60 protein-coding genes (1 of these 60 only partly in view) are annotated in these 55,932 nt (G+C 62.4%); 25 read left to right on the top strand and 35 right to left on the bottom strand.

All coding sequences use genetic code 11. From position 1 onward, the window contains the following. Positions 1-130: 130 nt before the first annotated feature. Positions 131-1,000, bottom strand: coding sequence for an SMP-30/gluconolactonase/LRE family protein (locus H2510_RS17220; protein ID WP_186629707.1), 870 nt, complete (start codon positions 998-1,000; stop codon positions 131-133). Between the two features lie 38 nt (positions 1,001-1,038). Between H2510_RS17220 and H2510_RS17225 the strand changes: the two genes are divergently transcribed. Further along, entirely contained in the window at positions 1,039-1,773 is a 735-nt protein-coding gene (locus H2510_RS17225; RefSeq protein WP_186629539.1) for an amidohydrolase family protein, read from the top strand. A gap of 8 nt (positions 1,774-1,781) precedes the next feature. Here the strand turns inward: H2510_RS17225 and H2510_RS17230 are convergent, their stop codons facing one another. Both H2510_RS17230 and purT read right to left on the bottom strand, forming a co-directional pair. Further along, complete coding sequence (locus H2510_RS17230) at positions 1,782-2,264, bottom strand: DUF456 domain-containing protein (RefSeq protein ID WP_186629540.1); 483 nt, start codon at positions 2,262-2,264, stop codon at positions 1,782-1,784. After that, positions 2,261-3,475, bottom strand: a complete 1,215-nt coding sequence (gene purT, locus H2510_RS17235; protein WP_397517379.1) for a formate-dependent phosphoribosylglycinamide formyltransferase — start codon at positions 3,473-3,475, stop codon at positions 2,261-2,263. The genes H2510_RS17230 and purT overlap by 4 nt, the downstream gene beginning before the upstream one ends. A gap of 90 nt (positions 3,476-3,565) precedes the next feature. Between purT and H2510_RS17240 the strand changes: the two genes are divergently transcribed. Beyond that, positions 3,566-4,642: a CaiB/BaiF CoA-transferase family protein gene (locus H2510_RS17240; protein ID WP_186629541.1), complete on the top strand. Its 1,077-nt coding sequence runs from the start codon at positions 3,566-3,568 to the stop codon at positions 4,640-4,642. 11 nt (positions 4,643-4,653) lie between these two features. Here the strand turns inward: H2510_RS17240 and H2510_RS17245 are convergent, their stop codons facing one another. Beyond that, the gene (locus tag H2510_RS17245; RefSeq protein ID WP_186629542.1) at positions 4,654-6,132 is read right to left on the bottom strand and encodes a PLP-dependent aminotransferase family protein; all 1,479 of its coding nucleotides are present in this window, start codon (positions 6,130-6,132) and stop codon (positions 4,654-4,656) included. 75 nt (positions 6,133-6,207) lie between these two features. Here H2510_RS17245 and H2510_RS17250 point away from each other — a divergent pair, with 75 nt between their 5' ends. Beyond that, complete coding sequence (locus tag H2510_RS17250; RefSeq protein ID WP_315901408.1) at positions 6,208-6,726, top strand: methylated-DNA--[protein]-cysteine S-methyltransferase; 519 nt, start codon at positions 6,208-6,210, stop codon at positions 6,724-6,726. A 146-nt stretch (positions 6,727-6,872) separates the two neighbouring features. Here H2510_RS17250 and H2510_RS17255 read toward each other — a convergent pair whose 3' ends face one another. From H2510_RS17255 to H2510_RS17300, 10 genes are all read right to left on the bottom strand, one after another. Next, the gene (locus H2510_RS17255; RefSeq protein WP_186629544.1) at positions 6,873-7,313 is read right to left on the bottom strand and encodes an LGFP repeat-containing protein; all 441 of its coding nucleotides are present in this window, start codon (positions 7,311-7,313) and stop codon (positions 6,873-6,875) included. 137 nt (positions 7,314-7,450) lie between these two features. Beyond that, positions 7,451-9,166, bottom strand: coding sequence for a signal peptidase I (locus tag H2510_RS17260; protein WP_186629545.1), 1,716 nt, complete (start codon positions 9,164-9,166; stop codon positions 7,451-7,453). A 7-nt stretch (positions 9,167-9,173) separates the two neighbouring features. Continuing rightward, complete coding sequence (locus tag H2510_RS17265; protein WP_186629546.1) at positions 9,174-9,791, bottom strand: SipW-dependent-type signal peptide-containing protein; 618 nt, start codon at positions 9,789-9,791, stop codon at positions 9,174-9,176. Beyond that, positions 9,775-10,344 (bottom strand): signal peptidase I, encoded by a 570-nt coding sequence (locus H2510_RS17270; RefSeq protein WP_222438862.1) that lies wholly within the window; start codon positions 10,342-10,344, stop codon positions 9,775-9,777. Before H2510_RS17270 ends, H2510_RS17265 begins: the two co-directional genes overlap by 17 nt. An 11-nt stretch (positions 10,345-10,355) precedes the next feature. Further along, positions 10,356-10,982 carry a TasA family protein gene (locus H2510_RS17275; protein ID WP_315901409.1) on the bottom strand — a complete coding sequence of 209 codons (627 nt, stop codon included), beginning with the start codon at positions 10,980-10,982 and terminating at the stop codon, positions 10,356-10,358. Beyond that, on the bottom strand, positions 10,979-11,497 hold the full coding sequence (locus H2510_RS17280; protein WP_186629547.1) for a hypothetical protein: 519 nt from the start codon (positions 11,495-11,497) through the stop codon (positions 10,979-10,981). Before H2510_RS17280 ends, H2510_RS17275 begins: the two co-directional genes overlap by 4 nt. Then, on the bottom strand, positions 11,494-12,096 hold the full coding sequence (locus tag H2510_RS17285; protein WP_186629548.1) for a signal peptidase I: 603 nt from the start codon (positions 12,094-12,096) through the stop codon (positions 11,494-11,496). Before H2510_RS17285 ends, H2510_RS17280 begins: the two co-directional genes overlap by 4 nt. Further along, positions 12,093-12,656: a hypothetical protein gene (locus H2510_RS17290; protein ID WP_261393006.1), complete on the bottom strand. Its 564-nt coding sequence runs from the start codon at positions 12,654-12,656 to the stop codon at positions 12,093-12,095. Before H2510_RS17290 ends, H2510_RS17285 begins: the two co-directional genes overlap by 4 nt. Before the next feature lie 12 nt (positions 12,657-12,668). Beyond that, entirely contained in the window at positions 12,669-13,229 is a 561-nt protein-coding gene (locus H2510_RS17295) for an alternate-type signal peptide domain-containing protein (protein ID WP_186629549.1), read from the bottom strand. A gap of 408 nt (positions 13,230-13,637) precedes the next feature. Then, on the bottom strand, positions 13,638-14,927 hold the full coding sequence (locus H2510_RS17300) for an adenylosuccinate synthase (RefSeq protein WP_186629550.1): 1,290 nt from the start codon (positions 14,925-14,927) through the stop codon (positions 13,638-13,640). A 211-nt stretch (positions 14,928-15,138) separates the two neighbouring features. Here H2510_RS17300 and H2510_RS17305 point away from each other — a divergent pair, with 211 nt between their 5' ends. The 4 genes from H2510_RS17305 to H2510_RS17320 are packed head-to-tail and all read left to right on the top strand — an operon-like array spanning position 15,139 to position 18,115. Then, entirely contained in the window at positions 15,139-15,816 is a 678-nt protein-coding gene (locus tag H2510_RS17305) for a hypothetical protein (RefSeq protein WP_186629551.1), read from the top strand. Then, the gene (locus tag H2510_RS17310; RefSeq protein ID WP_315901410.1) at positions 15,813-16,556 is read left to right on the top strand and encodes a site-2 protease family protein; all 744 of its coding nucleotides are present in this window, start codon (positions 15,813-15,815) and stop codon (positions 16,554-16,556) included. Before H2510_RS17305 ends, H2510_RS17310 begins: the two co-directional genes overlap by 4 nt. 47 nt (positions 16,557-16,603) lie before the next feature. Next, positions 16,604-17,605 (top strand): zinc-binding dehydrogenase, encoded by a 1,002-nt coding sequence (locus tag H2510_RS17315; RefSeq protein ID WP_186629553.1) that lies wholly within the window; start codon positions 16,604-16,606, stop codon positions 17,603-17,605. Positions 17,606-17,647: 42 nt separating this feature from the next. Beyond that, a complete protein-coding gene (locus H2510_RS17320; protein WP_186629554.1) occupies positions 17,648-18,115 on the top strand; it encodes a pyridoxamine 5'-phosphate oxidase family protein in 468 nt (155 codons plus the stop codon). Here the strand turns inward: H2510_RS17320 and H2510_RS17325 are convergent. The 3 genes from H2510_RS17325 to H2510_RS17335 form a co-directional block, all read right to left on the bottom strand. Then, positions 18,105-19,031: a cation diffusion facilitator family transporter gene (locus tag H2510_RS17325; RefSeq protein ID WP_186629555.1), complete on the bottom strand. Its 927-nt coding sequence runs from the start codon at positions 19,029-19,031 to the stop codon at positions 18,105-18,107. The genes H2510_RS17320 and H2510_RS17325 overlap by 11 nt on opposite strands. Before the next feature lie 71 nt (positions 19,032-19,102). Further along, positions 19,103-20,185 carry an aromatic acid exporter family protein gene (locus H2510_RS17330; protein WP_186629556.1) on the bottom strand — a complete coding sequence of 361 codons (1,083 nt, stop codon included), beginning with the start codon at positions 20,183-20,185 and terminating at the stop codon, positions 19,103-19,105. 52 nt (positions 20,186-20,237) lie between these two features. Then, the gene (locus H2510_RS17335; RefSeq protein ID WP_186629557.1) at positions 20,238-20,654 is read right to left on the bottom strand and encodes a DUF3151 domain-containing protein; all 417 of its coding nucleotides are present in this window, start codon (positions 20,652-20,654) and stop codon (positions 20,238-20,240) included. 101 nt (positions 20,655-20,755) lie between these two features. Between H2510_RS17335 and H2510_RS17340 the strand changes: the two genes are divergently transcribed. Next, positions 20,756-21,547: a hypothetical protein gene (locus H2510_RS17340; protein ID WP_186629558.1), complete on the top strand. Its 792-nt coding sequence runs from the start codon at positions 20,756-20,758 to the stop codon at positions 21,545-21,547. 121 nt (positions 21,548-21,668) lie between these two features. Here H2510_RS17340 and fbaA read toward each other — a convergent pair whose 3' ends face one another. After that, positions 21,669-22,709: a class II fructose-bisphosphate aldolase gene (gene fbaA, locus H2510_RS17345; RefSeq protein ID WP_084345862.1), complete on the bottom strand. Its 1,041-nt coding sequence runs from the start codon at positions 22,707-22,709 to the stop codon at positions 21,669-21,671. Positions 22,710-22,894: 185 nt separating this feature from the next. Between fbaA and H2510_RS17350 the strand changes: the two genes are divergently transcribed. Together H2510_RS17350 and H2510_RS17355 are read left to right on the top strand one after the other, a co-directional pair. After that, positions 22,895-23,623, top strand: a complete 729-nt coding sequence (locus H2510_RS17350; protein WP_186629559.1) for a VTT domain-containing protein — start codon at positions 22,895-22,897, stop codon at positions 23,621-23,623. 15 nt (positions 23,624-23,638) lie between these two features. Then, positions 23,639-24,334, top strand: coding sequence for a DedA family protein (locus H2510_RS17355; RefSeq protein WP_186629560.1), 696 nt, complete (start codon positions 23,639-23,641; stop codon positions 24,332-24,334). Between the two features lie 7 nt (positions 24,335-24,341). On the opposite strand, the gene H2510_RS17360 is transcribed toward H2510_RS17355, so the two are convergent. The 4 genes from H2510_RS17360 to H2510_RS17375 form a co-directional block, all read right to left on the bottom strand. After that, positions 24,342-25,454, bottom strand: coding sequence for a glycoside hydrolase family 76 protein (locus H2510_RS17360; RefSeq protein ID WP_186629561.1), 1,113 nt, complete (start codon positions 25,452-25,454; stop codon positions 24,342-24,344). Positions 25,455-25,497: 43 nt separating this feature from the next. Then, positions 25,498-26,172: an RNA methyltransferase gene (locus H2510_RS17365; RefSeq protein WP_186629712.1), complete on the bottom strand. Its 675-nt coding sequence runs from the start codon at positions 26,170-26,172 to the stop codon at positions 25,498-25,500. A gap of 5 nt (positions 26,173-26,177) precedes the next feature. After that, positions 26,178-26,780, bottom strand: a complete 603-nt coding sequence (locus H2510_RS17370; protein ID WP_186629562.1) for a DUF6636 domain-containing protein — start codon at positions 26,778-26,780, stop codon at positions 26,178-26,180. A gap of 83 nt (positions 26,781-26,863) precedes the next feature. Then, a complete protein-coding gene (locus H2510_RS17375) occupies positions 26,864-27,691 on the bottom strand; it encodes an SDR family oxidoreductase (protein ID WP_186629563.1) in 828 nt (275 codons plus the stop codon). Between the two features lie 48 nt (positions 27,692-27,739). On the opposite strand from H2510_RS17375, the gene H2510_RS17380 reads away from it, so the two are divergent. Continuing rightward, positions 27,740-28,192, top strand: coding sequence for a hypothetical protein (locus H2510_RS17380; protein WP_186629564.1), 453 nt, complete (start codon positions 27,740-27,742; stop codon positions 28,190-28,192). Here the strand turns inward: H2510_RS17380 and H2510_RS17385 are convergent. After that, positions 28,157-28,828: a lysoplasmalogenase family protein gene (locus H2510_RS17385; RefSeq protein ID WP_186629565.1), complete on the bottom strand. Its 672-nt coding sequence runs from the start codon at positions 28,826-28,828 to the stop codon at positions 28,157-28,159. The two genes, H2510_RS17380 and H2510_RS17385, sit on opposite strands and share 36 nt — an antisense overlap. A 127-nt stretch (positions 28,829-28,955) precedes the next feature. Here H2510_RS17385 and H2510_RS17390 point away from each other — a divergent pair, with 127 nt between their 5' ends. The 3 genes from H2510_RS17390 (at position 28,956) to H2510_RS17400 (ending at position 32,213) form a co-directional block, all read left to right on the top strand. Then, positions 28,956-29,555 (top strand): hypothetical protein, encoded by a 600-nt coding sequence (locus H2510_RS17390; RefSeq protein WP_186629566.1) that lies wholly within the window; start codon positions 28,956-28,958, stop codon positions 29,553-29,555. Between the two features lie 275 nt (positions 29,556-29,830). After that, positions 29,831-31,624 carry a hypothetical protein gene (locus H2510_RS17395; protein ID WP_186629567.1) on the top strand — a complete coding sequence of 598 codons (1,794 nt, stop codon included), beginning with the start codon at positions 29,831-29,833 and terminating at the stop codon, positions 31,622-31,624. A 67-nt stretch (positions 31,625-31,691) separates the two neighbouring features. After that, positions 31,692-32,213, top strand: coding sequence for a class F sortase (locus H2510_RS17400; RefSeq protein WP_315901411.1), 522 nt, complete (start codon positions 31,692-31,694; stop codon positions 32,211-32,213). A gap of 28 nt (positions 32,214-32,241) precedes the next feature. On the opposite strand, the gene pyrE is transcribed toward H2510_RS17400, so the two are convergent. From pyrE to H2510_RS17440, 8 genes are all read right to left on the bottom strand, one after another. Then, positions 32,242-32,790 carry an orotate phosphoribosyltransferase gene (pyrE, locus tag H2510_RS17405; protein ID WP_186629569.1) on the bottom strand — a complete coding sequence of 183 codons (549 nt, stop codon included), beginning with the start codon at positions 32,788-32,790 and terminating at the stop codon, positions 32,242-32,244. Between the two features lie 64 nt (positions 32,791-32,854). After that, on the bottom strand, positions 32,855-33,430 hold the full coding sequence (locus tag H2510_RS17410) for a LemA family protein (RefSeq protein ID WP_186629570.1): 576 nt from the start codon (positions 33,428-33,430) through the stop codon (positions 32,855-32,857). A gap of 61 nt (positions 33,431-33,491) precedes the next feature. Beyond that, positions 33,492-34,304: an SDR family oxidoreductase gene (locus H2510_RS17415; protein ID WP_222438865.1), complete on the bottom strand. Its 813-nt coding sequence runs from the start codon at positions 34,302-34,304 to the stop codon at positions 33,492-33,494. A 79-nt stretch (positions 34,305-34,383) separates the two neighbouring features. Beyond that, on the bottom strand, positions 34,384-35,211 hold the full coding sequence (locus H2510_RS17420; RefSeq protein ID WP_186629714.1) for a hypothetical protein: 828 nt from the start codon (positions 35,209-35,211) through the stop codon (positions 34,384-34,386). A gap of 67 nt (positions 35,212-35,278) precedes the next feature. Further along, complete coding sequence (locus tag H2510_RS17425; RefSeq protein WP_222438866.1) at positions 35,279-36,259, bottom strand: DUF5666 domain-containing protein; 981 nt, start codon at positions 36,257-36,259, stop codon at positions 35,279-35,281. A 76-nt stretch (positions 36,260-36,335) separates the two neighbouring features. Further along, positions 36,336-38,882 (bottom strand): ATP-dependent chaperone ClpB, encoded by a 2,547-nt coding sequence (clpB, locus tag H2510_RS17430; RefSeq protein WP_186629571.1) that lies wholly within the window; start codon positions 38,880-38,882, stop codon positions 36,336-36,338. Between the two features lie 97 nt (positions 38,883-38,979). Beyond that, on the bottom strand, positions 38,980-39,603 hold the full coding sequence (locus H2510_RS17435; protein ID WP_186629572.1) for a response regulator transcription factor: 624 nt from the start codon (positions 39,601-39,603) through the stop codon (positions 38,980-38,982). Then, a complete protein-coding gene (locus tag H2510_RS17440; protein WP_186629573.1) occupies positions 39,600-40,784 on the bottom strand; it encodes a sensor histidine kinase in 1,185 nt (394 codons plus the stop codon). Before H2510_RS17440 ends, H2510_RS17435 begins: the two co-directional genes overlap by 4 nt. A gap of 182 nt (positions 40,785-40,966) precedes the next feature. Between H2510_RS17440 and H2510_RS17445 the strand changes: the two genes are divergently transcribed. The 3 genes from H2510_RS17445 (at position 40,967) to H2510_RS17455 (ending at position 43,973) form a co-directional block, all read left to right on the top strand. Further along, entirely contained in the window at positions 40,967-42,052 is a 1,086-nt protein-coding gene (locus H2510_RS17445) for an FtsX-like permease family protein (RefSeq protein WP_186629574.1), read from the top strand. Continuing rightward, positions 42,049-42,735 carry an ABC transporter ATP-binding protein gene (locus H2510_RS17450; RefSeq protein WP_186629575.1) on the top strand — a complete coding sequence of 229 codons (687 nt, stop codon included), beginning with the start codon at positions 42,049-42,051 and terminating at the stop codon, positions 42,733-42,735. The genes H2510_RS17445 and H2510_RS17450 overlap by 4 nt, the downstream gene beginning before the upstream one ends. Before the next feature lie 74 nt (positions 42,736-42,809). Further along, positions 42,810-43,973, top strand: a complete 1,164-nt coding sequence (locus H2510_RS17455) for an FAD-binding oxidoreductase (RefSeq protein WP_186629576.1) — start codon at positions 42,810-42,812, stop codon at positions 43,971-43,973. A 277-nt stretch (positions 43,974-44,250) separates the two neighbouring features. Here the strand turns inward: H2510_RS17455 and H2510_RS17460 are convergent, their stop codons facing one another. Beyond that, on the bottom strand, positions 44,251-45,279 hold the full coding sequence (locus H2510_RS17460) for an LLM class F420-dependent oxidoreductase (protein WP_186629577.1): 1,029 nt from the start codon (positions 45,277-45,279) through the stop codon (positions 44,251-44,253). Positions 45,280-45,346: 67 nt separating this feature from the next. On the opposite strand from H2510_RS17460, the gene H2510_RS17465 reads away from it, so the two are divergent. Genes H2510_RS17465 through H2510_RS17480 form a run of 4 tightly spaced genes read left to right on the top strand, consistent with a single transcriptional unit; the run spans position 45,347 to position 49,397 of the window. Then, positions 45,347-46,309 (top strand): Zn-ribbon domain-containing OB-fold protein, encoded by a 963-nt coding sequence (locus H2510_RS17465; RefSeq protein WP_186629578.1) that lies wholly within the window; start codon positions 45,347-45,349, stop codon positions 46,307-46,309. Between the two features lie 11 nt (positions 46,310-46,320). After that, entirely contained in the window at positions 46,321-47,370 is a 1,050-nt protein-coding gene (locus H2510_RS17470; protein WP_186629579.1) for a thiolase domain-containing protein, read from the top strand. Further along, entirely contained in the window at positions 47,371-48,540 is a 1,170-nt protein-coding gene (locus H2510_RS17475; RefSeq protein ID WP_088944178.1) for a thiolase domain-containing protein, read from the top strand. Then, entirely contained in the window at positions 48,537-49,397 is an 861-nt protein-coding gene (locus H2510_RS17480; RefSeq protein WP_186629580.1) for a TIGR03619 family F420-dependent LLM class oxidoreductase, read from the top strand. The genes H2510_RS17475 and H2510_RS17480 overlap by 4 nt, the downstream gene beginning before the upstream one ends. A gap of 71 nt (positions 49,398-49,468) precedes the next feature. Here H2510_RS17480 and H2510_RS17485 read toward each other — a convergent pair whose 3' ends face one another. Next, positions 49,469-50,737, bottom strand: a complete 1,269-nt coding sequence (locus H2510_RS17485; protein ID WP_186629581.1) for a cytochrome P450 — start codon at positions 50,735-50,737, stop codon at positions 49,469-49,471. A gap of 253 nt (positions 50,738-50,990) precedes the next feature. Here H2510_RS17485 and H2510_RS17490 point away from each other — a divergent pair, with 253 nt between their 5' ends. Continuing rightward, positions 50,991-52,121: a steroid 3-ketoacyl-CoA thiolase gene (locus H2510_RS17490; RefSeq protein ID WP_186629582.1), complete on the top strand. Its 1,131-nt coding sequence runs from the start codon at positions 50,991-50,993 to the stop codon at positions 52,119-52,121. Positions 52,122-52,143: 22 nt separating this feature from the next. On the opposite strand, the gene H2510_RS17495 is transcribed toward H2510_RS17490, so the two are convergent. After that, on the bottom strand, positions 52,144-52,878 hold the full coding sequence (locus H2510_RS17495) for a hypothetical protein (protein ID WP_186629583.1): 735 nt from the start codon (positions 52,876-52,878) through the stop codon (positions 52,144-52,146). A gap of 116 nt (positions 52,879-52,994) precedes the next feature. After that, on the bottom strand, positions 52,995-53,414 hold the full coding sequence (locus H2510_RS17500) for a helix-turn-helix domain-containing protein (protein ID WP_186629584.1): 420 nt from the start codon (positions 53,412-53,414) through the stop codon (positions 52,995-52,997). A gap of 260 nt (positions 53,415-53,674) precedes the next feature. Here H2510_RS17500 and H2510_RS17505 point away from each other — a divergent pair, with 260 nt between their 5' ends. The 3 genes in view from H2510_RS17505 to H2510_RS17515 are tightly spaced (at most 5 nt apart) and all read left to right on the top strand, a layout consistent with a single transcriptional unit that may run on beyond the window. Beyond that, positions 53,675-54,442, top strand: a complete 768-nt coding sequence (locus H2510_RS17505) for an enoyl-CoA hydratase family protein (protein ID WP_084345451.1) — start codon at positions 53,675-53,677, stop codon at positions 54,440-54,442. 5 nt (positions 54,443-54,447) lie between these two features. Then, positions 54,448-55,272, top strand: a complete 825-nt coding sequence (locus tag H2510_RS17510) for a CoA transferase subunit A (RefSeq protein ID WP_397517383.1) — start codon at positions 54,448-54,450, stop codon at positions 55,270-55,272. Next, positions 55,269-55,932: the 5' portion of a CoA-transferase subunit beta gene (locus H2510_RS17515; protein WP_186629586.1), read on the top strand. 83 nt of this gene lie beyond the right edge of the window; the window shows 664 of its 747 coding nt (coding positions 1-664); its start codon is at positions 55,269-55,271; its stop codon lies beyond the right edge, outside the window. The genes H2510_RS17510 and H2510_RS17515 overlap by 4 nt, the downstream gene beginning before the upstream one ends.

The following is a 55,932-nucleotide window of genomic DNA, read 5'->3' on the forward strand; positions in this document are numbered from 1 at the left end:
GGACATGCTGAAGGCCTCCGAGCCGGACAAGGCCTAGCGGCATGTGAGTGGAAATACGCCTGAAGGACGTATTTCCACTCACGCCTGCCTAGTCTTTTACTCACGCCTGCCTAGTCGTGCGCCGCAGCCTCTATACCCGAACTGCGAGCAGTTTTCCTGCCGTCTCCACCTTGCGCTGATGTTCGTTGAAGTCGGGCGCTGCGCAGACGAACAATGTGCGGCCGTCGTCCCCACCGAGTCCGCATGCGAAGACACCGGTATCGAATTCGAGCTGGTCGATGATGCCCTTGCCGTGCGCGAGGTGAACCACACGTTGCCCGAGCGCGTCGGCTACCCACAGCGTCCCGTCGGTGTCGATACAGCAGCCGTCGGCGGCTACGACCAGCTGCCCCAGTGCGGCAGTCACATCGCCCATGTCCGGGAGTTCGGCGAACTTCACCCAGTCACGCCGCTCCCCGAGCGATCCATCGGGACGAACCGCGAACGCACTCACGCGGTTGCCTATCGTCTCGTCGACGAGCAGTTCCCCGTCTTCGGTCATGGCCATCCCGTTGGGAAAGTACAGATCTTTCGCTGCGACGTGGACGGATCCGTCGGGATCGACCCGCAGTAGATCCGCCGTCGCGGGTGTCGCGAGGTTCATCAAATCGAAGCCGAAGTTACCGACATACGCACGGCCGCGGGCGTCGACCAGCATGTCGTTGAGATTGGCGTCGACGTACGAAGACAAATCGGCATGGACGACGAGGCTTCCGTCGTCCTCACGCCGCAGAATTTTCTGATCGCGCATCGAAACCACGAGCAACCTGCCGTCGGGAAGCCACCCGAGCCCGGACGGCTGCTGCGGAACCTCTGCCTCGACGCGGACATCGGAGCCGTCCGCCTCGGCAGAGATCACCTGCTGGCTGTAGAAGTCCGATACCCAGATACGGCCGGAGTGCCAGCGCGGACATTCCAAGTACGTGTAGTTCTCGAGGACAACTGTCACTTCAGGTTTCATGAACGCCATCGAAACACACACCTGTCATGCTGTGAGGCGTGTTCGACGCTCACTTTCACATCATCGACCCCGCCTACCCCCTTGTCGAAAACAACGGATTCGTCCCGGAGCCGTTCACCATCGCCGACTATTCGGCCCGAATCGACGGCCTCGGCATCACCGGTGGTGCCGTGGTCAGCGCATCGTTTCAGGGCAGCGATCAGACCTTCCTGGTGGCCGCGCTGGCGGCGTTGGGCCGAGGATGGGTCGGGGTGATTCAACTCGCGCCCGACGCCACCGACGAGGACATCCTCGCGCTCGACGACGCAGGTGTACGTGCTCTTCGCTTGAATCTCCGACGCGGCGCTACCGACATACAAACCCTGACCACGCAGGCGCGGCGCGCATTCGACCTCGTCGGGTGGCCCGCCGAACTGTATGTCGATGCGTCCATGCTTCTCTCGCTCGAACCGATTCTGGCGAAGCTGCCCGCTGTCAGTATCGACCACCTCGGTATGTCGTCCAAAGGTCTGTCGTACCTGCTCAACCTGGTAGACCGAGGAGTGCGCGTAAAAGCAACAGGCTTCGGCAGAGTGGATCTCGACATCATCGAGACCATGCGTCGGATTCACGCGGTCGACCCGTCGGCACTGATGTTCGGAACCGATCTGCCCGGCACGCGCGCACCGCGTCCGTTCCTCGAATCCGATCTGAACCTCATCGCCGAAGCGGTCGGTGGCGACCTACCCGCGGTTCTCGACGGCAACGCGCGCGCCTGGTACCGCGTCACCTGACCAACTCTTCAGAATGCGAGGACGGCGGAAAGCCAGACCGCGCTTGCCAACAGAGCTCCCAACAGCTCGACGAGTATCGACAGCCCCGCGGCCTTCGTTGCATGAACCGTGGATTGCCATGCGGCGGAATGACTTCGATGCCGGGGAAGTTCGGCGGCATAGACGCCGAGCACGAATCCGACGAACAGCCCGATCACCGGGATGACGAAAAAGCCGACGATGCCGAGCAATCCACCGAGGACCAACGATCGCGTGGGAACACCGGCGTCGCGCATCCGCCTCCCGGGCCAGGTGTACTTGACGACGCCGCTGACCACGAGCAATACCGTCGCGATGCCGAAGGCCGTCCACGCTGCGCTACCGCCGGTCAGCAACGCCCACACCCCGATCGCCGCGAAAATCAGGATCGTGCCAGGCAAAATCGGGACGACGACACCGATCAAGCCCACTGCAATGACCAGGCCCACGAGTACTTCCGCGTAGCCGCTCACGTGACCGGGTGAACCTTTCCTGCGGCTTCGACGGCCCTGGACCGGGCGGTGGCTATGTCCGCGGCTGTCGACACCGCAACACCCATCCGCCTGCGCACGAAACTCTCCGGCTTACCGAACAACCGAAGATCGGTTTCCGGCACGGCCAGCGCGTCCGCGACGCCTTCGAAGCTGATTCCGCTCGCGTCGACACCGCCGTAGATCACCGCCGAAGCTCCGGGCGAGAGGAGCGTCGTATCCACGGGCAGTCCGAGGATTGCGCGGGCGTGCAGTTCGAATTCCGAGAGGCGTTGGGTGCGTAGGGTGACCAGGCCGGTGTCGTGTGGGCGAGGACTGACCTCGGAGAAGTAGACGTCGTCCCCCTTGACGAACAGTTCGACACCGAATACTCCGCGCCCACCGAGTGCAGTGGTGATCCGGTCGGCGACGTCTTTCGCACGCGCCAGGGCAGCGTCGGACATCGGCTGGGGTTGCCAGGATTCGACATAGTCCCCCGCTTCCTGCAGATGGCCGATCGGCTCGCAGAAATCTGTTCCGGCAACCGAACGGATGGTCAGAAGCGTTATCTCGTAGTCGAAATCGACGAACCCTTCGACGATGACGCGACCGAGATCGACGCGGCCACCCTTCAGCGCGTACTCCCAAGCCTGTTCGACGTCCTCTGGGCCGTGTACCACCGACTGGCCCTTACCCGAGGAGGACATCACCGGCTTGATCACCGAGGGAAAACCGATGGTGGACAGTGCCTTACGCACCTCGTCGAGTGAATCCGCGAAAGCGAAAGGTGAGGTGGGTAGTCCCAGATCTTCGGCCGCGAGCCGGCGAATACCTTCACGGTTCATCGTCAACTGTGTTGCGCGAGCTGTCGGGATGACGACCGTGCGGCCACGCTGCTCCACCTCGGCGAGGGCGTCGGTGGCGATGGCTTCGATCTCGGGGACCACGAAGTCCGGTTGCTGGGCGTCGATCAGAGCCAGCAACTCTTCCGGGTCGCTCATGTCGATGGTGAAACTGTGGTGGGCGACCTGGTGGCCGGGGGCGTTGTCGTAACGATCGACGGCAATCACCTCGACGCCGAGACGCTGGAACGCGATGATGACTTCTTTACCCAGCTCACCTGCTCCGAGCAGCATCACCCGCGTGGCACCCGAGGTAAGAGGTGTGCCGATCCGTCCATATTCCATTGCCGCGCTCACCTGCCCATTATCCATACCCCGGCTACTTTGACGTCCAAGCACGGGCTAACCTCCAAACACCCAGTCGGCCTGCCGAACGAGCCGACCTGATCGGAACGAGGAAATGTGTCGAGTAGCGGTGGACCACTCACGGGGCTTCGCGTCGTAGAACTTGCTGGAATCGGACCGGGGCCGCACGCGGCGCTGCTGTTGGCAGATCTCGGTGCCGACGTCGTCCGAGTACAACGCGCCGGGCAGATCGCCGAACACGATCAGCAACTCCGTAGCCGAACCATCGTCGAAGCAAACCTCAAGGACCCGGCCGACATCGAGAAAGTCCTCGGACTGCTCGAGCGTGCCGACGTCCTGATCGAAGGCTTCCGTCCCGGCGTCACCGAGCGTCTCGGCCTGGGCCCGGAGGATGCCCTCGCCCGTAACCCACGTCTCGTGTACGGCCGAATGACAGGGTGGGGACAGGAAGGTCCATGGTCCGCGGCCGCCGGCCACGACATCAACTACATCTCCGTCACCGGTGTCCTGAATGCGATCGGGCGCAAGGGCGAGCGCCCCGTGCCACCACTGAACATGGTCGGTGATTTCGGCGGCGGATCGATGTTCCTGATCTTCGGCATTCTGGCTGCACTGTTCGAACGCCAGACCTCGGGCAAGGGCCAGGTCGTCGACGCGGCGATGGTCGACGGCACCGCCGCACTCTCACACATGATCTGGGGCCTACGCGGCATCGGCGCCTGGTCCGACGAGCGCGGAGTCAACATGCTCGACACCGGATTTCCCTTTTACGACACCTATGAGACTTCCGACGGAAAGTACATGGCCGTTGGCGCGCTGGAACCGCAGTTCTTCGCCGAGATGCTCAGGCTGCTCGAGCTCGATCCGGCCACGACCCCAGGCCAGGGTGACCGGGACCGCTGGCCTGAGATGCGTGAACTTTTCACTGCAACCTTCAAATCCAAGAAGCGCGACGAGTGGGCTGCGATTTTCGACGGCACCGACGCGTGCGTCTCACCGGTCCTGACATTCGCCGAAGCTCCCGAGCAGCGGCACCTGAAGGATCGCGGCACGCTCATCGAGGTCGACGGCGTCACTCAGCACCGCCCGGCACCGCGTTTCTCACGCACCCCGAACGGCACCCCGACCGCTCCCCCGTCGACCGCATCGGACGTCGAGACACTCTGGCGCTGAGCCTTTTTCGCTCAGAAGACGAGCGCCGGTTGTTGACCCTCGACAGAGGGGGCCAACGCCCGGTACGCCGCCGCAGTGGCTGTGACCGCTGCGGCGAGCTCGGCGGGTTCGCGTGTGTACGGCATCCGAAGGAAGCGCTCGAACGCACCCTCGACACCGAAGCGCGGGCCTGCTGCCAGTACCGCCCCGAACGCAGGCGCAGTCGCAGCCAACGCACTCGATACAGGCGCGGGAATCTGCAACCACAGCGACATCCCACCCGTCGAACGCCGGTAACGCCAGCCCGGAAGATGTTCGGCGATAGCATCTTCCAAGACCCGACGACGCTCTCGCAGTTGCATCCTTCTGGTCTCGAGAATCGCATCCGCATCCTCGAGTAGAAAACCTGCGGCCAGCTGATCCATGATCGAGGTACCCAGATCGTGCGCGGCGCGCGAGCCCGCAAGCTGACTGATCAGCGACGGATTGGCTCGAATCCATCCGATGCGCAGACCACCCCAGTACGACTTGGACGCCGAACCGATCGTGACGATGTCGGTCCCGGACACCCGACCGAACGACGCGACCGGTGGTGGCGGTGGGCTGTCGAGCCACAGGTCCACCATCGTCTCGTCGACGATCAGTGTCATCGATGTATCGCGGGCGATGCGCGCGAGTTCGGCACGGCCATCGGCGTCCAAGCACCTTCCCGTCGGATTGTGGTAGTCCAGGATCATGTACGCGACTTTCGCCGCGGTCTGTCTGGCCGCACTGCGGACACCTTCCAGATCCCACGCGTCGTCGTCAGGACGGATCGGCACCGGGACCGGGCGCGCGCCGATACGCCGGATCGCCTCCAGTGCATTGGGGTACGTCGGATGATCGATGAGCACGCGATCACCCGGCGAGGTCAACGTGCCCAACAACAACCCCAGGGCCTGTTGCGCTCCCGAGGTGACCATGATCTGGTCGGGGGTGGTCGCGAGACCCCGCTCTGTGAACCGTCGAGCGATTGCCTCGCGCAGCACTGCGAGGCCGATCGGCTCCATGCCGTGCGTGGACAAATACGCCGGAAGTGCTTGCAGCGCAGAGCCGTACGCAGCCAGCATCGCCTCTGTCGGGGCCGCCATCGCAGCGTGACTCATGTCCACCACAGGCCCGCTCGACGACTTCGTCTGGAGGAGGATGCCGTTGGGGCGCGCCGCGTCGGGAAGGGCGACCGTGCTGCGCGCGCCCTGTTTGCTGATGAGGTAGCCCTCCTCGCGAAGGACTGCATACGAGGAGGTGATCGTGGTGCGACTCAGTTCGAGCGCAGCGGAGAGGTCCCGCTCACTCGGCAGACCCACCCCTAGCGGGATCCGCCCGTCGTGGATGAGGAGTCGGACGCCGTCGGCGAGCGCCCTGTACGTCGGCCGGGACGTCCGACGCCTACTGGACCCGTCATCGGCATCGGTGCGCCAGCGTCCTAGATCGCGCGCCAGCGATGTCGCATGGAGAACCCTCGTAGCCATCGCTCGAGTATTCGCTCACTGGCATCTGGAATCAAATCCAATGATCCCTCCAGTGGACTGGTTCATACTGGAGGGGTGGCCTACGCACTCTTCGACACCGCTCTCGGGAGGTGTGGTCTGGCCTGGTCCGACGCCGGCATCACCGCCGTCGGATTACCAGAATCGGATGACGCACTCTCTGCATACCTGCGTGGCTTCGGCGGCGAACCGGAAGTTCCGCAGGGTGCGGCCCACGAGGCCGTCGAACTGATCACCGCACTCCTCGACGGCAAGCAGGTCGACCTTTCTGCAATTCCAGTAGTACTCGACGTCTCGGACTTCGACAGTGCGGTCTACGGCGTCACGCGGGCCATACCGCATCATTCGACAATGACGTACGGGGCGCTCGCTACTCGGCTCGGACATCCGGGCGCGGCCCAGGCAGTGGGCGGAGCGTTGGGCCGTAACCCGGTGCCGATCATCATTCCGTGCCACCGCGTCCTCGGCGCTGGGCGCGAGGTCGGCGGATTCTCCGCGCCGGGCGGGGCGAGCACCAAGGAGAAGATTCTGTCGATCGAGGGTGTTGCGGGGTTCGGGGAGCCCACACTCTTCTGACCGCGCTCGAGTGAGAAAAGTTGCGTGCGAGTGCAAATTCAACCAATAGTCAGGTAATCGATTTCGCAAGTTCATTATTCATTCGAATTCGATGAATCAATCCGTTAGGCTCGAATTTCGACCGGAAAAGAATCCAGCGGTATCTTTCAGGCCGGAATGGAGATCGAATCTGCGGGTAAATCGACGGAAGACGCATTACCTGCCTCGGAACCCGGTGGCGTCGCATCGTCTTCGCTTCGGCCACCGATGATGAAGGCGCCGGTCTCGGGCATCCAACCGATCGATCCGCGCTCGAACAGGTTGTAGCGCCCGTAACCCGTGGGCGTGGGCTTTTCGTTACTGATCGGGTAACCCAGTGAGCCGTATGGGCCGGCGTGCTTCAGGTAGTAGGCAAGTATCTCGCCGTGCACTTCGTAGGCACCACCCTCGGGGTGTGCGAACACCGTCGCATTTCGGTATTCGAGCATTCCTCCGCCACCTGGACCGAGCATGAAATCACCGACCTGCTCACCGATCCACGGATGCTCGTAAGCAAAGCGATCGAATTGATAGCCGAACACTTCGAGACCGCAATATGTAGTGGGCATCGACCGACCTTCCGTCGCATTAATTGCCCACCATTGTCCACCCTTTTCAACGTTCCGGGAAGTCGAATCGAAGATATTCGTTTTTCTACCTAGCGAGTGCCCACTGTTGGATGCCCTGCGGCCCCACCGGGTGATCTTTATGCAGGCCCAGAGTCGGTGGCGGGCGCCTGTTCCTCCGGTACTTGTTCCACCGTCGGTGTCTGACCCGGCGCCGGCACGGGCGGCGCCGCCGGGGGCGGCACGACTGCGCTCTTCACCCATACGCCGGAGGACTTCGAGACCGTCCACGTGCCGCTCTCCGTCACAATCTGCAGCACGTTGGTGCCAGGCACCCATCCCACTACGTCCTCGGCCGAAACAGCGGTGCGGTATACCTCGTCTTCCGCGTTCCTGATCACGGCGCTGGGTCCGGTCTCCGATTGGACGACCTGTGCCGTGTAATTGCCGGACGAAGACATGGTCGGTGAAGTGAGCGGCTCCTCCGTCGGCGCAGGCGCGATCGGCGGGACGGTCGGTACTGTCGGGTCCGGCGAGGTAGTGCTCGTCTCACCAGGTGCCGCCGTCGCGGACGGCGCGGTCGTTGTCGGCTGAGCAGTCGTCGGCTGATCAGTTGTCGACACTGCATCGGGCGGAGTCGTCGGTGCGACTTCGCGGGTCGACTCGGGATCGATAGACCGACGCTGCGCCCCTGCCATTGCTGGACTGTTCGCCGGCACTGGATCGTCTCCGGATACATCCACCACAAATCCGGTGCGGCTCGCTCTGCCGCACAGGGCCCGTGTGCCTGATGCCGGACGATGGATCACCGTTCCCTCCCATGCGGATGACACTGCACCGGAGGAGGGAAGCACGGTATGAACCTCGAAGTTGAAGTCGTAAGCACGAATATTCGTATTGGGAAACGGCCCGTATACGGCAGTAACTGTGGTCCCTACGATCGCCCCTACGGGTGGAGTTACGTTGAATGTCGTATAGATCTCAATCGGGTCACTCACCGTTCTCAGCGCTATCTTGTACGTGTACGGAGCACCGATGTGTCTCCAACTCACACGAAGGTCGTAGAAACCTGGTTCCTCGCAGTTGACGATCCTGCCACCGCTGAGAGGGCTACTGATCTTCGGCACGAAGACCGCTTTGGTACCCAAAACGCCGCTCTTTGCTGACGCAGAAACAGTGAGCGCGGCGCTGGTGCCGGATATGTGGACCGTGCCGATGGCCGTCAAGAGAACCAACGCAAGAACAAGGGGAGAACGGTGCAGAGTCTTGGTCGAGCCCTGCCTGGGTATGGCAGGCTCGGAATCCGATGCCTCATCACGAGACCGACTGTGCAAGTTGATTTCCCGTCGACGCCCATTGTGTCGAACGACAGTCGACAGCACCAGAGCTGCACCCAGCACGCCGGCCGCAGCGACGAACGGGTTCGAGAGCCAGACGAGAACGTAACCCAATCCGTTCACATGGAGGAAGATTCGGTCCGCTGAGGTGATCGCATACGGTTCGAGGTCTGCTTGCTGGTTGGCATCCCCCTTGAGCCGAAGTTCAGCGAATTCGCCCGTGCTGGAGTCGATACCGACCACACGGTGAGTGATTCGGCTTCCATCCGCATCGTCGACACTGATGACATCACCGACATGAATATCGGCGGCGGCAACGTTGTGGGCAAAGGCGAGTGCGCCGGTCTCGATGGTCGGCGACATCGACCCGGATTGGAAGACGAGCGCCTTGACCCCGAAGATCAGTGACACCAGGACCGCAAATCCGACAACCACACCGCCGGCCGCCGCGAGCAACAGGACAGTCCTGCGGAGACCCTGCGCCGGACTCCGACGTGTTCCACTCGCTTGCATACTCATCTCGACCTCACACCGTCGTCGCGGAAAAGTTGAAGGTGACCGCGCTCAGCGTCTGGTTCTGCACCGCAGTCGGTGCCGTAGCGGACAGTTTGGCAATGAAGCACAGGTTCTCCACGCCCGTAGTCGCGGCAAGATCACGAACAGTGGTGATGACATTGACCGAGGCACCGGCTGCAAGTGTCGCCTGCCCCAACTGCGTGCCCGTGCACGTCCCGGTCCGCATGCCGTTGGTGGTGGTATTGGTGGGCAAGGCGCCCGGGAAGACGGTGACCTGTAGAAACCCGGTGAGCGCTGGACTACCCGCGGGCGTCGTCGCACTCATGCTGTATTTCAACGGAATCGAGCCTTTGTTCTGAACCTGTAGGGTTGCTGCTCTGCTTTCACCGGGCAACATGCTCGCCAGTGTCAAGTTGGTGAAGTTGTATGGATTGGCGTTGTTGATCAGCAAGCTGACGGTTCCGGTGCTGAACGTTCCGGAGGTCGCCGTCGAGTTGTCGGTCCACGCGGCCATCGTGCCGACCGTGCCGAGCCCGAGGACGATGCCAAGAGTGAGCAGGATACGGACGCGGGTGCTCGTCAGTGATTCCAGCGCACGGCGCAAGGGTGATCTATTCAGCGGGTTCATCGTTCACCTCTGAATCGACTCTCGGTTGCCGCTGCGGGCCACCCGGACGCCATGCAACCATCAGCAGAACACCCACGAGTACACCTCCGGCGAAGACCGCGACCGGCCCGGACAACCAGGTGGCGACGTATCCAAGCCTGTTCACACTGAACAGAATTCGATCCGCCTCGCTGAGGACGTAAGGCTCGGAGTCGACGTCTGCGTTGGCGTCGCCCCTGAGGACGAGGGTAGCGCTGTTACCCGTCATGACTTCGATGGTTTCGATGCGGTGAGTCACCCTATCCCCGCTCGCATTCGTCACCGAGACGACGTCACCGACTTCGAGTTCCGTTGCAGGCGTACTTTTCGCAAAAGCAAGCGCGCCGGTGTCGATTGCCGGCGACATCGACCCGGAGCGAAACACGAGGGGCGTGATACCGAAAATCGCCGCAGCCAGCGCAATCCCGATGCACACCAGCCCGCTGATAGCACCGACCGTAAGCAAGATTTCGCGCAGAACACGTCGGGGGGTGCCGGACACCTTCGAGGAAGGTCCGTCGATCTCATGTGTCATGGCAGGCCCGCTCATGTGGACGTCGCAGTGAAAGTGAGCGAGATCGTTCCAGTCCGCACCGTTCCGGGCAAGATCGCGCTCGAGGGCATCGTGACCGAAATACACAGTGGGTCTGCACCTGGTGTCGCTCCAACTTTGGCCGCCACGTTCGGACGTGTCAGTGGGGTCGTACCAGTGACGACGAACGGCTGTGTGGAGGTAGTGAGACCGGTTCGAGTCCCGAGCACGGTGCCCGTGCACGTTGTACCGGCGTATGCCTCGAGTACCAGCAATTGACCGAAGGGCGCGTCCGTCATCGAGGCTCCAATTGTGTAGCTGAACACGACCGAGCCCTGGTTCTGCACGACGAACGATGCGGAAACCGCGTCACCGGGCAGCATTGCGGCCTTCTTCAGTCCCGTCGAGATAGATGCCGGGTTGTTGTCCACGCCGTCGAGCATGATGTCGATCGTGCCCGTCTTGAATTGCCCGGACGTCGCCACCGAGGTATCCGACCATGCAGCCAGGGTTCCTACTGCTCCGAGACCTAGGACGATTCCGATCGACATGATCGCACGTGCCCGAGCACTGACGAGGGCCTGGCTAATTCGCCGCATTGCGGCCGACGGGTCGAACTCGTCACTCTTACGCGCGATCACGGCTGAGCCTCTTCCTGTCCAGCGACCGGGTTTCGTAGTGCCCACCCGACACATACGTCATCGTCTTCTTTGTCCCATTGGACCAGGAGGCCGATACCCGCTGCTGCATCTTGTGTTTCGTTTCCAGCATTGTTGGCCATGCCTAGAGTTGTTCTGACCGAGCGTTTTTCATGGGCCGGCACCAAAATGTGCGTACACCGTGTTTCCTGATCCCCACCCTCGACGGACAGTGTCAACGCCTCCCGGAATGCGAGGTTGGGGCTTTCCACGAACAGGACCAGGCGACCATCGTCTTCGGTGTCGTTGAAGACGTGGAACTCCGAACTGCGTCGATCCCCGGGAACCCATCGAATATCCCGGTCGAACAACGGATCGGAAAGAGACTTCGACCACTGCTCGCCGTCGCTGCTGTAGCCGACACTTTGAGCTGGTCGGCTCGGACCGGCTCCGATAAGCAGGACGATCGCCAAGGTTGAGAGCCCAGCGACCCAGCAGACCGACACGTTGCCTGTCATGGCGCTCCAGATGCCTTCCGCTTGTTACGGTGCTCCATTCCTGCGCTACCGAACATGTAGAGCGCGTACCCCGCAAGCCCGATCACGATGATCGTCACCGTGATCTTCCGCTGTTCACCGTTGAGCCAATTGTTGACGTAGCCCATGTAGGGGATCGCGTACCAGAGTTTGCCGCGAATCTGGCCGACCTGCACTGGATTCTCGTCGTCGGAGCCGTTGTTGTCCCCGCGGGTGATGAAGGTGAGTTCACCTGCACCGCTCTGTCGGATTGCCACAATTCGGTGCGTCACCAATTCCGGTAAGCCCGAGGCAAATTGATAGGTGATGGGGGTGCCGACTCCGAGTTCGTGGGGATCGACCGGCTTCACGACCACCAGGGTGCCCGGCGGATACGCAGGCCGCATCGACGAGGTGAGAATCGTGTACGGGGTCGCCCCCGCGACTCGCGGGAGTACCACTGTCACAGCCAGAATCATCAGCATCACCGCCAACAATGCGTAAGAAACGATACGGCTGAACCACCACCGAACGCCGCTCTTCTCGTCAGCCTCCATCACCGGAACAGTCGGGATCACGTCGGTGTCGTCGACTGCACTCATGTCTGATCCGCCCTGAACGAAAACGTGACCTGCGAAGTCGCGCTCTGCGGTGGCTCAGAAACGGTCGCCAACCGAAAGCACCACACCTCGTTCGCAGTGGGTGCGAGCAATCTGGCGGCGGGAGCAACCGGAACTTGCGCACTGGATGCTGGACCGTCGAACAGAACCGTCGTGCTACCGGTAGGCGCACCGCCGTTCACTACGCAGTTGGTTGCTGCAACAACTTTGGTGATGGTCAAATTGAACGGGATGGGGATCACCCCACTGACGGATGTACCTTGCAGCCGGTAGTTGAACGGCTGGTTACCCGCATTGCGAATCGACAGTGGTGCCTGCGAGAACCCGTTGGGCCTCAAATTCGACGACCCCAACGCCGCGAGGGTGTAGTTGTTCACCTCGGTGCCCGATGGACCCACCTTGATGTCCAAAGTGCCCGAAGTGACCGTTCCACCGGCAATCGCTTCCTGATCACGCCACAACGCGCCCGTCGTCTGTGCTGATCCGAAGACCAGCACGACGACGGACGCGGCTGCGAGCGCCCAGTAGCGCCTGTGCTTCAAACCGAGACTCGACTACAGGGTCCGAGACTGCTCGAGCACAAGAGTGAAGGCTTCGAGGTCTATCTGCTGGTTCTGCGCAACCTGGTCTGTGGTCGTCTCATCGAAGTCGAATGTAATGGTGAGGTTCACCGTTTGATCGCCCGACGTGAGTCGAACTTTGCCACCGTCGGTTGGTAGTTGCGTCGGGCCAGACGTGGCAGCGATACTGACGTCGACAGCCTCAACCAGCTCCGCATTGCTTGCACCCGGGGCGATGTCAGCGATATCGACCGACAGGTCAGCCAACAGGTTGTCACCGTCAGCCAAGATGCCGTAGCTGGCCGAGTAGGTGATGATGTCGCCCGGAACAATTCGGTAAGCCGAAATGTCGGCGATGTCGCCTGCCGGCTTCACATCACTTGTCGTCTGACGCCACACCGGTGCCGTCGCTTCGGTCAACGACAATTCACCCGATGTGATCGTTCCACCGGCGATATCTTCGCTGTCGTTCCACAGAGCGAAAGATCCCAAACCGCCGAGCAGCAATACTGCTGCCGCGCCTGCGGCTACTGCGCCTTTGGTTGATTTTTTCATATCGTTCTGCTTTCTCTGGTGTGGCCCAGTGAGTAGGCCAGATAGGGGCGATCCGAATGGATCGAGTTGGCCTCGGGTTGGCCCACGCAACTGGTGCGGCAACCTGTGTGTCGTCAAGACTAACCGGTTTGTTACCTAAGCAAACTTAAAAGTCCAAAAGATTTGTTTAACCATTCTTTACCAGAAAATCGTCACGTTCCCGTGTGATCGGATTACGACCGAAACCCGCGTTTACGAGTGCCCCATTCAGACCGGGAGCGTGTAAGACATTTATCGAATAAACAAATTTACCGATGGTAATGATCTCTGAATTGGGTAAATAGCAGTTTTCAAATAGCTCGCGCAGCTATAAAAAAATCGGCCCCAAGAGCCTGAGCTCTCGGGGCCGATAATCTAGAACTGAAGAGATTAGCCGAGAATATCCCGACGCACGATGGTTTCATCCCGACCGGGACCGACACCGATGCAGGAGATGTATGCCTTGGACAGTTCTTCGAGGCGAAGCACGTAGTTCTGCGCGTTGATCGGCAGTTCCTCGAACGTCCGCGCACCGGTGATGTCTTCGGACCATCCGGGCATCTCTTCGTAGATCGGCTTGGCGTGGTGAAAATCGGTCTGTGTCATCGGCATTTCGTCGTGACGCACGCCGTCGACGTCGTAGGCAACGCAGATCGGGACGGTCTCCAGACTCGAGAGCACATCGAGTTTGGTCAGGAAGTAGTCGGTGATGCCGTTCACGCGCGTTGCGTAGCGCGCGATGACGGCGTCGAACCATCCGGTACGACGCGCACGCCCGGTCGTGACACCGACTTCGCCACCCTGCTTCGCGAGGTACTCGCCGAAGTTGTCGAACAGCTCGGTCGGGAAGGGGCCCGATCCGACACGTGTCGTGTACGCCTTCAAGATGCCGAGCACCGTAGTGATCTTGTTGGGGCCGATGCCGGACCCGACCGCTGCGCCGCCTGCCGTCGGATTCGACGACGTCACGTACGGGTAGGTGCCATGGTCGACGTCGAGCAGCGTTCCCTGCGAGCCTTCGAGCAGGATCGTCTCACCGCGTTCGAGTGCAAGGTTCAACTCGAGTCGCGTATCGGAGATTCGGTGCTTGAAGCCCTCTGCCTGCTCGAGAACCTCGTCGACCACCTGTTGCGGGTCGAGTGCGCGCCGGTTGTAGATTTTCGACAGCACCTGATTCTTGAACTCGAGTGCGGCCTCGACCTTCTGCGTGAGTATCTTCTCGTCGAGCACGTCGGCCGCGCGGACGCCGACTCGGGCGAACTTGTCCTGGTAGCAAGGCCCGATACCGCGTCCCGTCGTGCCGATCTTCCTGGCACCGAGGAAGCGTTCGGTTACCTTGTCGATGGCAACGTGGTACGGCATGATCAGGTGCGCATCGGCACTGAGCAGCAGGCCAGAGGTGTCGACGCCGCGCTCTTCCAAGCCTGCCAGTTCGGACAGCAGCACACCAGGGTCGACTACGACGCCGTTGCCGATCACGTTCTTCACGCCCGGCGTCAAGATGCCCGACGGAATCAAATGCAGAGCGAACTTGTCGCCGCTGGGGAGCACCACCGTGTGGCCCGCGTTGTTGCCGCCTTGGTAGCGAACGACCCACTGAAGTCGCTCGCCGAACAAATCGGTCGCTTTGCCTTTGCCCTCGTCGCCCCATTGGGCGCCGATCAGGACTATCGCCGGCATGTGCTCTCCTGGTGGTTTCTGGTGCAGTGACTTCTTGTGCAGTGGTGGCTGTTGCAGCGTGCTGCCAAGCTCACGGCAGTGCCGGGGCGTCAGTCTAGCCGAGGCAACGGCTTGCCCGTTGTGCCGCTACGGTGGTTGGCGAAAGTATGCGGAAGACTCCAGACAGTATGCGAAAGACTCGAGACAAGGCGCGGGCCGTCGACCGGCCCGCATGGGGAGCACTGTGACACCGTTCGTCCTGCAATGCGGAACTCCGCTCCTGCCGATCACGCTGACCGACGTTCCGTTGACGTCGGCTTCGAAGATCCCCACAAACGACGAATGCGATGCGTTGTTTGCGGAAGTGGGAGCAGTGTTGGATCCCCGAGTGATCGTCCTCGGTGACGACGCATCACTGGCGGCGGTACTGACCAGACTCATGCGGACCGAACGCCTGCACATCGAGCTGGCATACGTCCCCGAGACGACGACCGCGGCGGGCAGCAACTACCGGCTCGGAAGTGGCTCAGGCGCCGCGAAAGTGGCGATGACCGGCACTGCCACACTGACGCCCCTCATTCGTGACGATGCGGGCAAGGCAATCGTAGGAAAAGCGTTGGTCGAAGGAGGTGCCGGCGGCGATCTGGAGGGCGAGGCGTATGTGGACGACACAAAGCTCTTCTCGGGAACTGTCTCCGGTGTAGAAGTGATGCCGACGCCAGAGATGCCCGGTTTGAAGGCCCGCGTCATCGGCCGTCGTCGATTGTTCGAACGACGGTGGACTTTCGGCCGCGCGATGCAGCTCGGGACAAACGCTGCGCAACTGACGCGCGACGGTGTCCCGGGTGACCGTGAGGTCAAACGCTCGACGTTCTACCGCCACGACCAGGAGTGGTTGCTGGTGCGGTGAAGCCAAGTCCAATATTTCTCGGGGTTGTCGCCGTCGCCGCAGCCGGTGGTGCGCTGGCATGGACGGCCGAGCCGACCTCGACGTGGGCGCGCGCGGGTGTCTTCGTGCTGGTTCTGGCCGGTTGGATCGTCTCGGTCTGCCTGCACGAGTTCGGGCATGCTTTCACTGCGTTCCGTGCCGGTGACCGCGAGGTGGAACTGCGTGGGTATCTGACTCTGAACCCGCTGAAATATTCACACCCGCTCCTGTCGGTCGTGCTCCCGATCATCTTCATCGCCATCGGCGGAATCGGATTGCCCGGCGGCGCTGTCTATGTGCGTTCGGGAATGTTTGCGCCCGGAGTTCAGCGTCGAATCGCGCTGGCCGGTCCCACCGCAAATGCACTGATTGCTGTTCTACTCCTAACGATAATCCGGATTTGGGGGATGAACGGCGATCACCTCGTCTTCTGGTGGGGACTCAGCTTTCTGGCATTTCTCCAAGTTATGGCCACGATTCTAAATCTGCTCCCGGTTCCGGGTCTCGACGGCTACGCCGCACTCGAGCCATATCTGGCGTACGACACCCGTCGTGCGCTCGCGAATTTCAAGGGCTACGGAATTCTCGTTCTTGTCGCATTCCTGTTCGTCCCGGCTATCAATTCGGCATTCTTCGGCGCGATCTATTGGATATTCGGCCTGTCCGGAATTCCGGAGATCTACGCCCAGTACGGCAATTACCTCATGCGATTCTGGGCCTGAACACGACTTACGGTACCATCGTGGATCTTTCACGATATCGTTTGTCCATGCGAGCAATAGTCATCACCCGAAACGGCGGATCGGACGTCCTTCAGGTTCAGCAAAGGCCCTCCCCCACACTGTCACCCGGCGCACTACGCATCGAGGTACGGGCAGCGGGAGTGAACTTTGCCGACGTGATGGCTCGGCTCGGGTTGTATGCCGACGCCCCACCGCTGCCCAGCGTCGTCGGCTACGAGGTGTCCGGTCTCGTCACCGAGATCGGCTCGGATGTAACCGATTTCGCGGTCGGAGATCGCGTTTTTGCCGGGACCAGGTTCGGCGGGTATGCCGAGGAGGTCTGTGTGCGGCAGCAGGACGCGGTGCATCTACCTGCCACACTGAGTTTCGAGCAGGGAGCTGCGATCCCGGTGAATTATGGGACTGCTTGGGCCGGCTTGATCGGCTATGGGAGTCTCCGCGCGGGTGAACACGTACTGATCCAAGCAGCAGCGGGCGGCGTGGGAATAGCTGCCACTCAGATCGCCAAACGGTACGGAGCCACGGTCTATGGCACCGCCTCACCTGGAAAGCACGACGCCATCAGAAGATTCGGCGTCGACGTCGCCTTGGACTACAACAAGCGCGGGTGGGACCGGGGCCTGCCTCCGTTCGATCTGGTCATGGATGCGCTCGGCGGTACCGCGATGAAGCGCAGCTACGCAAAGTTGCGCCCCGGTGGACGCCTCGTCGCATATGGGGCGAGCTCAGTGGTGTCCGGGGACACGCGCAGCTTGCTCAAGGCAGTACCGCAGGTGTTGAGCATGCTCCGTGGGTTCAATGCCATGGATCAGATGTCGGCTTCGAAAACGGTGATCGGCCTGAACATGCTGCGGTTGTGGGACGACCGCGGCACCCTCGAGCCATGGATAACCCCGCTGCGGGCACCGATGGACGACGGCACCGTCGCGCCGGTGGTCTCGGACGTCGTTCCGTTCGAACGTGCGGCGGAGGCGCACCAAATCCTCACCGAGCGCCGAAACATCGGGAAGGTGGTGTTGGTGCCGTAAGCGCCCTTTCTCGTGAGACCAACACAGTTGCATACTGTGTCCATGGCTACGTGGGGAGAATTCGAGAGCGCGGCACCAGAACTGGCGAAGGCCGTTTCCGCCAGGTTCGGCGCACACAACCATCATGTACTGGCAACGATCCGTGCAGACGGATCGCCCCGAGTAAGCGGCACCGAGGTGGAATTCCTCGACAATGGAACCTTGCGACTGGGTTCGATGCTCAATGCCCTCAAAGCGCGTGACCTACAGCGCGATCCACGATATGCGATCCACACCAACCCCGGAGATCAGTCGATGGAGGGTGGCGACGCGAAAATCTCGGGGCGTGCCGTCGAACTCGTGGATCCCGAAGCGCTGCAGAGGATATTCGACGCAGCCCCTCCCGAACTGTCCCCCTACAACGTCTTCGATCTCGATATCACCGAGGTCGTCCTGACGGAGCTGGTCGAGGACGAGTTGAAGGTTCGGCTGTGGAAACCGGGCGCCCCAGTGCAGACTTTCACCAGGTGAGTTCGTCCTTGCACATCGCGCCCTGAGCGCTCGGTTCCACTTGGACGGTTGCGTGATCGAGACCGTAGGTCGTCAGTACTGCTTTTGCGCGCTGAAGCAGTACCGAACCGGAGCCATCACACTCGAGGTGAACCGTCGCGACGTCCATACCTGTGGTGAGCGTCCAGATATGGAGATCGTGCACTCCGACGACACCGGGAAGAGCAGCGAGATCGGCTTCGACGGCCTCGACATCGACATGTCCGGGGCTCGCTTGCGTCAGGATGCGCAACGCGGACCCAGCCAGCTTGAGTGCACGCGGAACGACCCACAGCGAGATGAGCACACCGATGACGACGTCCGCCCACGTCCAATCGAACACCAGCAGAAGCACACCGGCGATGAGGACGCCGACGCTGCCGACTGCATCGGCCAACACCTCCATGTAGGCGCCTCGTACCGCGATACTGTCCTTGGCGTCGCCGCGAATGAGAAGCATGACAACGAGATTGGCCACGAGACCGGCCGCGGCCGTCAGGATCATCGCCAACCCGGGGATGTCGGGCGCATCGCCGATTCGGTCTATGGCCTCGTACATGATGAAGGCCGCGACACCGAGGAGTAGGACTGCATTGGCAATCGCGGTGAGGACTTCGGCGCGGTGCCATCCGAAAGTCCGAGCGGCGACGGCGCTCCCCTTGCGTGCGAGGAGAAGGGCGATCAGTCCCATCGACATTCCGAGCACGTCGGTAAGCATGTGGCCGGCATCGGCCAGCAGACCCAGTGAGTTGATCGCCAACGCCACCGTGGCCTCGACGATGAGAAATGCCACGAGGATCGCCAGCGCGATGAACATCTTGCGGATCCGACTGCTCGACGGGTCTACAGCCTGCGCGGATCCCGACATGCCATGACTGTGTCCGTGCCCCGCGCCCATGATTCCCCTCCGGTCGTTCGATTCGACCTCACCATATGCGTACATACGCATATGTGCAACGGGCTGTCCCGTTACAGCACGTCCGGGGTCACTCCCGGCTTCTCGACGGTCGGCGGCAACGTCGCCAGAGCCGATATCCGCTTCAGTCCGGCGACCTGCAGCAGATCGACGATGATCGACCGCAACTGAGCCAACACCACCGTCGCGGACAGACCAGCATTGTCGATCAGTTCAGGTTTCGCGCCGGATGCGACCGTCCGCAGCACCCGCGCTGCGTCGGCTGCGTCGGGACGCTGCCCGGGATCGGCGAGAATCATCCGCCGCAGCACATCCACAGCTTGAGAAAGCTTCTCGACCTCGTCGACCAGTCGCGGATCGAGGATCTCGTCGTCACGCACCAGAGACAGCGAACGCCTCGCCAGCACCCGAATATTGCGCACTGCATTGTCGAGCGGATCAGCTGTCTTGGCCAAACCCGCGAGACGGTGGCGTTGCCTCCAATACATCGGCGAGATCCGCGCGATCTCTCGGCCACCTTTGAGTTCAGTGCGCAGAGTATCTATATCGGACTGCGTCGCACGCGCCTTCTTCAGCGCTTCCTCGATGGGCTTCGGGTCGTTGGCAACCAGACCGTCGGCCACCTTCTGCAACACATCCGACGCCGTTTTCAGAATCTTCGCCGCGTCCTTGCGTGCCCGCCACACCGGATGCGTCGGAATCAGCGCGATGATCGCGATGCCGACGAGTCCGCCGATCAACGCATCGACCATCCGGTCGACGCCACCGGAATTTCCAGGCGGAATCAGCGTCGCAACGAGAACCGCAGAAGATCCCGCCTGCATCGCAAAAATCGGACCGCCGTCGAGGAACACTGCCGTCGACATCGCCAGCGCGATGACCAGCGAGATCTGCCACGGTCCACTGCCGATCGCCGAAATGATCAGGTCGCCGACGCCGATTCCCAGAACGACGCCGACGACCAGTTCCGCAGAACGCCGCAACCGAGACCCCAGGGACAGGCCGAGTGAGACGACGGCTGCGATCGGGGCAAAAAACGGACGCGGGTGCCCGACCAGGTCGGTAGCCACGAACCACGCGACACCGGCCGCCAGGGCACATTGGATGATCGGCAACATCGAAACCTGAAGCCGCATGCGACCGGACTTCAGCCGCGACTTGCCGCGCCGTGCAGTCGGGCGGAACCGATCAGCCGAGGCCGAGCGCTTCCGCCGCTTTGGGGTCACAGTCTTCGAGTAGGTCGAGGCAGCGGGCGTACTCGTCGTTCTCGCCGATATCGCGCGCAGCCTTTGCAAGAACGGCGACGCATCGGAGGAATCCTCGGTTCGGCTCATGGTTGTACGGGACCGGCCCGAACCCCTTCCATCCGTTGCGACGCAGCTGATCGAGTCCGCGGTGGTAACCGGTACGCGCATAAGCGTAAGCGGTGATCGTCTGTCCAGCGGTCAACGCGGCTTCCGCCAAATATGCCCAGGCAATCGAGGCCGTCGGATTGTCGGCAGCCACCTTCGCTGGGTCCTCGTGATTCAGAAGAGCCGACTCTGCCTCTTCGTCTCCAGGCAAGAGCGTCGGCTGCGGTCCAAGCAGGTCACCGAAAGAAGTCATGGACCCTATTGTGCCCCGACACTCCGCGCGCGTGCGTCCACCCACCCTTCCGCTCGCTAGGCTCGTCTGCGTCGCACAGTCCGGTCAGTTGGGAGAACAGGGTGTCGGATCCGCAGGACAAGTCGAGCGAGGTGGGCGAAGAGCCCGCCACCGAGGCGATTCGAAAACAAGAACCACCGGCCGCGAAGCAGCCGCCGACACAGAAGACCCCGCCTCCTGAAGCTCCCGATCCGGCCGAAGCGGAAACCACCGCTCTTGCCAAGGTGCAGCCGGCCACCGAGCAGCCCCACCCGGCGCCGTCGACCGTGAAGCCCGCCGGCGCCACGCCAGCTGCCCGACCGCCGGCTGCACCGCGACGCATCCCCGCGCGTGGTGAGCTCTCGCAGCCGCAGGTACGGCCACAGCGCATCGAACCGACGCCGAGCACTCCGTCCAGGAAGTCCGGCAGCAGAAAATGGATCGCCGCACTCGTGGGCGCTTCGGTCTTGATCGTCGCTATCGGTGTCGCGGGCTTCGCCTACGTCTCGCGCGACGACGAGGGCAGTTCGGTCGATGCGCAGATCAGAACGTCGATCCAATCGTTCACACAAGCATTGAGCACCGGAGATCTGGTGACTCTCCGAAGCGCCTCGTGCGGCGAACTTGCCACCTTTTACCGCGATATCCCGGACGCCGATTTCGCCGACGTCCACCGCATTGCCGTCGAGCAGGGCAATGTTCCGGTCGTGGAAAGCATCGACGCCGTTCAGGTGACCGGTGACACCGCGATTGCGCAGGTCCTTGCGCATACCGCGGCCAATCCCGCCGACACCTCACCCCGCACCTTCGACCTGCGCCGTGACGGCGACGTGTGGAAAGTATGTAGCCCGAGTAGCCCCGCGCCCCCGGAGTAACTCTCTGATCAGGCCCAGCACTCGTCAGGCCCAGCACTCGTCAGGCCCAGCACTCGTCAGGCCCAGCACTCGGCCCCGCAACGAAAGCTCGTTGCGGGGCCGAGTCGGTCGAGAAAGGGTCCTATCCGGCGGACACGCTGCGGCCGGCGGACTTCAGGTCGTTGCACGCCTCGATGACGCGAGCGGTCATCCCTGCTTCGGCCTTCTTCAGGTAACTGCGGGGGTCGTAGGCCTTCTTGTTGCCGACCTCGCCGTCGACCTTCAGGACGCCGTCGTAGTTGCTGAAGAAGTGTCCGGCGATCGGCCGACTGAATGCGTACTGGGTATCGGTGTCGACGTTCATCTTGACGACGCCGTAACCGAGCGCCTCTTCGATCTCGCTCTTCGCCGAACCCGATCCACCGTGAAAGACGAAGTCGAACGGCTTGGAACCCTCGGCAAGACCAAGGTGCTCCGACGCGACCTTCTGGCCGTCGGCGAGCACCGAAGGCTTCAGCTTGACGTTGCCCGGCTTGTAGACGCCGTGCACGTTGCCGAACGTTGCCGCGAGCAGGTAGCGCGATCCCGCGTCGCCGGCCCCGAGAGCTTCGACGGTCTTGAGGAAATCCTCGTTCGAGGTGTAGAGCTTGTCGTTGATCTCGGCCTCGACACCGTCTTCTTCGCCACCGACGACGCCGATTTCGATCTCGAGGATGATGCGTGCTGCCGCTGAAAGGGCAAGCAGCTCCTTGGCGATCTCGAGGTTCTCATCGATTGCGATCGCAGAACCGTCCCACATGTGTGACTGGAAGAGCGGGTTCTTGCCTGCGTCGACGCGCTCCTGGGACAGGGCGATCAGCGGACGCACGTAGGTGTCGAGCTTGTCCTTCGGGCAGTGATCGGTGTGCAGCGCGATGGTGACGTCGTATCGCGCGGCGATCACATGAGCGAACTCGGCGAGGGCTGCTGCGCCGGTGACCATGTCTTTGATCCCGAGGCCCGACGCGAACTCGGCGCCGCCCGTGGAGAACTGAATGATGCCGTCGCTACCTGCGTCGGCGAAGCCTTTGATGGCGGCATTGACGGACTCGGAACCTACGCAGTTGATAGCCGGAAATGCGAATTGGTGTTCCTTCGCCCGGCCAAGCATCTCGGCGTAGACCTCGGGAGTTGCGATCGGCACGGCGGATTCCTCCATGTAAAGAGTCGATCGGCGAGCGCTCACGCGTAGCGGCGCGCGCCGTGTGTCCTCTGCAGTATGGCAACCCTCCGACGCTGTGTCGCCCGGGACCCACCGCAGGGGCTCTGAAATCGAGGTCGAAACCTGTTGTTCAGGTTCTCCCAGGTTCGGCCGGTAGTGTGAGCGCCGTGAGTTTGAATGCCGCCTCGGAATCCGTGACGACCAACCTGGCTTTGCTGCCCGGGTTCCTCGATCCGGTCAACCTGCTCAATTCGTTCGGCGCCTGGGTGTTGGTCGGATTGCTGCTAGTCGTTTTCATCGAATCGGGGTTGCTGTTTCCCCTGCTACCCGGTGATTCGCTGCTGTTCACAGCAGGGCTGATCGCAGCCTCGAAGTCAACGGACATCGAGCCGTTCGCACCGATTTGGCTCTTGCTGATTCTGATTCCCATCGCCGCGATCCTCGGTGACCAAGTGGGATTCCTCATCGGTTCCAAGGGCGGTACCGCCCTCTTCAAATCGAACGACGCGCGCTTCTTCAAGAAGAAGTACATCGACGAGTCGCATGCCTTCTTCGAAAAACACGGGCCGATCACCATCATCCTTGCGCGCTTCGTTCCGATCGTTCGCACGTTTGCCCCCGTCGTCGCGGGTGCGTCGAAGATGAAGTACTCGCTGTTCCTGACCTACAACGTCGTCGGAGGCATCCTCTGGGGTGCAGGTGTGACGATGCTCGGCTACCTGCTCGGCCAGATCGACTTCATTCGCGAGCACGTCGACATCATCTTCATCGTCATCGTTCTCGTCTCGGTGCTGCCGATCGTCATCGAGGTCGGCAAACGGATGATCAGGGCACGCAAGACTCCGTTGGCCGAAGCGACCGAGTCGATCGAATCGCAGAGGGACGCCACTTCCTGACATGGTGCGTCGCGCATGATCGGCCAGAACAACGGACAAGCGTCCGAGACTATCGCGGCTCTGGGCAGTTTCGGACCGCTCACCACTGCCGGTCCCCTTGTCGTATGGACCATCGTCGTCGCATTCGTGTTCCTCGAATGTGCTGTCATCATCGGCCTGTTCCTTCCCGGTGACTCGATGCTCGTCACGGCAGGCATCGTCATGGCCACGCACTCTTCCGGAGTCGGCCATATCTGGGCGCTGTCGGTGGGCGCGATGATCGCCGCAATCGCGGGAAATCAAGCCGGATATGTCATCGGCCACCGCACCGGCTCCAAACTCGTCGCACGCAAGGACGGCAAGTATCTCAACACGAAAAACCTGCACAAAGTGAACGTTCTGCTGGAGAAGCACGGCTTCTGGGCGGTACTCGTGGCTCGCTGGATTCCATGGGTCCGCACGCTGTGCCCGATGGTCGCAGGCGCAGCAAACATGAACCATCGCAAATACACGATCGCCAGCACCCTGGGCGCCATTATCTGGGCCCCGGTACTGCTGCTCATCGGCTTCTACTTCGGCAGCTTCCTCGAGCAGGTCCCGTGGCTATTACCGGCAGTCTTGATCGCGATGATCGTCGCGCTCGTCTTGGGTACCGCACTCGGCATCTGGCAGTACCGCAAAGAGATGGCCCGACCCACGGAAATCGTCGAGGTGGAAGAGGTTCGCGAGTAGAGCTTCACTAACGGAAGCCGGCCGCGGAGACGACGTGGGCGGCCTCCATCAACATCCACCCACTGAGTTGGACCGATAGATCCCGCTCGGGAATCCTGGACGAGCGAACGGTCCCACCGGTGAACGTGGCGATGGAATGCCCCGACCCGGGCAAGCGCGCCTCCTTGTTCCAGGCGGCACCGAACAGCGGGTGGTCCTCGACCTCGAGTCGGTTCTCCCACGCGGCCTTCGCCGATGCAAGAACGATCGACGCCGCCAGCGAGCGAGCCTGTTCGTCCTCGTCGCACTCACCGGGGAGCGTCGTGGCGACGAAAGCAAGGTTGCGCGCCAAAATGCCGTCGAACAGACCGCCGTCACCGCCGCCCCCGCCCACGATCACCAGATCACGGCACAGGTGCGTCTCGACGGCGGCAACCAGCGCGTGAACGCGTGCGCGATGCCGCGGCGCGTCGAGACGAACTGACAATTCGGTCTCGACCCCGAGCACGACGCCCTGGCAGTAGCTGAACACCGCACGATCGAGCTCGCCGCCCGTGCGAATGCCGTCGAGGATCAAGCCCGTCGCCGGGTCGCGGAGGTGTGCGTCCATCCAGTCAGCCATAGCCTGTGCGCGCCAGAGCCGACCGGTGCGGGCCAGCAGCATCGACGCAGGCCCGTTCGCCGGAGTGTTGTAGAAATCGTCACCCTTACGCCACGGTATTCCGCCGCCCTTCTCCGGCGCCCAGGCGTCGAACAACTCCAATTCGATCGTGTGGATCGCCGACCGATTGTCGACAGCGTGCAACCGCTGCGACCGCTCCAGCGCAAGGCCGAGCCATGCCATGTCGTCGTAATAGTTGTTGGTCCATCCGGTGATGTTCCGAATGCGATGTGCGCGAGCAATTTTGGACAGCTTCCTGCGGTGCTTGACAGTGGGCGCTCGAGTAGCCGCGTCGACAGCACAATCCAGCAAGTGCGCCTGCCACCAGTAATGCCAACGTCCGAACAGTCGTTCACGCCGGACGGGGGGCCACGCCACCACTCCTAGCGCGGTACCGGGCAGTCCCCACAATCGACGCACGTGGCGCGCGTAGACCGCCCCCTCCGCGGCGTCCGCACGCTCCGACCATTGCTCCTGCATGCCCCGATCCTGCCATTACAGGCAAGACGAGTGACACAAGGAGTCAGGTCCACGCCGAGGACAAGTCCGCATGCTGCCGAATCCAGGAATGCATGGCGATACCCGCAGCCACTCCGGCGTTGATACTTCGAGTCGAGCCGAACTGGGCGATGGACACCGTCATCGAGGCGGCGCCGCGGGCTTCCTCCGTCACTCCTGGGCCTTCCTGACCGAACAACAGCACGCAGTCACGCGGCAGAACCGCCGTTTCCAGCGGCACCGACCCCGGCGTGTTGTCCACGGCGACAACGGTCAGCGCGTTCGCTCGGGCAAACTCGAGCAAGTCCGCGACCGTGGCGTGGTGGTGAATGTGTTGATAGCGATCGGTAACCATCGCACCCCGCCGATTCCACCGACGACGACCGACGATGTGAACTGCCTGCGCAGCAAAAGCATTGGCCGTCCGGACCACTGTGCCGATGTTGGCGTCGTTCGTGAAGTTCTCGATCGCGACGTGAAGACTGTGCCGACGAGTGTCGATGTCCGCAACGATCGCCTCGCGCGTCCAGTACCGATAGGCATCGACGACGTTGCGTCGATCTCCATTGTCGAGCAGCTCGGCGTCGTAACGAGCATCGGTCGGCCGCGGTGCTGCGTACTCCTCGATCCACGGACCGACGCCGTTGGGGGCCTCTCCCCACTCCGTCGGGCCGGCTTCGGCTGCGACTCCGGATTCCATGTCGCTCAAAAGGTTTCGTTACTGTCGGCAGCAATGCGAAAACCGTGGCCGGTCTCGTCGTTGTTGCAAGAGATACCGTCGGCGGCAGAGATGCACGTGTAACCGTCGCCGACGATTTGTTGCCCCACCTCGAGCGGCGGATCGACCGTCTCACCACCCGAGGTGTACACCGCGCCACCGGAGCACATGAACTCGGCTGCGCCTTCATTGGTGACGCGAATCCCGTTGCCCCAGCTGATCATGCACGACTCCGGCCGCGGTGGAACCGGAGTTGTCGTGCCCTGACAGCCTGCCTCCGTCCGCGAAGGAAGAGTGACGATCCCGCACTGGAACTGCCCGTCCGGCGAACTGAAATAGTAGGCGCCCTGCAACGGGGCATACGTAGTCTGCGGCATCGGCGGTGGAGCAGGCTCGGTAGTCGTGGAAAGCGGCGCCTCGGTAGTGGTGACGGGAACAGGCGCGACCGTCGTAGTAGTGGTAGCGGCGGGCGCACTCGTCGTACTCGGCGGCGAGGTTGCGGCCACCTCTGCACCGGACTCACTGCCACATGCCGTCAACAGTGCCGACACCGCCAAAACTGCCGCTGCTACAAGACGCTTGTCCACCATGAAATACCCCGACCCCCACTCTCGCTGACCTGTTTCGCAGTGCGACCCTACCGGCGCACCGAGACAAGCGCTGTGGGGTGGGGTCAGGTGTGGCTCAAACGGCGGTTGATCTCACGCGTCAGCCATGCCGGCGAGAATCGTGAGCCGATGGACATCACCTTGGACTGCAACCCCACCGGGAAATGAACCTTGTGCAGTAGGCGCTTCGAAGGCTGGGTGGCGTCGAAGATCGCTTCGGAGACGTCGTCGGCCGTCAGCTTGATACCGAGCGAGTTGGTGGTGCCCGTGGACACACCCTGGGTCATCGCGGTCTGCACGAACAGCGGCCACATCGCTTTCACCGAGATGTCGTACTCCGCCCATTCGAGGTCCAGGGCCTCGGTGATTCCGCGAACCGCGAACTTCGTCGCGCCGTAGGTGGCAAGTTCGGGTTGGCCGTAGATCGCTGATGCGGAACAGAGGTTGATGACCTGCGCACCGGGGGTGGCCTTCAGATACGGGAAGGCTGCCAGAGTGCCATATACGACCCCGTTGAAGTTGATGTCGATCTGACGCTTGTGCACGGCGAGGGGAATCTCTTCGAACTTGCCCGCGACGAGGACGCCCGCGTTGTTGACCAGGACGTCGAGTCGCCCGCCGGACTCCGTGTCGAATTCGGTCAGGCGATCTGCCCACTGAACCGGGTCGGTGACGTCGAGAACTCCCGTCACTACACGGCCACCGGCCGCGGCGATCTCCTTGCTCAACGACGCCAATCCGGTCTCGTCGATGTCATAGGCCCCGACGAGGTATCCCGAGCGAGCGAATTTCAATGCGGTGGACCGTCCGATCCCGGCTGCCGCGCCGGTGATGAACACAGTTCGAGTAGGCACAACGACAGGATAGGGGTTACTGAGATTATCGGTAAACATTTGGACAGATTTCAGGACTACTCTTAGTAGATCTTCGAGGAGATTTCGGTGAATCACGAACGAATTCTGCGCTCGGTCGCCTTCGTCGCTGTCGGCTACCTCATTGTGCTGATCATCTGGGCCGGCTTACTGCGAACGCATACACCGCCCGGTACTCTGCCCTACCAAATTGTCGGCCTGGTTGCCGGATTCGGTACGGCGCTCGCGTTGGCCATGATGGTCGCCAACCGCCCCACTGCCGAACAGCGACGACTGGCCAAGAACGGGGTCGAAGGCTGGGCGACGGTCGAGGCGAGTCGCAGGATCGACGAGAGGAAAATGGAACTCGACTTGGCGTTCACAGTTCCCGGTTCGGATTCCTACGTCGGCAGAATCGTCTATTCGATACCCCCGTCGGAGACAGCGCGATTCCAAACCGGTCGAACCTTGCCGATCATGGTCGACCCGTCGGACCACCACCGCGTCCTACTTCTGCCTGGTGAATCCTTCGACGAGAAGTAGCTGAGCGGCCGAATACGTCGCCAGAATCGCACCTTCGACAACCCGCCGAGACATCTCGCTCGAAAGATAGAGCCGTCGGTACACGATCAACGCGTCGGAGACGGTGAACAGGATTCCGCCCAGCGCCTGCCAGGAACGCGGATCGGAATTCGGCACCACGACACCCGCAAATACATCAGCTCCTGGTGCGGACGCTGGATCTGCAGCCAACGTCGACATCGCCGCCAGAGTCACGCCGTACCCGGCCAACCCCGGAGCCACCTCCGGTGACTTTCTCGCCAACTGTGACGACGCCACCGCCCACCCGAAAAAGCGCGGTACGGCAGCGGTAAGGGTCGGTCGACCGCCTGCCGAAGCGAGAAGGGCGCAATAGCAACCCTGCATGACGGCGAACGCCCCGGCTCCGCGCAGAATCTTCGAATCGTCATCCGGGTCCAGCAGCAGAACGTCCCCGACGGTGGCGGCCGTGAGCGCTACCCCGAGGACCGGCGAGAAGCGTCGCATCCCGAGCGCGAGCGCAGGAACGATGAGGGGCTTGGCCACCCGGTGCACCGTCTCGTTCCCGGTGACCGCACCGAAAACCGTCGCGACGGCAGCCGAACCGAATGCAACACGTGAGAACGTCGATCGCTTCATCGGATTTGTTTCCTCCATCGTCGGTCGAGCTGAGCAGATATGTGATGCTGACCTTGAATGCTTGATCGCAGGCCCCAAGGTTGTCATGGTGATAGTTGGACACGCGAGAGAACACTTGGGGATGACGATGCGCCGAAAGCATTCAGAGCACGCCGGGACGCCCCGGTCATCTCATCTTGCCGAGCGAAACCCACTGGTTCGCCGCTCGGACCGCATTCAGTCCACCATCAAGACCACCGTCCTCACCCTGATGATCCTGATGCTGCCGGTAGCTGCGTGGATCGGCATGTCCACCCTCGCCGTCGGGCAAAGTCGGGTCGCAGCACAGGAGAGCAGTGTCCGCCAGGTCACTGCCACTACCACGACCGTCGCCGATATCGCACCCGTCCTGCAGAGCGAAGTCGGATCGGTTACCAGCGCTACCGTCGACGCGACGTGGAGCTATGACGGGCTCGACCATCAGGGACAGGTCTCCCTGCCTCCGGGCAGCCCCGCCGGCACCCAGCTCCCGATATGGGTCGACCGAGACGGCGACCAGACCGCACCTCCGGCAACCGGGGCCGATGCCGTCGTCACTGCACTGTTCACCGGATTCGGCAGCCTCATCGCCGCCGCATCCATTTTCGTCGGCACCTATTTTGCGGTCCGCTTTCGTCTCGACACTCAAAGGCACGCCGATTGGGACCGCGAGATCGCTGCGTTTCTGGGAGAGAACAACCCGTCCTGATCCAGCGGTAGTGGCGCGTCGACGACTCCCCCACCGCATGTACAAGGTACGGGAAATCACAGTCGACTATCGACGCAGCTCAGCCACCTAAACCACTTCAGTCACAGGCGTCCCACACGTAACACTTCGATAACCAAACCCGAAGTAAAGCTTTGAAGACCGTCAGGTCCGTTACGGTCTTGGAACGCTCGTATGCATGTCTCACTAACCTGAATTCCGTGTCGGGGCGGAAATACAGCGGCTCAGACCGCTACCGACTGAAGGGCTCCACATATATGTCGCACAAATCGATCTCTCGGTCTCGGCGTGCCCGCATTGCCGCGGCCGGCGCGGTAGTCGCAATGTCGTTGACGGTCGCCGCACCCGGCATCGCCTACGCAGAAGATCCGACTACGCCTCCCAGCGTCAGCGAAGAGACGACACCGACCGACGAAACGGCCCCGGATACCGGCGAGAGCGCATCCGAGAGCGTGGTGCCCAACGCCGCCGTTCCCGCAGCCAACCAGGGTGACGCCGCCGAGGTCGGACCTATCGTTCCTCTCGAGGCACCGTCCGCCGAGCGCCCACTGCCTCAGGTCACGGCCGGCGTAGTCATCAACGACGACGGCACCGCGACCATCGACGTCACCGTCGTCCCGCAGCTCTCCGAAGCGGAGAAGAAGGCGCTCGCCGACGCCGAGATCGCCAGCAAGGCCGCCGCGGAAGCCTCAGTCGCCGCCCAGACTCGCTACGACGCAGCCGTCGCCGCAGCAGCAGCCTCTAACACCGCCGCAGCCAAAGCCGAGCTCGATGCCGCAGGCGCCGCACTGAGCGCGACCGACGCGACGAAGGCAGCGGAAGCGGCCAACATTGCCAGCATCGCCGCCTCCGCCGCAGCCACCGCGGCCAAGAACGACAAAGCAACGTTGGATGCCAAGGTTACCGAGACGAAGAATGCCGCTGATAAAGCGAAGACAGAAGCCGCGGCCGCCGAGAAGAAGGCAATCGAACTAGAGGCCACCGCAGCGGCAGCGGGTGACCCCGACGCCGTCGCAGCCGCCGCCGAAGCACGGGCAGAGGCCGACGCGAAAGCAGAAATCGCGTTGACTGCACAAGCCGACTTCGACAAGTCGACGACGGAACTGCGCGAGTCCGTCGCCGCCGTCGAAGAAGCGTTCAAGAAGTTCAACCTCGCGAAGGTCACCGCAGCCGTCCGCGCAGCAGTGGCTACTGCGGCCCGCTCGGCGTCATTGGCCGTCGAGGCCAGAGCAACTGCAGAAGCGTCTGCAGCTGCAGACGCCAGAGCAACAGAACTCGAAGCAGACGCAGCGGCGAGCACTGAGGAGGCCACTGCCGCGACCAAGGCCGCCGAGGAAGCACGGGCTGCCGCAACCAAGGCAGCTGCAGATCTGAAGACAGCGGAGGCCGCCGCAACCGCTGCAGCCGAAGCTGCCGCGACCGCCGGTGACAACGTCGCCGATCTGGAAGCAAAGGCGGCCGCAGCAGCCGCTGCGCTCACCAAGGCAGAGGCTGACGCCACCGCCGCGAACGAGAAATCCGAAGCACTCGCAGCTGCCGCAGCTACCGCTGTCGCCGACGCAAAGACGAAGGCCGAGGCCGTGACCGCAGCGAAGGCCGCTGCTGCTACTGCGAAGACCGCCGCCGAGACCGCGGCCAAGGCCGAAGCTGACCTGAAGAAGAAGGCCGCTGACCTTGCCGCCAGTGGCCCGAAGCTCAGTTTGACCATCAACCTGGGTGGAACCGCTCACGACGAGGTCGACAGCACCAAGATCGACGAGACCACCGTGGTCGTCGACGAGACCGGCATCGAACTCATCGGTGTCTTCAACGAAGACGGTTCCTTCACCGTCGCCGACTACTTCACCACGAACGACCAGGGCGTCATGACGGTTGCCGGCGAACTGCCTGCCGTCGATCTGGCGCTGGGTGATTCAGCCGATTCAGCATCGAGCGGTTCTTCCGACTCCAGCCCTCTGCCGGCGATCCTTGCCGGTGTCGGAGTCGTCGCCGTGGCCGCAGTCGGTGGCGGACTGTACCTGCGTCGCCGCAACGGTGCCGATGCTTCGTAGATCCATCTGGGTTACCACTGCGGCACTGCTTATCGCTGTATCCGGTTGCGCAAGTGACGGTTCCGACGTGAGCAGTCCCAGCAGGGAGTCGGTGGAGGCGCAGATTTCGGCGCCTTCACCGACTGCCGCGGTCGTCGATCCGGCCCAACCCGACGCCATCGAACTACGCTCTTCCGACGGCGTCACCTACATGAGCAGCCCGGTCAATCCCGACGGACTCTTCCGCGGAGGAGACAGTGGGCAGGTACTGAATCCTGTCGACGAGCGACCTGCATGGTGGGCCGAGAGCGGGCTACCGGGAACCGATGCCCAACAGACCGTAGTGGTTGTGGGCCACAACTATTCGAAGAAGGACGCACCGTTCAAGGCACTCGGCGTCGCACAGCCGGGCGACCGAGTCGTCCTCGATACCCCCAACGGGGTTCTCGAATACGCAGTCGAAAGCGTCGGCCCGCTGCCGAAGGGTTCGCTACTGGGCGACAACGACCTTCGCCGCTCTGTGCCGGGAAGGTTGATCCTCGCCAACTGCGACGTGCGCGGCGGCGAACCGACGAACGACAACTTCATCGTGGTCGCTCAGCTGTTGTAGTCCGACCGGGGCCTACAAACTAGGGCGTCTACAAACCTAGGTCAGCCAAGCCCAGCAGCGAGCGGTATTCGAGCCCCTCGGCGGCAATGACGTCGTCGGCACCAGTTGCCCTGTCCACCACGGTGGCAACTCCGACGACCGTCGCACCCGCATCCCGCAGCGCTGCGACGGCAGTCAACGGCGAATTGCCGGTGGTTGTGGTGTCTTCCACAACCAACACGCGCTTACCGACGATGTCGGGACCTTCGATCTGGCGCTGCATTCCGTGCGCCTTCGCTGCTTTCCGCACGACGAACGCGTCGATCGGGCGACCAGATGCGTGCATGACTGCGAACGCAACGGGGTCGGCACCCATGGTCAACCCGCCGACCGAGTCGAAGTCCCAGTCCGCGACGAGTTCGCGCATCAACGAACCGATCAGCGCGCTCGCTCGGTGGTGGAGCGTCGCACGGCGTAGGTCGACGTAGTAATCGGCCTCTTTCCCCGAGGACAACGTCACCTTGCCGTGGACGATGGCAAGTTCACGTACGAGCCCGGCCAATTCGGCCCGCTCGGCATTGTCGGCGCTGATGGCCATGGAGAAATCCCTTCGGTCGTCTCCGAAGAATCTACCGACTCCGCGCCCGTCGACCGACAGAGGATCAGGCAAGCTGCGCGGGCAAGTCCTCCGGTTGTTCGCCGGCCGACGCGGCATGCTCGACGAACGGTTCTGGATCCGGCACCTTCAACGCCTTCGCTATCAACTTCGATGGAAACGTCGTACGCGCCAGCGAGAGTCGATATGCATTGTCGTTGTACACCCGCACTGCGCCTGCGATCCGCTTCTCGGTCGTCTCCAGATCGCCGGCGGGACCTTGGAAGGCCCACTTGGCCTTGAGCGTGGGATGCATGTCCGATTCCGCGAGCACCGAGTGCACTGCGGCAGACAACGCGTTCTCCGCGGCCGCCTGTGCGTTGAGACCCAGTTCGCGCTCACGGACTGCCTTGGACCACGACCGAGCACCGACCAGGGCACGGACAGTTTTCGGATCGAGGTCCGAGGACTCGACGGCAGCGATGAACGGCTCCAGCTGCACGTGACGGCGATCGAGTTCGACGGTCACGAGATGTCGGCTCGCAGCGGTACGAGACGAATAGCGTCGGATTCGCCGTTCGATGCTCGCCGTGTAGGCGAGGAGAACGAGTACGAGGATCGCAAGAACCACGAAAACAGTCACGAGGTATGAATTTATCGGTGTTCGGCCCGACACGCCCGCAGGCTCGCCCGCGTCGCGCGAATTAGGTCCGTCCGCGTCCTCGCCCGACAAGATTGGTCAGCTTCCGGACGGCGCTTTTGGGCACCTTGCTGCCGACGGCTGTCAGAACTTTGTACTGTGCGCCAGGAATGCTGATGACCTTGCCCTTGTCCAGATCCTTCATCGAGGACTGCACGACCTGCTCGACGTTCAACCACATGAAGCTCGGGATCGAGTACATTTCGATACCCGCCCGCTGATGGAACTCGGTCTTGATGAAGCCAGGGCACAGGGCTTGGATCTGAACGCCGGTGCCGGCGAGACCACCGGACAATCCTTCGGAGAACGAGATGACGTATGCCTTCGACGCCGAGTAGGTGGAGCCTCGTCCGGCCAACAAGCCGGCCACACTCGCAACGTTGATCACTGTGCCCTTGGCCGCGGCGACCATCGACGGGAGCGCTGCCCGGGTGAAGTGCATGACGGCGGTGACATTGACATCCAACTGCGACTGCAACAGGTCCGGGTCCGCGGTCCAGAATTCGCCCGACGTACCGAAGCCCGCGTTGTTGACCAGATACTCGACGCCCAGTTCCAAACGCGCGATCACGGTCTCGCGTCCGGCGGAGGTGGCCAGATCCGCGGCAATGATCTCCGAGTTCGCACCGAATCCGACGCGAAGATCATCGGCGAGGGCTCGCAGCTTCAACTCGTTGCGAGCGACGAGCACGAGGTCGTAGCCGCGCGATGCCAGATGGCGCGCGAATTCACCACCGAGACCCGAAGTGGGACCGGTGACGAGCGCGACGGGGCGCGAAGCGGGTGCGGACACAGGTTCGATCGACTCAGCGGTCATAGACGTGAAGGCTATCTGCTCGAAGACACTTGATGGCGTCTTGAAAGAACCCGGCGTCGTTCCGATCGATCATTGGTCCTCAGGACTCGCGTCGACGCCGTTCTGCGTCGCGATTGATCGGGGTCGGGCCACTCGGGCGTCGCGGTGGGTCCACGGGTGCGGCTACGGGTGGGCGCGGAGCCTGCCGGGCGGCGGGTGCGGGTGCCGGTGCCGGTGCCGGTGCCGGTGGACGGTTCGGCGCGCGCCCGCCCACGTCGACGTCGGGGCGGCGACGCGGCACCTCGGCTCGGGGAGCAGCCGGGCGATTCCGGACGGGTGGCAGCACGTGAAGCAGTCCCGACAGTCTGGCCACAGCGTCGATAGCGGCGTCCCAATCGCGACCCGTGCTGCTCAGCGGCACCGACCCCAGTGCCCATTCGCTTTCGCTCCACAGCAACGACACGTGCGCCGGGACGGACTCGGTGAAGGCCGCCATGCGCTGGTCGCAGACCCGGCGAGCGATTTCGATATCGGTGGCGAACACGACGCGCGGACCGATCGCCCCGAGCAATTCCATGTCCTTCTCACGCGGAGGCGGAGTCGATTTTAGACGAAGATCGATATCGACGTCGGACCCGACGGGACGCTTGACCGCCACGATGGTCGAGGTCTCCTCGACGTCGAACAGCACGAACTTCTCGCCCCTGCGGACGCCTCGTACGACGTCGAGAGCAATCGCATCGTCGAGCTTGGCCAGCGCTGCCCGATGGAAATGCGAGATCAGTTGATCATCCGTCGGGGCGTAGGTATAGCCCTGGGCCTTCGCCCACATCTGTCGAACTCGCCCCAGCTGGTCGCGGCGCGATCGATCGACATAGAGAAGGGCGACCGCACCCGCGAGCGCGATCACTGCTAGTCCGAACCACATAACCGTCATCGGTGATCACCTTATAGCGTGCTGGTTGGGGTGCCTGCGTCGATGGAGCCGGGAGGGTTCAACCACCGAATTTGGGCACTTCGATGATGACCTCGGCCGTGATGGAACCGCCTTCGACAGGTGCGCCGTTGACGACGACCAAGGATCCGACCTTCAGATCGGAGAGGTCGAATCCCGACAGCGAGATGACTTCGGTTTTCGGAGTCGTAGTCACCGTGACCGGAGCGCCGTCGACACCATTGATCGAGATGGTGGTGCCGTCGATCGCGGTGATGGTTCCGACCGCAGCACCGGCCCCACCGAGGATCTCCGGAATCCCACCGGGCACGAGTCCACCTGGCGCTGACGGAACGACGGGCGCGCGAGGCGGTGTACTGGGCAGCGGAGCCGAACTCTGGGGCAGCGTCCTGGTGATTCCGGGCGACGCAGTGACCTCGGAATCGGAGGACCGATTGGTGAGAAAGAGAACCCCCGCGAGTATCACGACGGCAAGGACTGCCAGTGCAAGAAGGGCAACGAGCCACTTGTTGGACGAATCACCGCCGGAACCGCCACCCGAAGACTTGTCTCCCTCGACCGGCGTCTCCCCGGTGTAACCGGGAGGCGGACCATACTGCCCCGGGTTTGCTACGTACTGCTGGTTTGCCGCGTACTGCTGGTTTGCTGCGTACTGCTGGTTGGGGTCGTACGGGGGCATGGCCTGAGTCGGGTTCGGCTGCTGTGGATACGGCTGCCCGTACCCCTGAGATTGTGACTGCGGAAAGCCGAACTGCTGGGTGGGCTGATCCGGGTACGGCTGACCTGTCGGATAAGGCTGTGTACCCGGGTAGGGCTGGCCAGTTGGATAGGGCTCACCCGGTGGATAAGGCTGGGAGTCCGGGTACTGCTGATACTGCTGGCCACCCTGGTTCTGCTGGGGTTGCCAGACCTCGGTGGGCTGATCGTTCTCGGATCCCTCGGGCGGCGGGTTCGCGGTGCCATCTGCCCAGGACCGATCGCTGCCCTGAGGCCGATCACGCGGCTCATCCGGATTCGTCATGTTCACGAGGGTACGTCCGAAGTAGGGCCCACCGGAAAGTATCCGGTGGGCCCTACATCCCTCAGCGGAACGTTCGTCAGCTCAGGATCAGCTGATCCCCGTCGGGAGTGACGTCAACCATGACTGCGTCGCCGTCGTGGACCTTGCCCGCCAGCAGCAGCTTGGCAAGCTGATCGCCGATTGCCTGCTGGATCAGCCTGCGTAGAGGACGCGCTCCGTACAAGGGGTCGTAGCCGCGCGACGCCAACCACATCTTCGCCGCCGAGGAGACCTCGAGCGTCAGCCGTCGAGCAGCAAGACGCTTGGCCAATTGGCCGAGCTGGATGTCGACGATCGACTCGAGCTGTTCCTCGGACAATGCGTCGAACACGACGACGTCGTCGAGGCGGTTGACGAACTCCGGCTTGAAGGCCCGACGGACCGCATCCATGACCTGATCCTTGTCACCGCCTGCCCCGAGGTTCGAGGTGAGGATCAAGATGGTGTTGCGGAAGTCGACGGTGCGGCCCTGGCCGTCGGTCAACCTGCCCTCGTCGAGCACGGCGAGCAGGATGTCGAAGACGTCCGGGTGCGCCTTCTCGACCTCGTCGAACAGTACGACGGTGTACGGACGCCTGCGGACTGCTTCGGTGAGCTGCCCGCCAGCTTCGTACCCGACGTAGCCGGGAGGTGCACCGACCAATCGCGCTACTGCGTGCTTCTCGCTGTACTCGCTCATGTCGATGCGAACCATTGCGCGTTCGTCGTCGAACAGGAAGTCCGCGAGCGCTTTCGCGAGCTCGGTCTTGCCGACGCCGGTCGGACCGAGGAACAGGAACGATCCTGTCGGACGGTTCGGATCGGCGACCCCGGCGCGTGCTCGGCGGACCGCGTCGGACACCGCTTGGACGGCATCCTTCTGGCCGACGACGCGCTTGCCCAGCTCGTCTTCCATGCGCAGCAACTTCGCCGTCTCACCCTCGAGCATCCGGCCTGCGGGAATTCCGGTCCAGACCGCGACGACATCGGCGACGTCGTCCGGGCCGACCTCTTCCTTGAGCATGAGCCCTTCCTGAGCGGGCGTCGACTCGGTCTTGGCTGCGAGCTCCTTCTCGAGAGTCGGGATCCGGCCGTAACGCAGTTCCGCGGCCTTGCCGAGGTCGCCGTCGCGCTCGGCGCGTTCGGATTCACCGCGTAGGTTCTCGAGCTCTTCTTTGAGAACACGCACGGAGTCGATCGCCGTCTTCTCGTTCTGCCAACGGGTGCTCAACTGGTTGAGCTTCTCCTGGGAGTCCGCCAACTCGGCACGCAGCTTCTCGAGCCGAGCTTTCGACGCGTCGTCGGTCTCCTTCTCGAGTGCCATCTCTTCGATCTCGAGCCGACGAACCGACCGCTCCACCTCGTCGATTTCGACGGGCCGCGAGTCGATTTCCATGCGTAGTCTCGACGCGGCCTCGTCGACCAGGTCGATTGCCTTGTCCGGCAGGAACCGTGCGGTGATGTAGCGGTCACTCAGTGTGGCTGCTGCGACGAGAGCCGAGTCGGTGATGCGAACACCGTGGTGCACCTCGTAGCGTTCCTTGAGCCCACGCAGAATTCCGACGGTGTCCTCGACCGAGGGTTCGCCGACGTAGACCTGCTGGAATCGCCGTTCGAGGGCGGCATCCTTCTCGATGTACTTGCGGTACTCCTCGAGTGTCGTGGCTCCGACGAGTCGCAGTTCACCGCGGGCGAGCATCGGCTTGATCATGTTGCCGGCGTCCATTGCCGACTCACCGCTCGCACCTGCGCCGACGATGGTGTGCAGCTCGTCGATGAAGGTGATGATCTGTCCGGCGGAGTTCTTGATGTCGTCGAGTACGGCCTTGAGCCGCTCCTCGAACTCACCACGGAACTTGGCGCCCGCGACCATCGAGCCGAGGTCGAGCGAGACCACGGTCTTGCCTTTCAGGCTTTCCGGCACGTCGCCGGCAATGATCCGCTGCGCAAGTCCCTCCACGATGGCGGTCTTGCCGACACCGGGCTCGCCGATGAGAACGGGATTGTTCTTGGTACGACGCGAGAGGACCTGGACGACGCGCCTGATCTCGGTGTCGCGGCCGATGACCGGATCGAGCTTGCCTTCACGAGCCTGAGCAGTCAGATCGGTGCTGTACTTTTCGAGGGCTTGGTAGGTGCTCTCGGGATCGGCGCTGGTGACGCGGGCACTCCCCCGGACAGCCTGGAATGCGTCGCGTAGCTCGTTGGCGCCTGCACCGAGGCCGGTGAGGAGGTTGGCGACGTCGGAACTACCTGTTGCGAGGCCGACCATCAGATGTTCGGTGGAGACGTACTCGTCGTCCAGTTCGGTCGCCAGCGCCTGTGCTGCGGTGATGGCCGCAAGCGCCTCACGTCCGAGCTGGGGAGTGGTTGTCGACCCTGTCGCGGAGGGCAAGCGGTCGACCAATTTCTGCGCTTCGGTACGCACTGCAATCGGGTCGACACCGACGGCCTTCAACAGGGGCGAGGCGATGCCGTCCGTTTGGTCCAGCAACGCCACCAACAGATGCGACGGGCGAATATCCGGGTTTCCCGCTGCGGACGCGGCTTGCAGAGCTGCGCTGAGCGCGGCCTGCGTTTTCGTTGTGGGGGTGAAGCTGTCCACCGGTCACCTACTTTCTCGACTGAGCGTTTCGTGTGTCGCTGGATGTAACACTACTCAAGTTGAGTCTGTTCCGCTCAAGTTCGCATATGTGACTCTGTCAGCGTCGCATCAGCCCGCGAGAAGTCGCGGCGGCAACCGCCGAGGTCCGTGAATCCACGCCCAACTTGGTGTAAATGTGCGCGAGGTGAGACTTGACGGTGGCTTGGCTCAAGAATAATTTCTGACTGATCTGCAGGTTGGAGAGGCCCTCTGCCACCAACCCCAGTACTTCGATCTCCCGCAGAGTCAGCGCGTTGTCCGGCGTCCTCATCCGGTCCATCAGCCGCGAGGCGATCGAGGGTGCGAGCGCGGACTTGCCCGAAGCCGCGGTGCGAACCGCGGCCGCGAGCTCCTCGGGGGGTGCATCCTTCAGCAGATAGCCTGCTGCCCCGGCCTCGATAGCGGCAAGGATGTCCGCGTCGGTGTCGTAGGTCGTCAGCACCAACACGTGCGGCCCGTCCGGACGAGCACTGATCACCGCGATAGCTTCGGCACCGTTCATTCCGGGACCGAACTGCAGGTCCATCAGCACGACGTCGACATCGAGTTCGGCGGACCGTTCGATCGCTTCCTCGGCGGTCCGCGCCTCGGCGACAACCTGAAAGTCGGGTTCGGTTTCCAATACCGCCCGCAATCCGGCACGCACAACCGGGTGATCATCCGCGAGCAGAAGACGAATCATGCTCGAACCTCCAACGGCAACGTGACCGCGATAGCCGTGCCCTCGCCAGGGGCCGTCTCCACCACCATCGTGCCGTTCAACGAGCGGGCTCGGGCGCGCATCCCCGGTAACCCGAATCCTCGATCCGTGCGAGGAGGAAGCGCATCGGGATCGAAACCCACTCCGTCGTCGACGACATCTAGGGCGACTTCGGTGTCCATGTAGCTCAGCGTCACTGCCACTCGATCGGCATTACTGTGCTGAACGGCGTTGGCGAGTGCAGATTGAGCGATCCGGAGCAATGCGACCTCGTGCGCGATCGGCAACGGAACCGGAGTGCCGGACAGCGTCCAATCGACTACCGGCCCACCAGCATGAAAGGCATTGGCGCACAATCGTTCCAAGGCTGCGGACAACGAACTGTTCTCGAGGTCGGGTGGGGTGAGGGCGCGAACGAAACGCCGCGCTTCCTCCAGATTGCTCACTGCCGTCTCCCGGGCATGAACGACGTGCTCTCTCGCTTCGTCCGGCCGCTCGGGGAGCATTCGTTCTGCCGCGCGCAGCAGTAACTGGATACTCGACAGGCCCTGCGCCAAGGTGTCGTGGATTTCGCGGGCAAGACGCTCGCGCTCTGCGAGGGCCCCTGCCGCATGCTCGGCCGCCGCCAGTTCTCCGCGGGTCGCAGTGAGCTCCTCGATGAGCCTGCGCCGCTGTTCACTCTCTCGGTAAAGAGCGTCGTAGCCGAACACCACCGCAACGGCGACCGTCGCTCCGAGCGCCGGCCCGATGACGACTCCGACAGTGAGGGCACCTTGATGCCAGGAGAAACCGCCGATCGCCGCGATCGTCGTCGCCACAACTGCGGTCAACCCCCACTTGGGGGACAGCAGGTGTAGTTGCAGGAAGTAGAGCGGAAATGCGACGTACACGGCCTCCGGACTCAACACGAGCAACGCGATCCACAGGACACCTACCGCTAACAGCCACTGCGCGGCCGCCGATCGAGAGGTTCGCGCCCTCGGCCACAACGCGCCTGCCGTGTACACCGCGCCGAGAAGCATCGCGATGACGACGATCGCGACCACATCCGGCGCATCGTCCAGAACCGCCCGCACGATCGAAAGCGCAACCAATGCGACGAACATCAGATGCAGGCAGCCGCGCAGTACGCGAACGAGTGGGGTGTTCGAAGATGGATCCATAGATACCCCAGCCTATCGAGGTCGACCTCGCAACTGCATCGTCCGAAAGGTGTAGCGGGCCCTCCCCCTAACGGCCTCACCTATGCAGTCTGCCGGTCGATGCCGAACACGCAGGTTCCGACCAGAGTTGAGGTCAGTCACCGAGACCCGATTCGGTGGCATGCAAGGAGAGGCAAAAAGCCGTGTTCGTCGCCTGGAGAGATCTACTGTTCGCCAAGGGGCGGTTCGCCCTGATGGGCACCGTCATCATCCTGATCACCATGTTGGTCGGCCTGTTGTCCGGGCTCACCGCAGGGCTCGGGAAGGAAAGCACATCCGCCATCACCGGCCTGTCTGCGGACCGGCTGGCGTTTTCCGAGCCTGCCGCGGGTAAGTCGGTGTCGTTCACCGACTCCACTGTTACAGAATCCATGTGGCAACAGTGGTCGAGCGTCGACGGCGTCGACCGAGCCGACCCCCTCGGCATCACCACCACGAAGGCCGAGGCCGGTGAGCACAGTGCTGCAATCTCTGCCTTCGGCGTGCAGCGGGGCTCGGCCCTGGCACCCGAATCGGACCGCATAGTTCCCGGAACTGCCGTGTTGTCGACTTCCGCAGCTGACGAGCTCGACGTGAGCACCGGCGACGACTTCCGCCTCGGTGGACAGCGTCTGACCGTCGCGGCGATCGACGGCGATGCCTCCTACAGCCACACCCCGGTGATCTTCATGGACCTGGCCGCCTGGCAGACCCTGACCGGCGGCTCGTCGACCGGTCCACTTTCGGCCACCGTGATCGGTTTGACCACCAGCGGCGACACTGCCGACCTGGCTGCAGCCGACACGCAGATCGGTACCGACACCGTGACCACGTCCGATGCCAAATCGGCAATCGGTTCCTACACCTCGGAGAATGGTTCGCTCCAGCTGATGCGCGCCTTCATGTTCGCGATCTCGGCGCTGGTCATCGGTGCATTCTTCACCGTGTGGACCATCCAGCGCACCGGCGACGTCGCCGTACTCAAAGCCCTCGGCGCGTCCACCGGCTACCTGTTGCGAGATGCGCTCGGCCAAGCAGTCGTACTACTGGCCGCGGGCACGGCAATCGGAACCGCACTCGCTGCGGGCGTCGGAGCATTGGTCGGCGGGGCAGTCCCGTTCGTACTCGATGTCGGCACGGTGGCACTGCCCGCACTCATCATCATCATCCTCGGCGCGATGGGCGCCGGGCTGTCCATCAACCGCATCACCTCGGTTGACCCCCTCACTGCACTCGGGAGCGCACGATGAGCTTGAACCTGACCGACATCACCCTCACCTACCCCGACGGCGCCGGCCGCCTCACCGCCCTGGACAGCGTCGACCTGACTGTCGAAAAGGGCACGATGACAGCGATCATCGGACCGTCCGGCTCCGGGAAGTCAAGCCTGCTCGCCGTCGCAGCAACCCTGATCACGCCCGACCACGGCCACGTCGTCATCGACGGGGTTTCGACCGACTCACTGTCCCGCGGCGCTTTGACCACTCTGCGCCGCAACAAGGTAGGCATGGTTTTCCAACAACCGAACCTGCTCCCTTCGTTGACCGCTGTCGAGCAGCTTCAGGTCATCGCACACATCAACGGTCACTCTCCGCGGGCGGCGAAAGAAAAGGCGTTGGCGTTGCTCGATTCTGTAGGGCTGAGTAAGGAAGCAGACAAGCGACCGAACCAATTGTCCGGTGGTCAACGTCAGCGGGTCAACATCGTCAGAGCCATGATGAACGACCCCGCGGTGTTGCTCGTCGACGAGCCCACCAGCGCGCTGGACCAAGAACGCGGTGCGGCAATCTTGGACCTCATCACCACCCTGACACACCGCAACGCGACCGCTACAGTGGTCGTCACACACGACCACTCTCATCTATCCGCCATGGACAATGTCGTCGAAATCATCGACGGAGTTCTGCGGACCTCGGTGAAGAGCGGTGCCTGATCGAGGAGAGGTCGACTAACGTCACCTCCGTTCGTCTAGTTTGGTAGACGGGTTACTGGGACGGAGGTTGGTTCATGCAGGACGAGCGAGCTATTGCCCTGATCCGGGCCGGTTTCAAATCGGTGCAGGCCGCCGAGGATGGTCCGGATCGGTTGGCCCGCTCCTTTTTTGCACACCTGTTCGCACAGAATCCGGACTTCCGGACGCTCTTTCCGGTGTCGATGGATCAACTTCGTCGCCATTTCGTTCTTGCGCTGGGCTACATATTCGACAATCTAGACAAGACGGACCGGGTCGAACCGTTTCTGGAGCAACTCGGACGCGATCACCGCAAGCATGCAATCACCGGCGCGCACTTTCGTGCAGGGCAGTCCGCGCTCATTGCAGCCTTCCGTGGTTTCGTAGGTAACGAGGTGTGGACCGAAGAAGTCGAAGCGGCCTGGACCGACACGCTCGATGCAGTGAGCCGCAGCATGGCGGTAGCAGCGGACAACGACGAGTTGCCGCCGTATTGGGGTGCAACCGTCGTCGAGCACCACCGAATACTCGACGATCTGGCGATCATTCGACTGAAGGTCGACGAGCCGATTCCCTACTACCCGGGCCAGTACGTCAGTGTTCGGATTCCACAACGCCCCAATCTGTGGCGATACCTCTCACCGGCGATACCGAGTAATCCGCAGGGGGAGATCGAATTTCACGTTCGCCGCGTCTCGGGAGGATGGGTCAGTCCGGCCATGGTCTCCGAGGTGTCGGTCGGCGACAGGTGGGCGATAAGCCCTCCGCTCGGAGGCATGTCCATCGATCGAAACAGCCCCGAGGACGTGTTGATGATTGCCGGTGGAACCGGGATCGCGCCGCTACGAGCACAGATCATGGACATGGCAATGCGTAGCAACAACCCACGCGTTCACCTGTTCGTCAGCGGCGTATACCCGTGCGATCTGTACGACATCGAAACGCTGTGGCAGATTTCGTTGTCGAATCCATGGTTGACGGTGGTTCCGGTGACCGAGGATTACGAGGACCCATGGTGGCACTCCGGGCCGACGCGTGAATTGCCGCGTGGAATGCACCGCCAGCTTTACGGCCAGATCAGCACTGTCGTAACACAATTCGGCTCATGGGCAGACCGTCAGATCCAAATATCGGGATCTCCCTCGATGGTGCGCACGACGCTATACGCACTGCGCAGGCACGGTACGCCGATGGAGCACGTGCAGCACGATCCGCTCTAGATGTTGCTGCGCCCCTGCGGATCCAGGAGTGTGCGCTTGTACAACTGTCCGTTCGGATCTCTAGGCAACTCGGCTACGTAGTCCACGGACTTCGGCAGCTTGAACTAGGCCAAACGTTCATGCGCGAACGCCAAGATCTCAACTGGAGTCGCCCATTTGCAACCAAGGCGTTCGCCTCGGTGTCATTCGATATGTAGGCAATCCCGGGTCCTGTGAGGTGCCAATCGACGGCGACGATGTCCAACCCGGTCTGCAAGGCCGCGAAATAGAACGCGTTCTACCCCTTGAGCAAGGCCCCGAGTTCATGTACTCGATCTGCAGTATCTGCGGTCACCAGAAGCATCGTGACGCCCGAATCTTCCCACCGCTGAACCTCTTCGCGGACGTAATCGGCATTTCCGATGATCATAGTTTCGGCAACCATCTCGTCGGGCACCATCGCTGCGGCCTCGTCCTTACGGCCGGACTGATAGAGCTTGCCGATTTCGGCGACTTCGTTGTCGTAACCCATTCGGTTGTACACCTGGGCGTGAAAGTTCAATTCCGGCGCGCCCATACCTCCCACGTACAGCGCGATGGTCGGCTTGAGCCGCGCGATGGTGGCAGCTCGATCGTCGGTGAGCACTACCTGGCAAGTGGCAGCAACTTCGAAATCGGCCCGGCTGCGTCGCGCACCCGGGCGTGCGAACCCCTCGTCGAGCCACCCGTTGTACATCGATGCAAGCCGCGGCGAATAGTAGATTGCCAACCAACCGTCGGCGATCTCCGCGGCGAGGGCAACATTTTTGGGTCCTTCCGCACCCAGCCAGATCGGCAGATCCGCGCGCAGCGGATGCGTGATCGGCTTGAGCGGCTTGCCCATTCCCGTTCCGTCCACAGGCAGCGGATAATGAGGCCCAGCACTGTTCACGGGCGCTTCGCGGGCGAGAACCTGCCGCACGATGTCGATGTATTCCCGAGTACGGGCCAGGGGTTTGGCGAACGGTTGTCCGTACCACCCCTCGACAACCTGGGGGCCTGAGACGCCCAGACCCAGGATCGCCCGCCCTCCGCTCAAGTGGTCCAGCGTCAAGGCGTGCATGGCGCAATTCGTCGGTGTCCGAGCAGACAACTGCGCAACCGAAGTACCGAGCTGCACCGATTCCGTCCGTGCACCCCACCACGCCAACGGAGTGAACGCGTCCGACCCCCAGGATTCGGCGGCGAAGATGGCATCGAAGCCGGCTGCCTCGGCAGCGTCCACGAGTTCTCCCGTGCCGGTTGGAGGCTGTGCACCCCAGTATCCGAGCTGCAATCCGAGCTTCATTCGCGAGCCTTCCCGTAGCGCGGCCTTGCCACCATAATGAGAACCTGTTCTACTGAAAAATGTGACTATGGTGAGTACACCACTCAGCGCGCCCTTGAACAACGCCTTCGACTACACCCGCTCTGTCGGGCCGACCATCGGGGCATTTTTGACGGGCCTGCGCCGCAAGCAAATTATCGGCGGAAGAGGAAGCGACGGGCGTGTATACGTACCCCCACCCGAATACGACTCCCTTACAAAAGAACCCGTTACCGACTTCGTCGACGTCGGTTCCACCGGCACCGTAACTTCTTGGTCCTGGGTAGCGACTCCGTTCGACGATCACCCTCTCGATCACCCTTTCGCCTTCGCGCTGATCCAGCTCGACGGCGCCGACACCTCGCTCCTTCATGCCGTCGACGCAGAGTCCTCGGATCGGATGTCCACCGGCATGCGCGTCCAGGCGCGATGGGCGCAGGACCGCACCGGCGACATTCACGACGTCGTGTGCTTCGAACCTGCGGATCGAGCAGAGGAATCCGGACCGGAACCCGAAGGTGAATCCGGGGAACCCGTCGAGATGATCACCACCCCCGTCCGCCTCGAGTACACCCACACTGCCTCGGCCGAGGAAAGCTACTACCTTCGTGGTCTCGCCGAGGGGCGCTTCATCGGGGGTCGGACAGATTCCGAGGGCAAGGTCTACGTCCCTCCGCGTGGCGCGAGCCCGACGGACGGTCGGCCGACGACGGAGAAGGTCGAACTACCCGATCGCGGCATCATGACGACCTACTGCATCGTCAATGTGCCGTTCAAGGGCCAGAAGATCAAGCCCCCGTACATTGCGGCATATGTGCTGCTCGACGGCGCCGACATTCCGTTTCAGCATTTGATTCTCGAATGCGATCCGGCGGAAGTTCGGATGGGAATGCGGGTCGAGGCCAAGTGGAAGCCGCGCGAGGAATGGGGTTACACGCTCGAGAACATCGAGTACTTCCGGCCGACGGGTGAACCCGACGCCGAGTACGACACCTACAAGCACCACCTCTGAGGGGCGAGAGCATGACCGATATCGCAGTGGTGGGCTTCGCACAGGCACCGAATGTCGCACAGACGGCGGGTACCACCAACGGCGTCGAGATGCTGGTTCCATGTTTCCAGCAGTTGTATGCAGAGTTGGGAATCACGAAGTCCGACATCGGATTCTGGTGCTCGGGTTCTTCCGACTACCTGGCCGGACGGGCATTTTCCTTCATTTCCGCAATCGACGCCATCGGTGCGGTCCCGCCGATCAACGAGTCTCACGTCGAGATGGATGCGGCATGGGCATTGTACGAGGCCTGGATCAAACTGATGACGGGCGAGGTCGAGACAGCGCTGGTGTACGGCTTCGGAAAGTCGTCGGCGGGGACTCTGGCGAAAATTCTTGCGATGCAACTCGATCCCTACCTCGTCGCTCCGCTGTGGCCGGACTCGTTGTCCATCGCCGGACTCCAGGCGCGTGCCGGGATCGACGCCGGGAAGTGGGACGCGCGAGCAATGGCCGAGGTCGCCGTCCGCAACCGTGCCAACGCACATCCGTTGGCACAGTTGTCCGGCAACCTCGACATCGAGAAATTGCTGCAGGCGGACTACATCGCCGATCCCCTGCGCGCACACGATTGCGCGCCGGTGACCGACGGAGCATCGGCGATCGTCCTCGCTGCGGGTGATCGTGCGCGTTCTCTCCGCGAAAACCCCGCGTGGATAAGCGGAATCGAGCATCTGATCGATTCACCGAACTTCGGGGCACGGGATCTGACGACGGCCCCGTCGGCATACAACGCCGCAGTGAAAGCGTCGGGTGGTGATCTTGCCGGCATCGATCTGGCCGAACTGCACGCACCGTTCACTCACCAGGAACTGATTCTGTCCGACTGGCTCCCCGAGACCGCAATGATCAATCCCTCCGGTGGCACGTTGGTGGGGAACCCGATGTTCTCCGCCGGGCTCGAGCGAATCGGCCATGCGGCTTCGAGGATCTTCGACGGCAGTGCCGGTCGGGTTCTCGCGCATGCAACGAGCGGTCCACTGCTACAACAAAACTTGGTCGCCGTCATGGAGGGAAGATAAGTGAGCAAGCAACCCGCTGCGGTACTGGGTACCGGCCAGACTCACTATGTCGCCAAGCGACACGACGTCTCGATGTCCGGACTCGTGCGCGAGGCGATCGACCGCGCGATGATCGATGCCGAAGTGTCGTGGGACGACATCGATGCGGTCGTGATCGGCAAGGCACCTGACCTGTTCGAGGGCGTCATGATGCCCGAGTTGTTCATGGCCGACGCCATCGGCGCCACCGGCAAGCCGCTCCTGCGCGTCCACACTGCCGGTTCGGTAGGTGGCTCGACGGCCATCGTGGCGTCGTCGTTGGTGCAGTCGGGCGTACACAAACGTGTTCTCGCCGTAGCTTGGGAGAAGCAATCGGAGAGCAATGCCATGTGGGCCTTGTCGATTCCGGTCCCCTTCAACATGCCCGTCGGTGCGGGCGCCGGTGGATACTTTGCGCCGCATATCCGCTCGTACATCCGCCGCTCGAATGCACCCGAGCACATCGGTGCGATGGTGGCGGTGAAGGACCGGCTCAACGGGAGCCGGAATCCCTACGCACACCTCAAGCACCCGGACATCACGCTGGAGTCGGTTCAGGCGTCACAGATGTTGTGGGACCCCATCCGTTACGACGAGACGTGCCCGTCGTCCGATGGGGCCTGCGCGGTGGTGATCGGCGACGAGGCTACTGCCCACGCACGCGAGGCGGACGGCAAGAAGGTCGCCTGGATCCACGCTACGTCGATGCGCACCGAGCCGACGACGTTCGCCGGGCGCGACCAGGTCAATCCGCAGGCGGGCCGGGATGCGGCTGCGGCACTGTGGAAAGCAGCGGGAATCACCGATCCTCTCGAAGAGATCGACGTCGCTGAAATCTATGTTCCGTTCTCGTGGTTCGAACCGATGTGGCTCGAGAACCTCGGATTCGTACCGGAGGGTCAGGGATGGAAACTGACCGAGGCAGGCGACACCGCCATGGGCGGCAAGCTCCCGGTCAACTGCTCCGGCGGCGTTCTGTCGTCCAACCCAATCGGGGCGTCGGGAATGATCAGGTTTGCCGAGGCTGCAATGCAGGTTATGCACCGCGCGGGCGACCACCAGGTGGACAATGCCAAGAAAGCCCTCGGCCACGCCTACGGCGGAGGGTCCCAATATTTCTCGATGTGGGTCGTAGGGAGCGAACAGCTATGAAGTACACGGTCGGTATTGCAATGACACCGCTACACGAACTGCCGACACTGGCGAAGACGGCCGAGGAGTGCGGGTTTTCTTCGATCGCGCTGCCGGATTCGCTGTTCTACATGGAAACCCAGTCGACGGACTATCCGTACACACCTGATGGCTCACGAATGTGGAATGCCGAGACCCCCTGGGTCGATCCGCTCATCGCGGCGGCAGCGATGGGCGCGGTGACCTCGACTATCGAGTTCTATACCCAGGTCCTCAAGCTCGGGTCTCGCAACCCGGTTCTGCTTGCCCGCCAGATAGGTTCGGTTGCTGCACTGACCGACAATCGATTCGGCTTCGGCGTTGGGATCGGCTGGGCTCCAGAGGAATTCGAATGGTGTGGGGCGCCGTACGCCAAGCGTGGCAAACGAGTCGACGAGATGATCGAGGTCATCAAGGCGATCCTCGGCGGCGGCATGGTGGAGTACCACGGCGAGTTCTTCGATTTCGACAAGCTTCAGATGAGTCCGGCACCGACGAAGCCGGTTCCGTTCTATGTCGGCGGGCACACCGATGTGGCGCTACGACGCGCCGCTCGGGTGGGCGACGGGTGGACCTCGGCGATGATCAAGTTCGACGATCTGGTCACCGTCATCGCCCGCCTGCGCGAACTCCGAGAGGAGTACGGCACCGCCGACAAGCCGTTCGAGATCCAGACCGTGTGCATCGACCGCTTCGGTAAGGACGGTTATGCCGAACTCGAGGATGCCGGTGTCACCGACATCATCAGCGTGCCCTGGGTATTCGACGGCGTTGCGTTCGACGGTCCACTGGAAGCGAAGCAGGATTCGCTTCGGAAGTTCGCGGAGAAGTTCATCTAGACGCCACACATATACAAGAGCGGCGGTACGTCTTTCGAAGACGTACCGCCGCTTTCGTGTGTGCTACCAGGCTAGTGCGGGACCGGGCAGCCGCCCTTGTAGTCGACCTGGAATTCCTTGACTCCGTTGAGCCAACCCGAACGTAGTCGCCGTGGATCGCCGAGCTTGGAGATATCGGGAATGTGGTCGGCGATCGCGTTGAACATCAGGTTGATCTCCATCCGCGCGAGATTCGCCCCGATGCAGTAGTGGGCGCCGTGGCCACCGAAGCCGAGGTGGGGGTTCGGGTCTCGCAGGATGTCGAACTTGTACGGGTCCTCGAAGACATCTTCGTCGAAGTTCGCGGAGCCGTAGAACATCACGACTCGTTCACCGGCCTTGATCGTGGTGCCGTTCAGGTCGAAATCCTGAGTGGCGGTGCGCTGGAAGGAGGTGACCGGCGTGGCGTAACGGACGACTTCGTCGGCCGTGGTGTCCGGGCGCTCCTTCTTGTACAACTCCCACTGCTCAGGATTGTCGATGAACGCACCCATCCCGTGTGTGAGCGCGTTGCGGGTGGTCTCGTTGCCCGCGACGGCAAGGATGATCACGAAGAAGCCGAATTCCTCGGGTGCGAGGTGATCACCGTCGATGTCGGCGTTGATCAGGGTGGTGATGATGTCGTCCTTGGGGCACTTTCGACGCTCATCCGCGAGGCCGTACGCGTACCCGAGGATCTGGGCCGACGCCTCTACCGGGTCGATGTCGAACTCCGGATCGTCGTACGCGGTCATCTCGTTGGACCAATCGAAGATCTTCTTGCGATCCTCCTGCGGGATCCCGAGCAGATCGGCGATGGCCTGCAACGGCAACTCCGAGGCGATTTCGGTGACGAAGTCACCGGTCGGGTTCTCTGCAGCCTTCTTGACGATCGCCTGCGCACGGCGCTCGAGCTCGTCGTGCAGGCCACCGATCGCCCTAGGGGTGAATCCCTTCGCGACGATCTTGCGGGTCTTGGTGTGTTGGGGGGCATCCTGGTTGATCAGCACGAAGCGCTGCAGTTCGATCTGCTCGCGCGTGATGTCGTCGTTGAATCGCGGCATCGCGGTGTTCTCGAAGCTCGAGAACACGTCGCTGCGCTTGGAGATCTCTTTGATCTCGGCATGCTTGGTGACGACCCAGTAACCGTCGTCGTCGAATCCACCGACGTTGCGAGGCTGCGGGCACCACCAGACCGGCGCCGTCTTGCGAAGCTCGGCGAACTCTTCGACCGGTATCCTGTGCTCGTAGATATCGGGGTCGGTCGGGTCGAAGCCCTCCGGCAGATCCGGACGAATGAGGTCCTGATGTAGTTCTGTCACTTGCTCTCCTGACAGTTTCTTGGGTCAATGCGCAGGCTGCGGTTCTGCTCGGGGCTGCCGAGCAGGCTGCGCTCCTGCTCGGAGCCACTTTGTACGGCCGCGCTCTTATGGAACACGTTCTAGCTTTATTCAAACACAAGGGCTCGAGATAGGGAAGAAGATACGGTCAACGCCTATTAACAGTAAGATGCAACCTGTTCTACTTTTGAAGATGGAATCGTTCTACTTTTGATTGAAGAGAGAGGAGCCCGCAGTGGGCAATCCCGTTATCGTCGAGGCCGTCCGTACACCGATCGGCAAGCGAGGTGGATGGCTGTCGGGTCTGCACGCTGCCGAATTGCTCGGCCTTGCCCAGACCGGCGCAATCGAGCGGCTCGGTATCGCCCCCGAGTTGGTCCAGCAAGTCATCGGCGGATGCGTCACCCAGGCGGGTGAACAATCGAACAACATCACCAGGACTGCATGGCTTCACGCGGGCCTGCCGTGGCAGAGCGGTGCCATGACGATCGACGCTCAGTGTGGGTCGGCGCAACAGGCCAACCATTTGATCGCCGGATTGATCTCGATCGGAGCCATCGACACCGGAATGGCCTGCGGTGTCGAAGCCATGAGCCGCGTCCCCCTGGGTGCCAACGTCGGCGAGAACGCCGGACCGAGACGGCCGGAGTCCTGGAGCATCGACCTGCCGAATCAGTTCGAAGCGGCAGAGCGGATTGCACGACGCCGCGGCATTACCCGAGCCGACCTCGAAACCCTCGGCGTTCGGTCGCAGGCCCTCGCGAAAGCGGCATGGGAAGAGGGACGCTTCGACCGTGAAGTCATGTCGGTGCAGGTCGGAGACCAGACCGTGAGCCGGGATCAAGGCTTACGTGACACGACAGCGGAATCGCTGGCGAAGTTGAAGCCAGTGATGGACGGCGGAATGCACACGGCAGGTACCTCTTCACAGATTTCCGACGGCGCCGCAGCCGTCATTCTGATGGATGAAGACCGCGCCAGAGAGCTTGGATTCACCCCTCGTGCACGCATCGTCTCGCAGTGCCTGGTCGGAGCGGAGCCCGAGTTTCACCTCGACGGCCCGGTGCAGGCCACCACGCGGGTGCTCGAGCAGAGCGGAATGAAGATCGGTGACCTAGACCTGTTCGAGGTCAACGAGGCGTTCGCTTCGGTTCTACTGTCCTGGGCCTCGGTACACAAGCCCGATATGGACAAGGTCAATGTCAACGGTGGAGCCTTGGCAATCGGCCACCCGGTCGGCAGCACCGGTTCTCGACTCATCACCACGGCGCTGCACGAGCTCGAGCGTCGCAACGGTTCGACAGCATTGATCACCATGTGCGCAGGTGGGGCTTTGTCCACCGGCACCATCATCGAACGGATCTGAACCTCTCAGCTAGAGGTCAGAGTTAATTCGGCGGCTTTTTCGTGTCGAGCAGCGCCACATCGTCGCTGCTCGGCGCGAGCCACGGAATCCACGTTTCGGTGATCAAGCGCCCGTCTCCGGTGAGAATTGCGTCGGGGTCGGGATCTACGAGCACCGGATATGCAGTGGTTGCGCCGAGTTCGATGTTCTTTACGAGCTTGCCGTTCTCGAGCGTGTAGCGGACCGGTACTCGGCAGGACTCAGCATCGAACGCCCACGGCGCGCCGACGTAAATCTTGCCTCTGCCCATCTCGTCCAGTGCCGTCACCGATCCGTCGACTTCCACCCGCAACGCCCAGTAGGCGGGGAGCTCGACGTCGAATTCGAATCGGGTTGGCGCATCCGGTCCGGTCAACTGGATCATCAGCAACGCGCCCTGACCCGGTTTTCGTGACGGGACGATGATGTCGAAGGAGCCGAACGGGTAGAACACGGAATCGAACGGTCCACTGACGGCGTTGTCGATACCCGTTGCGCACGCCATCCTCAGGCGGACCGCTGCGGCACTGTCTTCGGAGTGCAGAGTTACCCACTCGGACGGATGCGGAGCAGGTCGGCCATCCGGGGTGTAGGACAACACTGCGCGGAGGAGAGGCTGCTCAATGGTGAGGCCACCGTCGAGCGCATCGAACGATTCACTGCGATCGTAAGTCAATGTATTACTGCCCTTCGACGCCTCGCCAGCACTATCGTCGGCGAACCGGCGACTGAACCACACTGTGTTGAGGATTCAAGCGCATCAGCTACTTTTCAGCAACCCCCAAGTTTCCAGAATAGCTGCTCGCGGCCATGTCCAATCGACAAATCGGCGTCCGAATGTTTGCGGGAACCGCCCTATCCGGTGCTGTCCGGCGGAACCTCCGGAAGACCCTCACTGGCTCGCAACTTCTCCGCCATCGAACTCAGGAGATTCTGTGACTCCTCGGACAGGTCGAAAGCCCTGGTCGACAGCCTCCGCAGGCCGTAGCCCTTCAGTTGCGCGAGAAGCTCGAGATCGTGATCGACTTTGGCGGCGTAGATGTCGTTGAAGAAGTAGTCCGGTTTGACCTTGAAGAAACGAGCCAGTGCGGCAACCGTTTCATTCGACGGGTTGTTGCGCTGACCGGACCGAAGCTGCGAAATGTACGGCTTGGAAATTTGATGTCCGCTGCCGGCGAGCGCGTCGGCAACTTCGGCATTGGTGTGGGGCCTGCGGCCAGGGGGATGCACGATGCTGAAGAGCTTGTTCAGACGTGCCGCGAAGTCGATGGACATCGGGGACATTTCATCCTTCCGGATCGGAGAGGCACCGCCCGCATGAGGCGCCGTAACGATAACGAAAAGGTAACTCTATACCCGGTAATTGACTGTTTCCCGCTGATCAACAGACATGTTGATCTTGTAATTCGACGAAAACCGCGGAAACGGGCCTTAAGAGCAAGACCCTGAACTGTCGAGAAGACCGATATGGCCGTCTTCGTGTTAACCTACCAAGCACTTGCTTGTTTTTCAGCTTACGTGAGGATCCTTGATCAATGGCAATCACTTCGAGCACCACCGACGGAATCACCGTCGTCACGGTCGACTACCCACCCGTCAACGCGTATCCGACGCAAGGATGGTTCGACTTCGCTGACATAGTCACAGCAGCTAGCCGCGACGAGAACACACGCGTCGTGGTCGTGCGAGCGGAGAACCGCGGGTTCTGCGCGGGCGTCGACATCAAGGAGTTCGCGCGCGACTCCGGGCACGGACGTCTCATCGACGCCAACCGGGGATGCGCCGCAGCATTCGCAGCGGTCTACGACTGCGCGGTACCAGTCATCAGCGCCGTGCAGGGATTCTGCCTCGGCGGGGGCATCGGGATCGTCGGTAACTCCGACATCATCGTTGCTTCCGATGACGCAACCTTCGGACTCCCCGAGGTCGACCGCGGCGCCCTGGGCGCGGCGACGCACCTGTCCCGACTTGTCCCGCAGCACCTGATGCGCGCGCTGTTCTTCACCGCGTCAACCATCACCGCGCAGCAGTTGGAGCACCACGGCTCGGTCTACCGAGTGGTTCCGCGAGCGGAACTGGACGATACTGCCTTGGAAATCGCACGCGATATCGCGGCCAAGGACCCGCGGGTGATCCGAGCCGCGAAGGAAGCACTCAACGGTATCGATCTGCAGCCGGTCCACAGAAGCTACCGCTACGAGCAGGGCTTCACCTTCGAACTGAACCTGTCGGGAGCCGCCGACGAGATCCGCGCATCGTTCGAGGACGATCTCGCACGTGCCAAAGGAGCAGCAGCAAAATGACAGCAATGCGCAACAAAGTGATTACCGCCGACGACGTCGCGGGCCGGCTGAAGAGCGGCATGACGATCGGCATCGGGGGCTGGGGATCGCGTCGTAAGCCGATGGCTCTGATCCAGGCGATCCTCCGCTCGGACCTGACCGATCTGACTGTCGTCAGCTTCGGCGGACCGGACGTCGGCTTGCTCTGTGCAGCAGGGAAATTGAAGAAGCTCTACTTCGGCTTCGTCTCCCTCGACTCGATTCCGTACGACCCGTACTTCTCCGCAGCCCGCACGGCCGGAGCGATCGAGATCCGCGAGCTCGACGAGGGCATGGTCAACACCGGCCTCCAGGCCGCCGCACAGCGACTGCCGTTCCTGCCGATGCGTGCCGGTCTCGGTTCCGATGTGCCGAAGTACTTCCCCGAGTTGAAGACCGTTGTCTCGCCGTACGACGACGGCAGCGAACTCATCGCGATGCCTGCTCTCGAACTCGACGCCGCGCTGGTTCACCTGAACCTCGCCGACGCCCACGGCAACGCCGCATACCTCGGCCCTGACCCGTACTTCGACGACTTGTTCTGCCTTGCTGCCGAACAGCGTTTCGTTTCCGTCGAACGCATCGTCGATACCGCAGAACTTGTTGCGAGCGCTCCCCCGCAGGCTCTCCTGCTGAACCGAATGATGGTCGACGGCGTCGTGGAGGCACCGGGCGGTGCCGGATTCACCTCGTGCGTACCTGATTACGGTCGCGACGAAGAACTCCAGAAACAGTATGCGGAGGCAGCGTCCGAACCCGACGGGTGGAAGCGCTTCGCTCAGCTGACAAATCAGGAAGGGGCGTCCGCATGAGCGGCATCGACATCACCCGGGCGGACATCTGCGCAGTTGCATGCGCGGACATGTTCGCAGGCGCAGGCGAGATCATGGCAAGCCCGATGGGCCTCATGCCCAGCATCGGTGCCCGCCTAGCCAAACTCACCACCGAGCCCGACCTACTCCTCTCCGACGGAGAGGCGTACCTCATGGCCGACACACCGGCACTCGGTGCCACCGGCGCGATCGAGGGATGGATCCCGTACCGGAAGGTATTCGACGTCGTCGCCAGCGGTCGACGTCATGTCGTGATGGGCGCCAACCAGATCGACCGGTTCGGCAACCAGAACATTTCGCACTTCGGCCCGCACGACAAGCCGACCCGGCAGATGTTCGGCTCCCGCGGCGCCCCCGGCAACACGATCAATCACCGCACCAGTTACTGGATTGCGCGGCACTCGGCACGCGTCTTCACCGAGACCGTCGATCTGGTGTCCGGTGTCGGTTACGACCGCGTCACCGACAACGCAGGGTTCGCCTACCACGATCTTCACCGGGTCGTCACCAATCTGGGCGTATTCGACTTCTCCGGCGAGAACCACGCGATGCGCCTGCTCTCCGTGCATCCCGGAGTCACCGTCGACGAGGTGCTCGAGAACACCGGATTCGAACTCGACACTGCCGATGTCACCGATT

The organism is Rhodococcus sp. BP22 (assembly GCF_014281965.1).
Lineage (GTDB): Bacteria > Actinomycetota > Actinomycetes > Mycobacteriales > Mycobacteriaceae > Rhodococcoides.

Bases quoted from the DNA above. Each gene is read 5' to 3' on its own strand.
- H2510_RS17220 (WP_186629707.1), bottom strand. From the start codon at position 1,000: ATGAAACCTGAAGTGACAGTTGTCCTCGAGAACTACACGTACTTGGAA.
- purT (WP_397517379.1), bottom strand. From the start codon at position 3,475: ATGGATAATGGGCAGGTGAGCGCGGCAATGGAATATGGACGGATCGGC.
- H2510_RS17245 (WP_186629542.1), bottom strand. From the start codon at position 6,132: ATGGCTACGAGGGTTCTCCATGCGACATCGCTGGCGCGCGATCTAGGA.
- H2510_RS17255 (WP_186629544.1), bottom strand. From the start codon at position 7,313: ATGCCCACTACATATTGCGGTCTCGAAGTGTTCGGCTATCAATTCGAT.
- H2510_RS17260 (WP_186629545.1), bottom strand. From the start codon at position 9,166: ATGAGTATGCAAGCGAGTGGAACACGTCGGAGTCCGGCGCAGGGTCTC.
- H2510_RS17265 (WP_186629546.1), bottom strand. From the start codon at position 9,791: ATGAACCCGCTGAATAGATCACCCTTGCGCCGTGCGCTGGAATCACTG.
- H2510_RS17270 (WP_222438862.1), bottom strand. From the start codon at position 10,344: ATGACACATGAGATCGACGGACCTTCCTCGAAGGTGTCCGGCACCCCC.
- H2510_RS17280 (WP_186629547.1), bottom strand. From the start codon at position 11,497: ATGACAGGCAACGTGTCGGTCTGCTGGGTCGCTGGGCTCTCAACCTTG.
- H2510_RS17285 (WP_186629548.1), bottom strand. From the start codon at position 12,096: ATGAGTGCAGTCGACGACACCGACGTGATCCCGACTGTTCCGGTGATG.
- H2510_RS17295 (WP_186629549.1), bottom strand. From the start codon at position 13,229: ATGAAAAAATCAACCAAAGGCGCAGTAGCCGCAGGCGCGGCAGCAGTA.
- H2510_RS17300 (WP_186629550.1), bottom strand. From the start codon at position 14,927: ATGCCGGCGATAGTCCTGATCGGCGCCCAATGGGGCGACGAGGGCAAA.
- H2510_RS17305 (WP_186629551.1), top strand. From the start codon at position 15,139: ATGGGGAGCACTGTGACACCGTTCGTCCTGCAATGCGGAACTCCGCTC.
- H2510_RS17315 (WP_186629553.1), top strand. From the start codon at position 16,604: ATGCGAGCAATAGTCATCACCCGAAACGGCGGATCGGACGTCCTTCAG.
- H2510_RS17320 (WP_186629554.1), top strand. From the start codon at position 17,648: ATGGCTACGTGGGGAGAATTCGAGAGCGCGGCACCAGAACTGGCGAAG.
- H2510_RS17325 (WP_186629555.1), bottom strand. From the start codon at position 19,031: ATGGGCGCGGGGCACGGACACAGTCATGGCATGTCGGGATCCGCGCAG.
- H2510_RS17330 (WP_186629556.1), bottom strand. From the start codon at position 20,185: ATGCGGCTTCAGGTTTCGATGTTGCCGATCATCCAATGTGCCCTGGCG.
- H2510_RS17335 (WP_186629557.1), bottom strand. From the start codon at position 20,654: ATGACTTCTTTCGGTGACCTGCTTGGACCGCAGCCGACGCTCTTGCCT.
- H2510_RS17355 (WP_186629560.1), top strand. From the start codon at position 23,639: ATGATCGGCCAGAACAACGGACAAGCGTCCGAGACTATCGCGGCTCTG.
- H2510_RS17360 (WP_186629561.1), bottom strand. From the start codon at position 25,454: ATGCAGGAGCAATGGTCGGAGCGTGCGGACGCCGCGGAGGGGGCGGTC.
- H2510_RS17365 (WP_186629712.1), bottom strand. From the start codon at position 26,172: ATGGAATCCGGAGTCGCAGCCGAAGCCGGCCCGACGGAGTGGGGAGAG.
- H2510_RS17370 (WP_186629562.1), bottom strand. From the start codon at position 26,780: ATGGTGGACAAGCGTCTTGTAGCAGCGGCAGTTTTGGCGGTGTCGGCA.
- H2510_RS17375 (WP_186629563.1), bottom strand. From the start codon at position 27,691: ATGTTTACCGATAATCTCAGTAACCCCTATCCTGTCGTTGTGCCTACT.
- H2510_RS17385 (WP_186629565.1), bottom strand. From the start codon at position 28,828: ATGAAGCGATCGACGTTCTCACGTGTTGCATTCGGTTCGGCTGCCGTC.
- H2510_RS17390 (WP_186629566.1), top strand. From the start codon at position 28,956: ATGCGCCGAAAGCATTCAGAGCACGCCGGGACGCCCCGGTCATCTCAT.
- H2510_RS17395 (WP_186629567.1), top strand. From the start codon at position 29,831: ATGTCGCACAAATCGATCTCTCGGTCTCGGCGTGCCCGCATTGCCGCG.
- pyrE (WP_186629569.1), bottom strand. From the start codon at position 32,790: ATGGCCATCAGCGCCGACAATGCCGAGCGGGCCGAATTGGCCGGGCTC.
- H2510_RS17415 (WP_222438865.1), bottom strand. From the start codon at position 34,304: ATGACCGCTGAGTCGATCGAACCTGTGTCCGCACCCGCTTCGCGCCCC.
- H2510_RS17420 (WP_186629714.1), bottom strand. From the start codon at position 35,211: ATGTGGTTCGGACTAGCAGTGATCGCGCTCGCGGGTGCGGTCGCCCTT.
- H2510_RS17425 (WP_222438866.1), bottom strand. From the start codon at position 36,259: ATGACGAATCCGGATGAGCCGCGTGATCGGCCTCAGGGCAGCGATCGG.
- H2510_RS17435 (WP_186629572.1), bottom strand. From the start codon at position 39,603: ATGATTCGTCTTCTGCTCGCGGATGATCACCCGGTTGTGCGTGCCGGA.
- H2510_RS17440 (WP_186629573.1), bottom strand. From the start codon at position 40,784: ATGGATCCATCTTCGAACACCCCACTCGTTCGCGTACTGCGCGGCTGC.
- H2510_RS17450 (WP_186629575.1), top strand. From the start codon at position 42,049: ATGAGCTTGAACCTGACCGACATCACCCTCACCTACCCCGACGGCGCC.
- H2510_RS17455 (WP_186629576.1), top strand. From the start codon at position 42,810: ATGCAGGACGAGCGAGCTATTGCCCTGATCCGGGCCGGTTTCAAATCG.
- H2510_RS17460 (WP_186629577.1), bottom strand. From the start codon at position 45,279: ATGAAGCTCGGATTGCAGCTCGGATACTGGGGTGCACAGCCTCCAACC.
- H2510_RS17465 (WP_186629578.1), top strand. From the start codon at position 45,347: ATGGTGAGTACACCACTCAGCGCGCCCTTGAACAACGCCTTCGACTAC.
- H2510_RS17470 (WP_186629579.1), top strand. From the start codon at position 46,321: ATGACCGATATCGCAGTGGTGGGCTTCGCACAGGCACCGAATGTCGCA.
- H2510_RS17480 (WP_186629580.1), top strand. From the start codon at position 48,537: ATGAAGTACACGGTCGGTATTGCAATGACACCGCTACACGAACTGCCG.
- H2510_RS17500 (WP_186629584.1), bottom strand. From the start codon at position 53,414: ATGTCCATCGACTTCGCGGCACGTCTGAACAAGCTCTTCAGCATCGTG.
- H2510_RS17505 (WP_084345451.1), top strand. From the start codon at position 53,675: ATGGCAATCACTTCGAGCACCACCGACGGAATCACCGTCGTCACGGTC.
- H2510_RS17510 (WP_397517383.1), top strand. From the start codon at position 54,448: ATGCGCAACAAAGTGATTACCGCCGACGACGTCGCGGGCCGGCTGAAG.